Source organism: Legionella londiniensis (genome assembly GCF_001467825.1).
GTDB classification, from domain to species: Bacteria; Pseudomonadota; Gammaproteobacteria; order Legionellales; family Legionellaceae; genus Legionella_A; species Legionella_A londiniensis.
Genome location: NZ_LNYK01000002.1, coordinates 1 through 56631, shown reverse-complemented (window position 1 = coordinate 56631; position 56631 = coordinate 1). Strand labels below are relative to the sequence as shown.

Here is a 56631-nt window from a genome sequence, read left to right as displayed (position 1 = left end):
ATTGTTCCTTCGTTTTTCTTGCTGTATTGACTTGATTTCTGGATTCGAGCAATTGATTGAGCTGATCTAAGACGCGCTGCAGATTGGGCTTTTCAGGTTTAAGCGGTTTTTGTGCGAGAATTTGTAATTGATGCAATATTGCTTGTGTGCTGCCGGCATTGGTATCAAAAGTTTGTCGGATGCTTCTCTCGGCTTGTTTCAAAGATAGCAGGTAGACTGCTTCATTATGTTGCAATACGGCTAATTGGGCTTCCTTAAAGTCTGCACGAATCATGGTGCGTAATAAGGCGGCTTGTTTTGCGCTGAGCAAGGGGGTGATGGTTTCATCATGGCGGCGAATCACAACGAGTTTTCCAAGCTCATTAAGGGTTGCCTGAAGCCGGTTTCTCCAGCCGGCATTGGCTTCTTGTTGCGGTGCGGAAGTTTTACCGTTATCCAGTTTGGCTATGGATGCTTTAAGCGGTAAATCGGCAATATTGTCTTGCAGAGCATCCAGCTGACTTAAAATGCCCGCTACATCCACTTTCGGTGCAGCTTGCAATGAGGCAATCTCTTCGGCGATTGCCTGGCGAATGGCAAATAAATGTTCATCATGCATTTTTGCAAGTAACGCGTCTGCTTCGCTTAGCAAAGATTGCGTCGATTGCGGATCATAATTCCAGTGGGCATTAATTTGCGCTAATTCCAAAAAATAACGTGCCTTAAGCAACAGCCAATCACTTGTTTGATACTGACTTTGTTTTAGGGCTGATTCCAGATTTTTATCAATAGTTGCAAGCTTTTGCTGCAATTGTTGTTGGGTTTGCTGCAAATCTCCTACAGATTGCTTGATTTGCGACAGCGCCTCATGATGCTCTGCTTTCACCGCATCAGTTTCAGCATGGAGCAACTCTATCTGCCGAGCGCTACCCTGTTTCACCTGTTGCAGGGTATAAAAAATATAAATCAGAGAAAGCAGGGTGAGCAAGCTTAAAACCAGGGCGGCAAATGCCTTAAACTGGCTCGGTTTTTGGCGTCTTGGAGCGCTTGAGGTATCTGTCTCTATTGTTGCATTCTCTGACTCTTTGTTCGCAGGGGTATTGTTTTCTGCCATGAATAATCCTTAACCGATGTATTTTTAATCAGACCGGACGCTTGTTGCAAAGGCGATAAGATCATTTAAAATCCTGTCATGGCGGCTCATAATAATCTTGCCCATGCCGAAAGTCTGGGCGATCTTGGCAAGCCGCTCACTAATGACCAAACATGGTTTGGTGCACAACCAGGCCCTTGCTTCAAGGCCAAATAGCGAGAAAAGGTTTCTTAACGATTGTTCGCTTAAAACCAGTATAATATCGAACCTATCCTCATTCCATAAAGAATTAAGATATGATTGCGGAAATGAGGGCATGGAGCGGCGATACACATCAAGCACAATTAAGTGAGTTCCACGTTGATTCAAGCTGTCAGCAATGAGCGTCCTGCCATTTTCGCCTTTGACCAGCAGGACTGACTTTTGATTGGTTTCCCGCATAATCGGTAATTGTAAAAGATGTTCGCTGTCAGAAACCGCAGGGACGGCATCGACATGAATGCCCATTTTTCGTAAGCTTGCGGCACTGCTTTGCCCGATAGCAATAACAGAGATTGTTTCAGGCCAATGCATTCGCATGCGAGACAGGGTCGAAAAAAAAATATTCACCGCATTGCTGCTTGTAAATATGGCTTTATCAATCAGGCTCAAATCAGGCAACTGAACCGCCCAGCCAGCAAGCGGCTCAATGCTTATAGTCGGCAATGCAATACTTTGTCCCCCGGCAGCTACTATGGCATCCTGCAAGGAGCGATTTTGTCCGGCAGGCCTGGTGTTTAATATGCGGAGATCCTGCAATGGTTTTAAGTTACAAGTCTTCATATGGAATTTCAATGAGTTCTCTTGCGCCATCGGCAAGCAGGCTTTCGGCACAATCTTTTGCCAGCTTTTCTGCATCTTGAATATCGCCTCTTTGGCTGCTGCTTAGGACTTTGCTGCCATCGACGGCTAGAATTTTCGCACGCAACAATAATTTTGAATCGTCAGTGGGTTTGCAAAAGACGGCAAGCGGCGTGTGGCAATTGCCGCCCAGTGCACGGGCCACTATGCGTTCAGAGCGCACACACAAGGCCGAAAGCGGATTATTGAGCGGCGCAATAAGATGATGCAGTTCTTCATCATTTTCACGGCACTCTATGCCAAGCGCGCCTTGTCCGCATGCAGGGAGCATGGTTTCTTCGTCAAGCTGTTCGGTAATCAACTGCTGCATGCCCATGCGCTCGAGCCCGGAAACGGCGAGGATAATGGCATCATATTCCTGCTCTTCGAGCTTGCGCAGCCGGGTGTTGATGTTGCCGCGCAAGGTTTTAAAGCGCAAATCAGGGCGAACGGCCAAAAGTTGTGATTGGCGGCGCAGGCTGGATGTACCGATAACGCTGCCGGAGGGAAGCGCATCAAGGTTTGCAAAACGGATGCTGACAAAAGCATCAAAGGGGTTATGGCGCTTACAAATGGCTTTTAAGGTAAGCCCTTGCGGAAAAGCGGCCGGAACATCCTTCATGGAGTGGACGGCTAAATCAGCGCGCTTATCCAACAGGGCGTCTTCAAGTTCTTTTGTAAATAATCCCTTGCCGCCAATTTTAAAGAGCTTATCTTTCAGGAATTTATCTCCCGATGTTTTCATAGGCAGGAGTTCTATTTGCAGCGTTGGCCAATATTCCTTCAGCAGTTCGCCAACATGATTGGCTTGCCAGAGAGCAAGAGGGCTCTCGCGCGTAGCTATTCTTAATATGCGTTGAGTCATTATCGCCAATACTTGATAAAAAAAGATGATGATACCATTATACCAAAATCAGTTTACACTTTCGGCTTTAGTATTTTTTACGAACTGGATTATTTGTAGCGCCTTAAACTTGCGATTAGAGGGAATTCATGGACGCTGGCAAAAAGCTCTTGCTCTATCTCAATGACGCCATTGAACGAAATATGATTGCTTCTGCTCATCATCTAATGCTCTTTGGCGCAATTGCTTTCTTGGGCTTTCCCTTATCTTATATCATCTGGAAAATCTGGTACCCGCAATTTGATGGCCCATTCTACCTGCAGTTGATTGGCAGTTTGCTTGGCCTTGGCCTGATGCTTGCGCCTTATTGGCCGGCGGGCTTCCGATCTTATTTGCCCTGGTACTGGTTTTTAACCCTTTTATATGTATTGCCTTTTTTTTTCATGCATCAGTTTCTGGCAAATCATGCCAGCGATGTTTCTTCCATGGCGCTCTTAAGCAGCGTATTTTTTTTGGTTTTGATTGTCGATGTTTTTAATTTATGTATTTTACTTGTATTAGGATTTGGACTGGCATTGATTCATTATTATCTTGGCGCGGAAGCAGTTTATTTCAGCACCGAACATGCCGAAGTTGTTGTGGTGTTGTTATTTGTGATTATTGCAGGATCCACCGTAAACTATAAAACCTCAGTTCTGCAGCAGCAACGTATGAAAGGCATAGCAGCTGCGGCAGGAATGATAGCTCATGAACTTCGTACGCCTCTTCTCGGCATCAAAAGTGGCGCTTTGGGATTAAACAAAAAATTGCCCCGCCTGTTTGAAGGATATGAGTTGGCTGAAAAACAGGGATTGCTGCCCGCCTCAAAACGAAAAATTCCCATTTCGCAGTTACGCCAGGTTACTGACCGGATTATCAGCGAAATCGACTATGCGAATACCATTATTGAGATGTTACTGATGAAAGCCGGCCATGAACAAAAGCTTGAAAACTGCGAGTTTGAGCCTTGTTCCATGAATGAGTGCTTGCAAGAAGCCATGCTTCGCTATCCTTTTAAATCTGACTATGAGCGCGCGCTTGTCAGTCTTAAAGGAGATTTTCGTTTTTTGGGTTCTAAGCTGCTGATGCAACATGTTATTTTTAATCTGTTAAAAAATGCCTTATATGCGATTGAAACCGCGCAAAAAGGGGAAATCTCAATCTGGACGGAAGAAGATATACGCTTTAACTATTTACATTTCCTGGATACTGCCAAAGGCATTCCACCCCGACAACTGGCCCGCATGTTTGATCATTTTTATACGACAACCTTTATGGGCACGGGTATTGGCTTATCTTTTTGTAAGCTGGTGCTTCGGCGTTTTGGCGGGGATATTCTTTGTGAATCAAAGGAAGGAAAATTCACTCAATTTATCCTTTCTTTCCCTAAAATTGAATCAACATGATTGCCTGGGTTCAAGGTCAAGATGATACAAGGAACAGCTAGCGATATTGCACTGATGGAGTCATATTCATTGCTGCATGAGAATAACACAAATACTGCATGATATAGTCAATTTATGGTTTTATCCCGAAGCATTATATTGGCAAATTGAATTCTTCCTGTTAATTTTTGTGCCCCATTCAAGATATTGCTATACTAAATAATCTGATAAGGCATATACAGGATGATTGTAACCGCTCAGGAGGAGCCATGCATTCATTTTCAATTCCCACCTGTTATTTCCCAAGCACTGTTTTATTTGTGGACGATAACCGTGATTTTCTGCTGAACTTTGTACTGCAATTGGATGAAGGGCTTGCATATCGTATTTTTGATAACCCGCGTCATGCCCTCGATTATATCCACAATAAACATTGTGAGCTGGACTTGATAAGCCAGCACTGCATTCCAGAAGTTCAGCCCGCAAAGAACCGGCGCTATCAACAGCATGGCAACCGCCTGGATTTGTCTGCCATTCATGCCGAAGTATATAATCCTTACCGTTTTTCCGAGATATCCGTTGTGGTCGTCGATTATGCCATGCCTGGCATTGATGGCCTTGAATTTTGCCGAATGATCGAAAACACGAATGTCAAAAAAATTCTTCTCACCGGACAAGCTGATGAAAAACTGGCTATCCAGGCATTTAACGAAGGCGTGATTCATCGATATATTAAAAAAAGCGACGCGGATGCAGCGGATCTGATTACCAGCAGCATTTATGAATTACAGTGGCGATATTTCCAAGCAATGTCAGACATGATAGCACGCATGCTTTCCGTCCATTTTCCATGCTGTCTTCATGATAAAAAATTTGCCCATTTCTTTCGCGAATTGCGTCGCGAAAAACAGGTAAGCGAATATTATCTTGCTGATGAAGCGGGCAGTTTCTTCATGTTGAATGAGGATGCGCAACCCAGTTTGCTTATTGTTAGAAGCCAGGAAAATATGAAGCATTATTCTGCCATGGCAAAAGAGCAGGGAATTTCAGCGGCATTGGTTGAAAAGCTGGCCCAGGGCGAGCTGATCCCACGGTTATGGCCGCGGCCTGAAGTAAAAATAAGTGACAGCGAGCTTCAAAATACCTGCGTGCCTGCAAAATGTGTTTTTGGCAATCAGGTTTATTATTATGCCTATTTATCCAATGATGATTCTTATATAGAGCGGCCTCAGAAAATTCTTTCATATAACCGCTATTTGGAGGAATTGGATGCGGAAGAGCTGCTGATGGATTAAAGCGTCAATAATTTTTTTGTTTCATTGTTTTTATTGGATTGTTTTGAACTCTCATTATCAGGCATAAAAAAAGAATGTCTTATGACATGAGATTTCTGCGGTTCCATTTCGTCAAATGTAAAAGCAGAACGCAAAAGATTGAGGGCTGTGGTAAAATTTTTCTGATAAGGAATCACAAGATCGGCATGTTTTTTTGTGCGAACGATGGTTTCATCATTCGCTTTTTTAAGTCGCTCGCTGTAAACCTTCAAAAGATTTTCCAGCGGCTCTTTAATGTTTTGGCGGATATAATTGCTCACGCAGATGTCGGAATCGGTTTCGATAAATAATTTTAGATTAAACTCTTTCCGGATTGGCGGATCATCCAATAAAAAATGGCCGTAAAAAATGGTTCTACCCGGGCTGGTTTTGAGCTTTTTTTCCAGCGCATCTTTATCCAGTATAAATTCATTCTGTTTTTCATTAAATGATAAATAGCTCATTTCTGAAACAATGATTGGAGTGGGGGTGATTGCATCAGCTAGTGCTTTGGCAAATTGTTCCACAGGGGCGCCGAATGGGCCACAGACGGCAATAGTATTATATTTCTGCATAGACCAAACTCAAATGATCCAGAAAAAGCGCATTATAGGTTGAAAAATGGTTTCTGCAACTATTTTTTACAATTTGGAAAAGCATGGAATGACTGGAAAAGCATGTGGCATGGGGTTATGATTTTGACCATAATGAGTTTATAGGACAAATTTATGCGCAAATGGTTTCTCGTAGGAATATTCTGTTTACCGCCAGCACTGCACGCCGTGAATGATTTTGACCGTGAACAAATTCAAAAAAGGATTAAGCCGTTGGGTGAGGTTCGCATTAAGGAAGAAGATCAGGGGCCAGGCAAAGAAAAAACAGAACCTGAAGCAAAAGAAGTGGCAAAAAAAGAACCGGCTCAAGAAATTTATGAACAGTATTGCCAGGTTTGCCATCAGGCGGGTGTTGCAGGAGCGCCGAAATTCAGGGATGCTGCAGACTGGAAAAAGCGCCTTGAGGAAAAAAAACTGGACGGTTTGACTGCATCCGCTATCAAGGGGTTAAATGCCATGCCCCCAAAAGGGACATGCATGCAATGCAGTGACGAGGAAATTAAGGCAGCGGTTCAATATATGGTACCTGAGGTATGAGTAAGCGTTTTTATCGCAATATACAGGCGTTGCTTCTTTTATTGACTTTGATGGTCATTGGGGAAGCATTTTATTTCCAGTTTTATCGTGGCCTTGAGCCTTGTCCTTTATGCGTCATGCAGCGTATTTGTGCTTTCCTTTTGGGTATGCTTTGTTTGATGGGGCTTTGTTTATCTACTCTACGGCGTGCGCGTACAATTGCTTTTTTTCAGATTTTTTTTGCCCTTTCTGGCCTGTATTTTTCCTTGCGGCAAATCTGGTTGCAACAATTTGCTGAAGATCCACAAAGCTGCATGCCTGGGCTTGATATTTTAATGCGTTATTTTCCCTGGCAGGATGTGGCGCGTGCCTTATTTTTAGGGTCTGGAAGCTGTTCTGAAGTAACATGGCAATGGTTGGGCTTGAGCATGCCTATGTGGGCTGCTTTATATTTTTTGTTCATATTATTTGCCAGCGTGGTTGTTTTTTGGCGAATTGGCAAAACACTGGATCAAATCAAATAAAAATTTCGCATTTTGCGTTTAAGAACATTTAACTCAGAAAGCGCGGTTTACAGGTGAGTAAATGAGTATTTATTATAAGCATAAGCCGGACAATGATTTATGAATGTTTTCCGCTGCGAAGTATTATGCCGGCATAAGCACACCCGTGCCCGTGTGACAAAAGTTACAACACCTCATGGCGCCTTTGTCACTCCTGTATTCATGCCTGTAGGAACCCGTGCCGGGGTAAACAATATGATGCCTGGGGAATTGATAGATGCAGGCAGTCAAATCATTCTGGGCGGTAATACCTATCACATGCTTTGTGCGCCGGGAATGGAAATCATCAAAAAAGCTCGCGGCATGCATGAATTTATGGGCTGGCATGGGCCGATGTTGACTGATAGCGGCGGTTTTCAAGTGTTTAGCCTATCTAAAAATAAAGAAATATGTACCATTGATGAAGAAGGCGCCCATTTTCGTCTGCCCGATTCCGGTCACATGATCCACATGACCCCAGAAATGTCGATGGAGACTCAGAAAATCATTGGTGCTGACATCATCATGGCTTTTGATCAGTGCACCCCTGACAGCGCTGATCGCGAGATGGCAAGGCATATCATGACGAGAACCCATCGCTGGCTTAAGCAATCACTGGCCTACCATAGCCAGCATCCAACTTCCGTTTATGGTAAGCAGCAAGCGCTATTCGGTATTGTCCAGGGAGGCATTTACCAGGATATGCGTCGGGAAAGCGCTGATTTTGTGGCCTCTTTATCCCTTGATGGCATTGCCGTAGGCGGTGAGACCATTGGTTTTGACATGATGAAAACGGTTGAAGTGATTCGCTGGATTCATGAGTTTTTACCTGAGCATAAGCCGCGATACAGCATGGGGGTCGGCATGTCGCCCCAGGACTTGCTGGATGTGGTTGCTGAAGGCATTGATATGTTTGATTGTGTCGCGCCAACACGCAACGCTCGCCACGGCGCATTGTATTGCGGTAAAACCGTCAACGAAGGAAACTGGCTGAAATTTGTCAGTGAGCATGACAATGGCCGTATACAAATTAAAAAAGCCTGTTACGCCAATGATCTTGATCCCATTATGGCTGATTGCAGCTGTTATACTTGCCTTCACTATACCCGGGCTTACCTGCATCACTTATGTAAACAAAAAACCACTTTATTCACTGCATTGGCCAGCATTCATAACATTCATGTCCTTCATGATGTTTGTGCTAAAATGCGCAATTTGATAATGACTCACAGCAAATAAGAGAAAAATGATGATCTTAATTCAAACCACTAAGGGCGATATCCGTATTGAGCTTGATACAGTCAATACGCCCCATACTTCTGCTAATTTTTTAAACTATGTTCGTCAGGGCTTTTATGAGAGGACCTTGTTTCACCGCGTGATTGATGGCTTTATGATACAAGGCGGCGGCTTCACCTCAGGCATGAAGATAAAAGAAACCGGCGCGCCCATCAAAAATGAAGCGCAAGCAGCCAAGCCCAATAAGCGCGGCACAATTGCAATGGCCAGAACTATGGAGCCTCATTCAGCTACCGTGCAATTTTTTATTAATGTGGCTGACAATGAATTTTTGAATTTTACAGGTGTTGCCCCGCAAACCTATGGGTATTGTGTTTTTGGTGAGGTAATAGAGGGTATGGATGTGGTGGATGCCATATCCAAAGTCAAAACAGGCTCGCGCTTTGGTCATCGGGATGTGCCTCTGGAGGATATTGAGATCCTGAAAATCGTTGAGGATGAGAAAGCTTGCGTGTAAAGTAATGCCTTATTCTTATTTTATTGGTTGGGAACAAACTCCTGTAACCATGATAAGGCAGGACGTTGACTCCTTCAATGTTTCGGCCGTCAATGCCAATATTTTGCAAAAAAATGTCAAATGTAGGGATATTGTTGGCTATAATTTAAGCATTGTCGGGAGATTTTCGTCCTGGTGGGAGAGGGAGCTCTCATGAAATATATAGCCCATGCGTTTATTATAGGACTCATGTGCGTCAGCGCTGTGGTTTTTGCTGAGCGCATGGTGATTCATGGCAAGCCTGTAAAACTTGAGGTTCATGAAGGTTTTTATACCTTTCCCGAAGAGTATAAGAATAAAAAAAATTATCATTTTGTGATTTTGGCTGGGATTGAAAGGGTATGTTTTCTGACTGAAAAGCCCTCGCTCTCTGCGCTGGATATGATTTCCATTATCATTGAACATCATGGTTTACAGCTGCAGTGGTTCTGCTATCGTTATGATCCGTATTATTTTGAAATTGATTTTTAACTATGAAACTGATTGATGTTGATGAAGCAAGAATACTGCTGCAGCTCGGAAAAATCATAGCTTATCCCACAGAGGCCGTATATGGCTTGGGTTGTGATCCTTTTAATGAAGTAGCTGTGAATCAGCTTCTGGCGCTTAAAAAAAGGCCTCAGGAAAAGGGGTTGATTCTTTTGATTTCCAATTGGGAACAATTATCAGGGTTAATTGACGATATCCCATCTGATAAGCTTGCAGAAGTGAAGAAAAGCTGGCCTGGGCCGGTAACTTGGATTTTTCCTAAAAACAAAGCCTTGCCTGCTTGGCTTACGGGCAGTCATAACAGCATTGCCATACGCATGAGTGCACATCAAACGGCACAGGAACTCTGCAAAGATGGCCCGCTTATTTCCACCAGCGCCAATCTAAGCGGGGAGCCGCCGGCGCGAAGCCATGATGAACTGGTGGAACAATTCCCACAAGGGATTGCCGGTTTAGTTGCCGGTGATTTAGGAGGAGCGCTCAATCCCAGTGCAATATTTGATGTATTAACAGGCAGGAAGCTTCGTTAAAAAGTCAATTAACTCTTCATACCTGCCCATCTTAATTGACCACGCAGGATAGTGCCGAGTACCTTGGGTTCTTGTGAGGAGTACAGCAGAGGATTGGCGCTTAATATGGTCATATCAGCTAATTTTCCAACCATCAGTGAGCCTTTTTCTTTATCTAATCCATATAAATCTGCTGCATTAATGGTGAGCGCTTCTAAAGCATCTTGCGGGGAAATGCGCTCGGCAAGTGAGAAATATTGTGGGCAGTGTTGGTTAAGCGGGTAATTCCAGACTTGAATTTTCCTTGTTGTCATGAGATTTAAGGCATTAAGAGGCATTGGCGCGGTCATGGGAGGAGAATCGTGCGCTGCTGCCTTGCCAAGTTTGCTTTTTGCCGTTGCAAAGGGCGCCATATGATGAACTAGTGAAGGATCTAATGCTTCATGACATAATTGCTCACCCCAATAGTGGAGGTAAGGAGCAAAAAAGCTTATTTTTATTCCCGCCTTACCCATGCGATGCAGCTGATCATCACGGACAAAATCGGCATTAATGAAGATGGGGGGGATTTGTTGGCCGGGGAACAAGCGTTCTGCTTTTTGAATGATATTCAGGCCTAAATCAATTGCCGCATCGCCATTGGCTTCAACCATCACAGGAATATTGTGTCTGTAAGCCTCAAGGATGGCCTGTTCAAGCAGGTTGGGCGATAGCTTAAGATACTTGCCTGGCCAGTCCCCGCTCTCAGCAACATGATTATGCTTATAGCTGTGGGTTAAAAAGGCGGTGTAGTTATGGGGGAAGCCATCCACCTGGATCAATAAAGGCCCTGCGTATAATCTTGGATTATCCTGATAAAGCAGATCCAGGGTTTTTTTCGTTTTCAGATCTTCTGATACATAAATGATGTCAACCGGAAGTTTTGAGGTTTCGGTTAGCTTGTCATATGCCCTGAGCCAGGCATTATTTCCCTGAATTTCGGTAACTGTTGTATAACCTTGCCCTGCATAAAAATCAGCGGCAGTTTGAATGGATTTTTCGACAAGGGGCGTAGGGATCAACTCACTGAGCAAGCGATTGAATAAGCGGCCGCTCACGATGCCATTTTTGTTAATCTGGATGCCCTTCGTTTTGAGTTTGTCAATGCCAGCTTGGTTCAGCAAGGCTTTATCCGCTGAAGCATAGAATACAATCGTTGGAGCATCCTTTTTTTTATCATTTAAAATTTCGATGGTTAATGGGTCTCCGTGTATTTTTGTTTCATCATAGCCGCTGACAATAAGCCATTCCCCGGCGGAAGGCCGCAGTTTTTCGAGGAAAGTTAAGAAGGCATCCAGGGTTTTTATCGGTTTCCAGTTCTTCTGCTTAAATGGGTTGGTTGAAGAAATGTCAAATGCGTGATCATATAACCAGCCCGTCATAACCAAACGCGAGTAAGTATTGATAAAGCCCGGTATAACTGTAGCGCCTTTTAAATCAACAAGCTCAGTTTTATCTCCGCGGCACTGCTCGATAATGTCCTGTTCATTGCCTGCGCCCACGATATAGCCATTGGTCACTGCCACTGCCTGCGCCCTGGGTTGCCTTGGATCCAGGGTAATAAAATTTGCATCGGTAAAAATTTTTTCGGCATTTCCACATAGCCAGCGTTTTTCTGACGGTTGATCGGCCAGGCAATGCTTGCATAAAAAAAGATGCGTGCTCAAGGCAAATATCATTAAAAAGACGCGCATATCCAATGCCTTAATTTTAATGAATTGATGATTTATCCTAACTCATATGCCTGTCATGCGCAAAATCTCTTGTCAACGCCTGGAAAAAATTCCATCAAACCGGTCCAGTATAATTGTTTAAGTCAACAAAATTATGGTAGGGTTATTGCTTCGTGTGCCTGGATTAGGTAACGACATCCGCAATGACTGCAAAATAAATGTTTGCCCTGCCAGGATTTGATTTTTTTTTATACGATTATTAAGGTTTTCTTAAGTTAAGAACTTTATAATATACTTTTATCTGCAAAGGATGATTGATTGAGTACGGATATCCTTGATCGTTTTGCCCGGTGTAGATAGAGAGCCCCAAAGAAGGAATGCGATGACCCATAAAAAACACGCCTTGACTGTATTCAGTCTTACAATGATTACCGTAGGCTCTGTAGATAGTATTCGAAATTTGCCTGCTACAGCGTTGTTTGGCAGCCAGCTAATTTTCTTTTTCATTTTAGGCGCATTGTTTTTTTTGATTCCCACAGCCTTGGTTTCCGCTGAGTTGGCTTCCGGTTGGGCAAAACAAGGCGGTGTTTATCTCTGGGTTAAAGAGGCATTTGGGAAAAAAACGGGCTTTTTAGCCATATGGTTGCAATGGATTGAGAATGTCATTTGGTACCCTACCATTTTATCGTTTGTAGCCGGAACCGTGGGTTATCTTGTAAACCCTAATCTGGCCGGTAATCCTAATTTTTTATGGCTGGTCATCGTGGCTTCTTTTTGGGGCACGACGTTTATCAACTTGTATGGGATGCGATCTTCTGCGCTCTTTAGCAATATCTGCGCAATTTCTGGCCTTCTAATCCCAATGGCGCTGATTATCGGATTAGGCGCCAGTTGGGTGTTGGAAGGCAATCCTCTGCAAGTTCATTTTTCGGCCAAGGATATCATACCGCATTGGCAGGACAGCTCCATGTGGGTTTCGTTGACGGCCATTATGATGTCTTTTTGCGGCATTGAAATTGCAACCGTTCATGCCAATGATGTCCAAAATCCCCAAAAAGCCTTTCCGTATGCGCTGATTTATTCAGTGGCCATTATTTTAAGTACTTTAATTCTGGGCTCGCTCGCCATTGCTGTGGTTTTACCTCAGCATGATATTAACCTGGTAGCCGGGATCATGCAGGCATTTGATGCATTTTTTGCCCGCTACCATCTAACCCAGTTTATGCCGCTCATCGCTGTCATGCTGGTATTAGGCGGATTGGGCGGCGTGAGCAACTGGATTATCGCCCCGACAAAGGGGTTAATGGTAGCGGCCGAGGATGGCAATTTGCCGCCGATATTTCGTCGTGTTAATAAACAAAATGCGCCGGTGACAGTTTTGGTGGCACAAGCCGTGATTGTTACCATTTTGTCCAGTCTTTTTTTGTTCATGCCCAGTGTTAACGGATCTTACTGGCTGTTAACTGCGCTGGCAGCACAACTTTATATGCTCATGTATCTTTTGATGTTTGCTGCGGCCATCAAATTGCGCATCAGTATGCCTCATCATCCCCGGCCTTTTTGCATACCAGGCGGTATGCCGGGGCTGTTGCTGGTAACCGGGGTTGGTATTTTAGGCGTTGTTACGACGCTGATTGTCAGCTTTATTCCTCCTGATAATATCAATGTCGGCAGCATTGCGCGTTATGAAATGACGCTGGTCGCCGGATTGGTATTGATGTGCCTTCCGCCATTTATCAGTGCGCGTGTGCAGGAACGCCGAAAAAACAAAGAAGCGATGGCAGCCAGTTCCCTAGCTTGAAGGTAATGCGCAGGCACCAGAGCTATTTTGCAAGCAGATTTTTCTTTGTACCTCTGTTTTGAGACGTTCCTGGTCTGAAGACAGCTTATGGGAGTGAATACTGTTTAAAAAATTAAAGATTTCCTGCCAGATGGATAGCGCCTTGTCAGGTATCCAGGTTGCCATGCCAAGCTGTTCGACCTTTGCGGCAAGTTCTTGATAAAAGATATAAGCCAAATCAATTCTCTTTTCTTGCCAGCAGAAATACCCTTTGGCTTGCAGAAGCGATAAAGATTCCTCAGCGTTTTTCGGCGTTATTTTTTCCAGCTCTCTCAAAAGAGAAGCAAGATCTGTTTTTTGAGCATTTTTAATTGCCTGCTGTCTGAAGGCGGCAGCAGTTTTTGCGGCAGTGTTTTGCGCTCGAGCTTTAGCTTCAGTTAGCCACAATCTTGTTTGATTGCTTGCAAATGAAAGGCCATTTGAGAAATGAAGCTCTAATAACACAGGAAATTGCCGACAGAGCCAGCGGGTTTGAGTTAAGAGAAACTCTGCAAGCCCTGGCTCTTGCATCCAGCTTGCGGCTTGTGAGGCATGCCATTGGAGATCGAGAAAATAAGATCCGCCAGGTTCAAGAAACATGTGCTCACAATGTGTCAGAAGACGCTCGGGATGAGCTTGTTCATGCAATTTTTCAAGGCAAACAAGGGCTTCCTTACGCGGTGGATGAATATGGGTTTTTCCTCCCGTCTGTTTGGGAATCCTCATTTCTCCCCAACGCCAGGCGCGCGCAAGTTGACAACCGAGCAGCCATTGTTTTTCATTAAGCCAAAAATCAATCACTAAACGCTGCATCTCATGAGCCTGCTTTGCATCCTTAAGGGAGAATCTATCATTTTCAGGTAAATTTGTTTTCAATGAGCCTTCGTCGTTTTTTTCGGTTGTAACAGGCACAAGGTTGCGGTACCAAGCGTCAAGACAAGTAAACAACTGACAGTCATCACCAAGACAGGTGCGAATGGCGATGTTAAAATCATGGATTGTTTGTTCTATGATCTCTATTTCTTCGCGTTTTAAGGCAGTGCTTGCGGATAGAAAAGAATTAAACCGGGAATTGTTAAGCCAGGCTAACGCGGCATGGCGCGCTCTCGGATTTTGGGGATGCACAGTAGCGGCAAATTGCTCCAGCAAGCGTTTATAAAATCTGAGGCTCACAATCAGGCCTGCTACCTGATGCTCCTGAATCAAGGCTAAAGTTAAATAGCCCGCCAGGCGTAAATCCTTGCAAAAATTGCTCAAGAGCGCATGGCTTAGTTTTTTGATTAAAGGAAAATTGCAATGACTTAATTTTTCAATTTCGAGCTTGATTTGTTCAAAATCATCTTGATAGCAGGGATCGCTTCCGCAAGGGGCGTGAGTGAAGGGTTTAAGGCAAGGTTCAATCCATTGCCAGAGTTCAGCGAGTTTAGCATCCATTCTTAAGTTCCAAAAGTTCAGCGGGCAGGATCTTAATTTATCGTGTAGAGATTGAAAGGGTTGGTCACGACAATTTCCAGCAATTATGCGAAAAATTATTGATAAAGCAAGCTGTATCTTATCGAAAATTGCTCTTTACTTATTTTGCGGGCGGAAAATGGTGTCGCCAATAACGGGCAATATCAATTCGGCGGGTGATCCAAATATCCGGAAACTCCTTGAGATAGTCCAGAAACTGTTGCAGGGCATGGCATCTTGCTGGTCTTCCGCTGATCCTTGGATGCAGTCCGATGGTCATGACAGCAGGTTGCCTTTCTTGATATAGATAGTCAAAAGCTTTTTTTAAATAAAGAAAGAAATCTTCTGCTGTACTAAAACCAGGGTTGGTATAAAAACGAAAGTCATTGCAGTCTAAAGTATATGGGATGATGAGATGGTTGTTGCTGTAAAAGGGGAGGTCGTCAGCATAACTGTCCGAATCGTAAATAATGCCTCGATGTTGTTGCAATAAAGCGCGCGTGTGCTCACTGCATCTTCCCGTGTACCAACCGTATACCTCCTTACCAGTCAGATGCCTTATGGTTTCAATGCATTTTGTAATATGCTTTTTTTCTTCTTGCAAGGAGATTCTGGCATAGTCAATCCAGCGCCAGCCATGTCCTGCTACTTCATGATCATTTTGTCTAAGATAAAGACAAAATTCAGGGTTTAAAGTTAAAGCAAGGCCTGTGATAAAAAAAGTGAGCGGGATTTTTCGGCTGTCAAACAAATGTAAAAGGCGCCAAATACCTCTGCGGCTGCCGTATTCAAAAAGCGATTCCATGCTCAGGCTTCTCATCCCTCGGGGCCTGGCAGAAAGAGAGAATTCTCCGCCATAAGTCTCACAGGTCGCATCACCATTTAAGGGCGTTAATTCTGCGCCCTCTTCATAGTTGATGACAAAATTCACTGCGATTGACGCCTTATTAGGCCAAATTATCCCTGGCGGATGGCTTCCATAGCCTATCATATCCCGCATGCTATTATCCCAGCTCAAAGGAGGTGATGCCATAGATGTGCCTGGTTTCAAGGGTAGGTTCGCCCTTTAAATACATCCTGGCTGTTTCAAATACTTTCTGAAGGTCATACCGTTTGACTAAATGAATGGCATTAGGATTGTTTTCAGGTATATCGAGATAGAACGGTTGCCCCATGGCATGGTTTGCCAGTTGCAAAAACAATTTATCGGCAATGCCTGGATTGTCGGCAAACAAAGGGCCGATTTTAAACCCCCGAATGCAAGGCCTAATCACGCCATACCCGCTTAGCTTGTCTTCTTGAATATAGGCAAGAGACCTGGCTCCTGGCTGATTTATCCAGCAGCGTAAAAATGTTTCTCGAGGGGCTGGAAAATGTCGGCGGTCATATTGCATTAATTCAGAGAAATTGGCTTGCGCCAACGGGATGATATGAGGATGCTCATGAGAAGAGAAAAAACGGGTACATTCGTAGCGGGCATTATGATGAGCAAATTTATAACCCAATCTTGCATATTTATCCAGCATATTGGTGACGCCATCTATGCCTGCATTTCGTTTGCCGACATAATTTAAGCGATGCCGGGTCAATTGAAGGCCAAATCCCTGACCGCGGTAGGCCTTATCTACAATATAAAATCCGCAAAAGGCAAAATGTTCATCGTAGATGATTGCCGAGCCTACAGCAATAATTTTGCCATCGAGTTTCCCCGCAAAAAACCCGTGGGGATCGGTTTGATAAAAACACTCGGCATCGTTAAGCCCCGGGTTCCATCCTTCTTCAGCTGCCCAGGCAACGGCCAGATGAACTTCATTTTTAGTCATGCGCTCGACAGTATAATTATTTTTCATCATCATCCCTGTGTTTTTTGGCAATAATATTTCATATATATCATATTATGTTATTCTGAAGATTTAATTCCATTTTTTGCTGAATGTAAGAAATAAACCTGTCAAAGGCAAAAATGAGTAAGAAAACATCTTCTTTTTATCACTGTTGCTGGTTGAAGTTTAAATGCATGAGTTAGAAGAAACATTGGCGCAATTAGCCGCCCGTTTGCCAGAGCTTGAATGGAAAATAAGCCATTCGGGTATTGTTATTGATGAGGAGGCTGTTCCTCAGGGGCTTTTCCGGCTAACTCAGGAATTGAATGCCAGGGCTTGTATTCAGGAAATTAAAGTGGATTTGCAGCAGCTTAAAAAAAAGAGCCAGGGCAAGATTCTGGAATTCCTGGCCAAACGCATTCGACAAAAAATTGATTTTTTAGTGCATGTATATCACATCCAGGCTCTGGGCAAGAGAGGGCCTGAAGAAAAAACACAGGCAATGGATGCAATCACAACGAGGCAGCAGTGGTTAACGAATCTGAATCAGGAAATTACCGCTTTAAATGAGCAGCGTGAGGCGTTGTCGTTGCGGCTATCCGAACTCAAAAAAAGAGGAGATTCCCAGTCAATACTGAGTTTGCAGGCTGAAATAGGGCAACTGGAGCACCAATTAACGCTTGCCAGAGAAACATGGGTACGGGCAACAGCCCTCTAAGCGGTGAGCTTTGCTCAGGGAGAGTCAATGTTTAGGAAAATTCTCATTTGTAATCGTGGCGAAATTGCTTTAAGAATTATTCGTGCCTGTCAGGAAATGGAAATTGAAACTGTAGCCATTTACAGCGAAGCGGATCGTTATGCCTTGCATGTGAAGCGCGCGACACACGCTCATTGCCTGAGCAAGAAAGCAATGGATGCTTATTTAAATATCTCGCGCATTGTTGAATGTGCAACTGCAACGGGCTGTGATGCTATTCATCCAGGATATGGATTTCTCTCAGAGAATCCAGCGCTTGCAGCCTTTTGTGAGAGGACAGGAATTGTTTTTATTGGCCCTGAATCCTCTGTGATCGCCACGATGGGATCCAAGGTGGCTGCCCGGGAAGCCATGGCCAAAGCCGGGTTGCCCATCATACCTGGAAGCGATGGTAATTTGAATGATACGGATGAAGCAGTCCAGGTTGCCCAAGCCCTTGGCTATCCTGTGATGTTAAAGGCAACTTTTGGCGGCGGCGGTCGCGGTGTGCGCGTTTGCCATAGCGCTGACGAAATTCGCCAACAGTATGAACGGGTTCAGTCAGAAGCTCAGAAGGCATTTGGTGATACCCATGTTTATCTGGAAAAGTTCATCCATAACCCGCGCCATATTGAGGTGCAAATTCTTGCCGATGCTCATGGAAATGTCATCCATCTTTTTGAGCGTGACTGTTCAATCCAGCGGCGCCATCAAAAAATGGTGGAAGTTGCGCCCGCGCCAAACCTTGATGGTGAAATCAGGCAAAAGCTTTATCGCTATGCCATTCAAGCCGCAAAAAGCGTTTCATATACTAACGCAGGTACTGTAGAGTTTATTCTCGATGAAAAAAATAATATTTATTTTCTGGAGATGAACACCCGCTTGCAGGTTGAGCATCCCATTACCGAACAAATCACCGGGATGGATATTGTTCAGGAACAAATCCGCATAGCTGCGGGCCATCAGCTCAGCATGACTCAAAACGAAGTCCTTCAACGCGGTTATGCCATTGAATTTCGTATCAATGCTGAAGATCCGCAAAATGATTTTTTACCCAGTTTTGGGCGCATTACCCGCTACTATGCGCCAGGAGGCCCAGGCGTTAGAACCGATAGCGCAATTTATACAGGCTATACCATCCCCCCTGATTATGATTCATTATGCGCAAAATTGACTGTATGGGCTTTGGATTGGCCAGCAGTTTTGCAACGGGCGAAGAGGGCGCTCATGGAAATGCGTCTTTTTGGCGTCAAAACCACTATCCCTTTTTATATTGAAATGCTTAAGTCTGAAGAGCTGCAGCGAGGCACCTTACATACAGGATTGCTTGCTGCGCATCCTGAATGGTTAAATTATTCCAATAAATCACTTCCCCAGCATAAGGCAGCAATTATTGCCGCCACATTAGCCGCTCTTCATCACGAGTAAATCTCGAGGCGCTGGATGATTTTTAAAATTTCCTGCAAGCGTTAAACGGTATCGGCGAATCAAGACAATGAATGTTTAAGGCTAATTATCGCCGCTTGTGCTTTCCTCATCGGCCAATGCATAGTTATCGATGAGGCGCACATTGCCAATCTTCACCGCTGCAAATCGTCTCTTTTGATATTCTTTGACATAATCAATTTCGATATTTAATTGGCGAAGCGCTGAAATGATGTCTTCGGTCGACTTTCCCTGTTGAAAAATTTGGGCGAACTGGACAGCCAGTTTTTTTTCCCAAAAGTCCAGTCGGTTATTTCGTGAACTAAAGGCAAGTCCTGAGGGCTCACGTATGGTGGGACAGGATTTGATTTCAATATCCATAAAGAAATCGTTTGCCATATCGCGAATCAGGCAATATTGCTGATAATCCTTTTCACCAAAATAAGCTCGGCTTGGCTTGATTAGATTCAACAATTTCATCACAACCGTGAACACTCCGCAAAAATGCCCAGGCCGATGCTGTCCTTCCATTTGATTGCTGAACAAGGTTTCCTGAATTTGAAAACGATATCCCTCAGGATATAGGGCTTTTTCATCTGGGATTAGGCAAAAATCAACGCCGTTTTGGATCAGTAATTCGATATCTTCAGTTAAGGTTCTTGGATAATGATTAAAGTCGTCCGCATTGTTGAACTGGGTTGGGTTTACAAAAATACTCACTGCCGTTAAATCATTTTCCTGTCTGGAAGAGACAACCAATGAGGCATGGCCTGGATGAAGATTACCCATGGTGGGGACAAAGCCTAATGTTGCGGTATGAGGCAGTTCCTGGCGAATATGCCGCCACTCCCCAACATCTTGAATGATTTTCATTATTTATCCTCAATTAAAATACGTGCTCAGGACCTGGAAAACTTGCTTTTTGCACCTCTTTGGCGTACTCGTTAATCCCTTTTAGAAGCAAATCTTTGCCAGGGATGAATTGTTTGACAAAGCGCGGCTTAATTTGCGACTGCAGGCCAAGCAAATCATGCCAGACCAAAACCTGGCCATCTGTGCCCATACCTGCGCCTATGCCAATTGTTGGAATCGTGAGCGCATCTGTAATCTCTTTTGCCACTGTTTCAGGAACACATTCGATAACAAGCGCAAAGCAGCCGGCTTTCTCAAGGTTTTTAGCCTGGTGCAACAACGCGGCCGCTTGTTCCTGGTGCTTGCCCTGTACGCGATAACCGCCTAATTGGTGAATATGTTGGGGGGTAAGCCCAATATGTCCCATCACAGGAACACCGGATGAAACCAGGTGAGCAATCGTTTGGTATACATCAGAGTCCGCGCCTTCAATTTTGACTCCATGCGCTCCCGCCTGAATTAATTGTTTTACATGTTCAACGGTTGCGGCCTGAGAAGCACGATGGCTTAAAAAAGGAAGATCGCTGATGAGAAATTGAGTGCTGAGCCCGCGCGCAACAGCAGCAGTATGCATGACCATCATTTCCATCGTGGCCATGACTGTGCTGTCATGGCCATGCACGACCATTGCAACAGAATCGCCAACCAAAACACAGTCAATATCTGATTCAGCAACAATCAGGGCGGAAGGGTAATCATAGCAGGTTACCATGCTGATTTTGGCCTGCTGCTCCTTTTTACGTTTAAAATCATGAATTTTCATTTGAACCTCGCATAGGTCACCGCTTTGAAAAAAGTCGATGCATCGTCAGTCGGCTTGTATCATAAAGCACAGGCATTAAAATGCAATATGCGTTATAATTTTTCATATTGCTTTTATGTTACATGCCTATGATGTCAATCAGCGAAAAACTTAATATTTCTGGAGAACACCTATTGCGGCTTGAGGGCAGCAAAGGTCAATTGGAGGCAGCTTTAACGATTCCTGAAAAAGCTGACTTGCGTTACCTCGCGCTGCTTGGGCATCCCCATTCCCTGCAAGGCGGAACCATGGATAATAAGGTGGTGACTACGCTTGCAAGAACGTTTAAGGCGCAGGCCATCCCGAGCTTGCGATTTAACTTTCGTGGAGTGGGCGAATCTGCCGGCAAATATGATGCGGGCATTGGCGAAAGTGAAGACATGTTATGCCTTGCCTCCCAATTCCTGACTGTACTCCCCGGTGTGCGTTTTATTTTTGCCGGATTTTCTTTTGGCTCCTATGTGGCCTATCGCGCAGCGGCCCAATGCCCTCATGAGCTGCTGATTACCATAGCGCCGCCTGTTCATCATTATGACTACCATGAATTTAACATTCAGCCTGCCCCGTGGATCGTGGCGCAGGGGGATGAGGATGAGGTAGTGCCGCTTGACCTGGTTCTTGAGTTCACTCAAACCCTGAACGAGCCAGTGACTTTGCTTCGTTTTGCTGATACTGGGCATTTTTTTCATGGAAAGCTCATAGAACTTAAAGACCGCTTGTTGGAAGCCATGCGCGCTCAGGATGTTTTTCATGAGTTTGGATAAGCTCTACCTCGATGCGCTCCAGCGAGGCGAAATTCAGGATTCCTTGGCGCAAAGGCAGATGCTGCCTCATCTTCAACGTATTGTTGATGCTTTATCCGGGCAGCGAAAAACCTGGCTTCGCCGTGGGCAAAAACAGTCTTGCAAAGGTATCTATCTATACGGACCAGTGGGGGTGGGCAAAACCTATCTTGTAGATTTGCTCTATCAGGCGCTCCCGATTCCCTATAAAAAAAGAGTCCATTTTCATCAGTTTATGCAACAGATAGATAGCAGCTTGCGCCGTTTGCAGGGAAAAAAAGATCCCCTGCGCTATATCGCGGCAGATATGGCCAAGTCAACCCGCTTGCTTTGTCTTGATGAATTTATGGTGCATGATATTGCCGATGCCATGATACTTGCGACGTTACTGGATAATCTGTTTGCCCACGATATCGTTTTGCTGGCCACATCCAATACCAAACCTGATGAACTGTATCTCAACGGGTTGCAAAGAGTGCGTTTTTTACCTGCAATCGAGTTGATTAAAACCCATTGCGATGTATTGTGTTTAACGGATAGCCGCGATTATCGCAGGGGTCGGGAGCAGGATTTAGAAACTTATTTTTACCCCCTGAATGAAGCAACAGATGCGGCGATAGGCAAGCTGTTTCACAAAGTGGCGCAAGAGTACCAGGAGGGAGTCGCGCTCACAATACAAGGTCGAAGTATCCGCTCTGTCAGGCTCGGCAGGGAAGCGGTGTGGTTCCGCTTCGCTGAACTTTGTACAGTGCCCCGCAGCCAACTTGATTACCTGGAGATTGCCGAGCGATTCAAAACGGTATTCTTAAGTGACATACCTGTATTGGAGCCTGATGATATGGCAAAGGTAATTTTGTTTATGCATTTTATTGATGTCATGTATGACAAGGGTGTCAAGGTTATTTTTTCTGCAGCAGCCCCGGCTGAAGGGCTTTATCCTCAAGGGCGGCTGCATAAGCCTTTTCAACGCACGATAAGCCGCTTGCATGAAATGCAGTCCCAAGATTACCTGGCAGGCTGCGGCAAAAAAGCTCGTGAAAAAGAATAATGCGTACCCTTTCTCCATGTTGTCAGGACAATATCGTGTCATTTTGCGCAATAATGCCTTGCTAAAGCGCTTAAAATGCCTCATTTCCACGCAGGCAACGTATGATTTTGGCTTGGACATGCTGTTAATTGAGAATGATTCTCGATATCATTTATGGTACACTGGATTTTTTTATGGCTCACGCAGATATGGTAAAAATCACAGAATTCATGTGCGGAGACAGGCTCCGACTTGTTGATTTCGGTCAAACAGGAGACAGTTACCGCCGTCGGCTTTTATCATTGGGCATAACCAGAGGCGTTGAAATGCTTGTGCTTAAGGTTGCGCCATTAGGCTGCCCTGTATTGGTGGAAGTCAGGGGCACTATGATTGCCTTGCGCAAGGAAGAAGCCTGCCACTTGCATTGGGAGAGGTTATGAAGCATATCCTTCTGGTCGGCAACCCAAACTGCGGAAAAACCACTCTCTTTAATGCCCTCACCGGCGATAATCAACGCGTGGGCAACTGGCCCGGGGTTACGGTTGAAAAAAAGGAAGGATTTTTCTTTCATAATGATGAACAGATAAAAATCACTGACTTGCCCGGTATTTATAGTTTGGTCACAACAAGTGCAGGTTCGAGTCTGGATGAAAAAATTTCTGCAGAGGCGGTGGCCAGGCTGGATTTTGATCTTGTCGTCAATGTGGTGGATGCTTGTCATTTGGAGCGCCATTTATATTTGACCAGCCAATTGCTGGAGTTAGGCAAGCCCGTCGTCGTTGCGTTGAATATGACTGATCTTGCCCTGCAGGAAGGCATTGAGATCAATTCAAACCAATTAGCGCAATATTTGCATAGCCCGGTGGTGGAATTGCAGGCAAATCGGGAAATCGGTCTTAATGATTTGCGTCAGGCGATTGTGAAACGTCATGCCTGTCCAAAACCGCTTGCCTTACCGCTTCCTGCCTTGCTCAGCGCGGCTTTGGCATCTCTTGAGGCCGCTCTTGTTTCCGGGCACGAGCCTGCTCAGGCGCATTATATCGCCTGCAGGATTCTTGAAGGGGATACCTTGCTCTTTGGCGGGAAAAATAAAGCAATCAGCATAGACCATGGCGATGTCTTGATGGCCGATGCCCGCTATCAGGCGGTGCACACCATCGTATCAGGGGTTCAGAGGAAACATTCGGACATCAAAGAGCGGCTGACCGCAAAAATTGATCGTATCCTCCTCCACCGCTTTTGGGCTTTGCCGATTTTTTTTGCCATCATGTATGGCATGTTTCTCTTTGCAATTAATATCGGCGGCGCATTTCAGGATTTTTTTGATCTTGCAACGGATGCGGTGTTTGTGCAGGGGGCTGCGTATGGTTTGCATCGGCTATCCTGCCCGGACTGGCTGATCGCATTTTTGGCTTACGGCGTAGGGAAGGGGATCAATACGACTTGCACTTTTATCCCGGTACTTGCTGCCATGTATTTTTTCCTCTCTTTCCTGGAAATATCGGGATATATGGCGCGTGCTGCTTTTGTCATGGATAAGATCATGCGTTTTTTGGGGCTCCCTGGCAAATCTTTTGTGCCAATGATTGTAGGATTCGGCTGCAATGTTCCTGCTATCATGGCAGCAAGAATCCTGGACTCAGAGCGCGACAGGCTTTTGACGGTGCTGATGAGCCCATTTATGTCCTGTAGCGCGAGGCTTGCAATTTATGCTGTTTTTGTAGCCGCCTTTTTCCCGACCGGCGGACAAAACATTGTCTTTTCATTATACCTCATCGGTGTTCTCATGGCCGTAGCGACAGGCTGGTTATTGCAGAAAACACTTTTTCGCGGAGAGGCAGCGCCGCTGATTATCGAGCTGCCTGCCTATCACAGGCCCACCTTACGAAGGCTGCTTAAGGAAACCATGTTGCGCCTGCGCTTTTTTGTTATTCGTGCCGGCAAAGTGATTATCCCGGTTTGTATACTGCTTGGGGGATTAAATACATTAACTGTGCATGGTGGGTTAAACGGCGCTAATGCGAGCGATGAGTCTGTCTTGTCCTGGATTGGCCAGGCCTTAACTCCGCTATTTTCACCCATGGGCATTCATCCAGATAACTGGCCTGCAACGGTTGGATTGCTGACTGGCATATTTGCCAAAGAAGTGGTTGTCGGCTCATTAAATACACTCTATGCCCAGGCGGGCAACTTTGCGGAAACGTCTGTTGCTGCATTTTCTTTATGGGGCTCCCTGAGCGACGCATTTTTTTCTATTCCACAAAATCTCTTCAAGATTGGCAGCGCATTCTGGAACCCTTTTCTTGCCAGCATGCCTGATGATACTGTCTCTCATTCAGTATATGGCACCATGTATCAGCGTTTTGACGGCAAGGCGGGAGCCTATGCCTATTTGCTCTTTATTTTGCTGTATATTCCCTGTGTTTCGACCATGGCAGCAATCCGTCAGGAAGCAAGCCGCAAGCTGATGTGGTTTTCTATTGCCTGGTCAGTGCTCATGGCCTATTCTGTATCCGTAATTTTTTACCAGTCAGCCACTTTGATTCGCAATCCCTATACAGCGCTGCTATGGATAGCTGCAATGCTTTTTGTTATCGCCATGGCGATATTGTGTATTTGGACAGTCACAAAACCTGCACGAGGTTCACAATATGTTGCTGCAAATACTTGATTTTATCCGGCGTGAACACGTAGCGAGCACTCAACAAATCGCCCGCGAATTCTCCATCGAGGAACAAGCTTTACTGCCCATGCTTGAGATATGGGAAAACAGGGGGCTGATTCGCTGCTCGGGAACAAGCGCCGGCTGCAAGGCAAATTGCTTTGGTTGTCGTTTGGAAACCCTGATTTTTTATGAGTTTATTGGGAAGTATCCGCTGGATCTCCCTCTTAATAAGAAATAGTTTCAAGAAAACGGCACTTACTTCGTGTCACAACCGGGAATATAAGCTAAGATTATATTATCAAGATGGATTATACTGATTGGCAAATGACAGATTCAGAGCGTACTGATTATCAAATCAATGAAGAACAAAGGCTCCTTCTGGAAGAGGAGTTTGATCCGGTCACCCTGATAGAACGGGTTTATCATTTATGGCGGAACTGGGCCGATTTTCAGTTATTTGTCGTGAGCCCAACCATCGACACCGTTTATCCTCCCCTACTGATTCCTCCTGGGCGCGTTGAAGAAAGTGACGAGATGGAGTTTGTTTATCCCATATATGATCATGGGTATAAACTCACAACTTCAAAAGCGCAGGATATGTATAAAGCCGGTATGTCTATGTGCAAGCTCTATTATACCATTGAAAAAATGATTTTTTTGCTGGTGGAGCGTCTGAAATCAGGCGGCATAGACACTGAAACTGAAGTCCAGGTTGCATTTGGCGGCCATGAATTATCTCAGCGCAAGGCTTTTGAATCAATCATTAATCTCAGCTATAACGTGGTGGTCACCAATTTTGATCCCGGCGTATGGGGAGAGCGCTATTTGCAGACTGTAAAACGCCTTGCCGATAAAGGATTTGGCTATCCGCCCGAAGCGCCCCGCGATCGCTACCGACATGCGCCGAGCACGACCTCGGGCGTAAAAACTACAAAATAACCACATCGCATTTTGTATATTTATTAAGCAATTCAAGCGGATTTTTCAGGGTGCCCAAACCTAAAACTAAAACAGGCACAGCAAGCAGGATACGCTTTAAAATTTGTTTTTGAGAGATAGGAGCCGCATGGGGGATAAGCTTAAGGCCCCATGCGCGCATGCCGATGGTTTGTCCGCCATGCCTGTAAGAGAGCGCATAATAAAGATACGCCGCCCCCGAGAGTAAGATTTGAAACCAGCGTGTGCCTGGCAGAATGGTTGCGCCATGCCTTAAAATCAGGCAAAACCCGGTGATGACAAAAAACAAGGCGCAAAGAATCAGCGCATCATAGAGCACAGCCCCGTAATAATAGAACAGGATAAAGCGGCTTTTTCTATTGTCCATTCGTGCTTATTTATATGAACAGTGCAGAAGATTTTAGGCTGCAATCCAGTCTGCTGCAATTTTATCTCAGCAATAAAAATTGTATTCGAATAGCATATAGAGGTTCTTTTCTGTTTAAACTTTGCGTGGAAAAAACAGAGTGGTATACTTGCACTGTTTTTTTCACGAATGCTTGATTAAACACCTCTTGAAATTGAAGGCAATGAATAAATCGTCGGGACTCATTTGCTTTAATTCCAGGAGGTTTTGCTGTTTTTAAATATTTTGGAGCATCCCGGCAATGAGTACCTTGTTTAAACAATTCATTGCCGGCATGAATTGAACCGATTAATAACTTTAATGAAGGATAAACATTCTGTGAATCGTCAAAGACCGGTAAATCTTGATTTAACAAGCTTAAAATACCCTCCCATGGCAATCGCGTCGATTTTGCACCGGGTATCAGGGGTCATCTTATTTATCTTGTTTCCTGCTTTGCTTTATTTTTTAAGTTGGTCTTTGCATTCTGAAGCGGCATTTCAAGAAGTAAAAGCTTGGCTTGCAAATCCTTTTTGCAAATTGCTATTTTGGGCTTTTTCTGCGGCCGCAGCTTATCATCTTTTGGCTGGCACCCGACATTTGATAATGGATATTGGATTTGGTGAAGAGCTTAAAGCAGGTCGGATGAGCGCTGTTTTTGTCATTGTCCTCGCTCTTGTCTTGGCAATCTTTCTAGGAATTTGGATATGGTAACAAATGTCACAAGCTTGACCGGAAACGGATTGAGGGACTGGTTGATTCAGCGGGTTACTGCAATTTATTTTGCCGTTTATATACTGTTTTTATTTGGCTTTTTGTTTTCTCATCCGCAACTTGAATATAACCAGTGGCGCTCGCTATTTGATGCAAGCTGGTTTCGCATCGCCAGTGTCATTGCATTGCTTTCCTTCGTATTGCATTCATGGGTGGGGATTTGGACAGTCACCACAGATTATATTAAATGCACCGCAATTCGCATTTCTGTGCAGTTTTTAGTCCTTTTGTTTCTGCTCAGTCAATTCATATGGGGCATAATGATTTTTTGGGGACAATGATAATGGCTTTTGTACGCAACAAATTTGATGCAGTAATTATTGGCGCAGGCGGTGCGGGAATGCGCGCTGCCCTGCAATTGGCAAATTCAGGTATGAAAGTTGCCCTTTTGTCTAAAGTCTTTCCTACCCGGTCTCATACTGTCTCGGCCCAGGGCGGCATCACTTCCGCTTTAGGCAATGCCGACGATGATGATTGGCGCTGGCATATGTACGATACGGTGAAAGGAGCTGATTACATCGGCGATCAGGACTGTATTGAATACATGTGTAAAGCAGGCCCTGAAGTTGTATATGAGCTTGAGCACATGGGGCTGCCTTTCTCGCGCATGGATAACGGTAAAATTTATCAGCGCCCGTTTGGGGGGCAGTCCAAGAATTTTGGCGGGGAACAGGCAACCCGCACGTGTGCAGCGGCTGACCGCACGGGACACGCATTGCTGCATACCTTGTATCAGCAAAATTTAAAGGCTAAAACTCATGTATTCAGCGAGTGGTTTGCTCTGGATCTGGTCAAAGACGCAAAAGGCCATATAGCTGGCGTCACTGCTTTATGCATTGAAACTGGAGAGCTGGTATTTTTTCAAAGCCGCATTTGCATTTTTGCCACAGGTGGCGCAGGCCGGATTTATCAATCTACCACCAACGCTTATATTAATACTGGCGACGGATTCGGCATGGCATTGCGCGCGGGCATTCCCTTGCAGGATATGGAAATGTGGCAATTTCATCCCACAGGCATTGCCGGGGCTGGAACTTTAGTGACGGAAGGTTGCCGAGGCGAAGGCGGTTACCTGATTAATAAGGATGGCGAGCGCTTTATGGAGCGTTATGCGCCGCATGCAAAGGATCTGGCGTCGCGCGATGTGGTTTCGCGCGCTATTGCTCTTGAGTTGCGCGAAGGCAGGGGGTTTGATCCGAATGGCGTGGATTATGTCAAACTCAAGCTCGATCACTTGGGAGCCGACCTAATCAAATCAAGGCTTCCCGGCATACGCGAGTTATCATTGCAGTTTGCAGGCGTAGATCCCATTCATGAGCCTATCCCGGTTGTACCTACCTGCCATTACAGCATGGGTGGGATTCCTACCAACATCCATGGACAGGTGCTCACCAAAGAAAAAAACCAGGAACGCGTGGTAGAAGGCTTATATGCTGTTGGGGAATGCGCTTGTGTTTCCGTACATGGCGCCAACCGGCTTGGCGGCAACTCCTTACTGGATTTGGTTGTATTTGGTCGTGCTGCGGGATTGCATGTTGAGCAATTGTGGCAATCCAATCAAATGCCTGAAATGTCTTACGTAACGGAAGATGACATTGCGGCTTCCCTTGTTCGTTATCATCGTTGGGAAAATTCAACCGATGGTGAAAGTCCTGCGGAAATCAAGGCAGAAATGCAGCGGGTTATGCAGGAAGATTTTGGCGTATTCCGCAAGGGTGAGTTTATGGAAAAAGGACTCGAACGATTGCAGGAGCTGCGCGAGCGGTTATCGCACGCTAAGCTTCTTGATAAAAGCGCTGTATTTAATACGGAACGAATTTCTGCTCTGGAACTCGATAATTTGATGGCTACAGCCTATGCTACAGCAAAATCTGCGCTGGAACGTAAAGAAAGCCGCGGGGCTCACAGTCGTGAAGATTATCCTAAACGAGATGATGCAAACTGGATTAAACATACCCTGTATTTCGCTGAAGGCGATCGTATGGATTACCGCCCAGTCAACACATCGCCCAAATTTGTTGAGGCATTTGAGCCCAAAGAACGCGTTTATTAATGAGGATACAAAATGGCTGAAACACGAAGTCTGACGCTGTCGGTTTACCGGTATAATCCTGAGGTCGATGACAAGCCTTACATGAAAGATTATGAAATAAGTATTCCGAGCAAAAGCGATCCCATGCTGTTGACCTTGCTTGAGCGGTTAAAATCTGAACAAGATGCAACCCTTGCTTTCCGCCGATCCTGCCGTGAGGGCGTTTGCGGTTCAGATGGCATGAATATAAATGGCACCAATGCCCTGGCATGCATTACCCATGTTTCAAAGCTTAATACAGATAAAATTGTTATCCGTCCGTTGCCTGGTTTTCCCGTCGTGCGGGATCTGGTTGTCGACATGACGCAGTTTTATCAACAATATGAGCGCATTGAACCCTATCTGCAGCATGATGGTACGGTGCCTGCCCGTGAGTTTCTGCAATCCCCGGAAGAGAGGGCGAAGCTTGACGGCCTTTATGAATGCATTTTATGTGCTTGCTGTACAAGTTCATGTCCTTCATATTGGTGGAATCCGGAAAAATTCGTAGGGCCGGCAGGGCTTTTGCAGGCCCGGCGTTTTTTAGCGGACAGCCGTGATACGGCAACCATGCATCGGCTGGGTAAATTACAAGATCCTTTCAGCGTGTTCCGGTGCCGTACTATCATGAATTGTACCAACGTTTGTCCTAAAGGGTTAAACCCGACCAAAGCGATAGCTGAAATTCGCTTGCAAATGCTAAAGCAGGAAACCTAATTTTTTCTGATTTGTCCTGTATGCGCGCGTAAGAAACAGCTTGGGCAGCTACGAAATTTGCCGCAAGCAATGATGAATTTACCTGATTCAGGTATGATTTTTTTGTGGAGAAACCGAATGACCAGCAGTAATCTGCAAAAAGAGTGGGCTAATTCCTATCTCTCAGGTGGCAGTATGGCTTATGTTGATGCCCTGTATGAAGATTATCTCGAAGATCCCGAGTCCGTGTCAGAGGATTGGCGTGAGGTTTTTGCATCGTTGCCGCCTGTGAATGGAAAAAAGGAAGTTTCGCATCGTGAAATACGGGATTATTTTCTAAGTGCGGCCGATAAAAAGGTCAGGCCGACAGTTTCTGTGGAGATCAAACAGGCTGAAGTCACCGATCTCATCAATGCCTACCGTACGTATGGCCATTTAGCGGCAGATCTTGACCCCTTGCAAATGGTTGAGCGCAATCCTGTGGCCGCGCTTGAGCTTTCCTCACACAAATTAACCGATGCCGATTTGGATAAAACCTTTTTTGCAGGCAACTCCTTTCCTAAAAAGGAAATGACTTTATCTGAAATCTGCCAGGCCTTAAAGCAAACATACTGTGGCAGCATTGGCGTTGAATACATGCATATTGCTAACAATGAAGAAACCAAATGGTTGCAGCATGTATTTGAATCAGTCCAGGGAAAACCTCAGTTTCAAGACGAAAAAAAACTGGAAATTCTTAAACAGTTGATAGCGGCGGATGGCTTGGAACGCTATCTGGGCAACCGCTACGTTGGACAGAAACGATTTTCACTGGAGGGAGGCGATTCACTGGTTCCAATGGTGAAAGAAATCATAAACCAGGCAGGCGCAAAAAAAGTCAAGGAAATTGTTATTGGTATGGCTCATCGCGGCCGCTTGAACGTATTGGTTAATGTGCTTGGAAAAGCACCTGATCAACTGTTTCAGGAATTTGAAGGAAACGTCAATTCAGAGAGAACTGGCGATGTAAAATACCACCTGGGGTACTCATCGGATTTATGCACCGATTCAGGCAATATTGTTCATGTGGCTTTGGCATTTAATCCCTCCCATCTTGAAATTATTGATCCTGTGGTACAAGGGTCAGCGCGCTCCCGCCTGCGCCGTCATAATGATTTGGAGCGCAAGGATGCAGTTGTTCCAGTCATTATCCATGGCGATGCTGCATTTGCCGGACAAGGTGTTGTGATGGAAACCTTTAATTTTTCTCAGGCGCGCGGCTATTGCACAGGCGGCACAGTTCATATCGTGGTCAATAACCAAATAGGCTTTACCACCAGCAATCCACTGGACGCGCGTTCAACCCTGTATTGCACGGACGTCGCCAAAATGGTGCAGGCGCCCATTATTCATGTCAATGGCGATGATCCCGAAGCCGTTCTTTTCGCAACCCGTATTGCTTTTGATTTTCGCATGAAATTTAAACGGGACGTAGTCCTTGATCTGGTTTGTTATCGCCGCCATGGCCATAATGAAGCGGATGAACCTTCTGTTACTCAGCCCCTAATGTATAAAAAAATTAAATCCATGCGTCCCTTGCGCGAAACCTATGCCGAAGCGCTTATTTCTGCCGGGTTAACGACTGAGGAACAGGTAGATAAGTGGGTTGAAGCTTACCGTGACAAGCTGGACAAGGGAGAAGCCGTTGTTGAAACTGTCAAGGGAGATTATGAGGGCAAAGTGGCTGTTGACTGGACTCCCTATATCAATGCCAAATGGACTGATAAGGCTGATACGACAGCAGATGAAAAAACCCTTAGGGAGTTGTCGAGGCAATTGCACACGTTGCCAGGTGATTTTACCCCTCATCCTGTTGTTGAAAAACTGCTCAAAGAACGGGAAAAAATGGCGCAAGGTGAAATTCCGATAAATTGGGGATATGCGGAAACCATGGCATATGCCACGCTATTGCATGAAGGATATGCTGTACGCTTATCCGGCCAGGATTCAAGCCGCGGTACATTTGCCCATCGCCATGCCGTCCTGCATGATGCGGAAACCGGTAAAACGATTACTCCTCTGGAAAAAGTGGTTGCCAATCCCCATCGTCCCTTTGTCGTGATTGATTCTGTTCTCTCCGAAGAGGCAGTGCTTGCATTTGAGTACGGTTTTGCCGCCTCCGAACCTAATTCACTGGTCATATGGGAGGCGCAATTTGGCGATTTTGCCAATGGGGCTCAAGTGGTTATTGATCAATTCATCAGCTCCGGCGAACAAAAATGGGGCAGGTTATGCGGGCTTGTGATGTTTTTACCCCATGGTTATGAGGGTCAGGGCCCTGAGCATTCTTCAGCCCGCCTTGAGCGGTTTATGCAGCTTTGCGCCCAGCAAAATATTCAAGTCTGCGTCCCTACCACACCTGCGCAGATATTTCATCTTCTACGCCGGCAAATATTGAGAAAATTCCGTAAGCCGTTGATCGTCATGACTCCTAAAAGTTTACTTCGCCATAAGCTGGCAGTATCACCGCTGGAGTCTTTGACTTCAGGCGGCTTTTATAATGTCATACCCGAGATTGATGATCTTGATCCCGACAAGGTCACAAAAGTGGTGTTGTGCTGCGGAAAAGTTTACTATGATTTACTGCAAAAGCGCCGTGATGAAGCACTAAACCATATTGCCATAGTCCGCATCGAGCAGCTTTATCCTTTTCCCAAGAAGGCATTAACCCAGGAACTGGCAAAATTTCCTCGAGCTAAAACCATCATCTGGTGCCAGGAAGAACCGCAAAACCAGGGTGTTTGGTTTGCATCGCAACATAACATTAAAGATTGCTTACATGAGGATCAATCGCTTTACTATGCTGGCAGAGGGTTTGCTGCGGCGCCTGCGGTTGGCAGTCCAAAGCTCCATAAACAGCAGCAAGAGGACTTGGTTGAAGAAGCGTTATATGATTAGCGTTTCTGTCTAAAGATAAATAACAAATTATAAAAGGTAAAACTATGTCAATTGAAGTGAAAGTACCTGCTTTACCTGAGTCAGTTTCCGATGCAACCATTGCAACCTGGCACAAAAAACCTGGGGATAAAGTCTCACGAGATGAAAATATTGTTGATTTAGAAACCGATAAGGTAGTTTTAGAAGTGCCTGCGCCGGCTGACGGAGTTTTAAAAGAAACCTTTTTCAAAGAGGGCGACACGGTGAATGCCGGCGAAGTCCTTGCTTCTATTGAAAAAGGCGCAGGAGAAGATAAAGCTGCCAAAAAAGAGGAAGTCAAAGAAAAAGAGGAAAAGAAAGCAAGGGATAAAGTTGAAGAAGATGAGCAAGAAAAAGCGGCAAGTCCCGCGGTACGAAGAATGCTTGCTGAGCATGACATCCAGCCTAGCCAAATTAAAGGAAGCGGCAAAGAGGGTCGTATCACCAAGGAAGATGTCATCGCATACATTGAATCTAGGCGGGAACAACCTGCCCAAAGAGCGGCACAAGAATCCGCTCCAGGCGATCGGGAAGAGCGCCGTGTTCCCATGTCAAGATTGCGCGCCAAAATAGCCGAGCGCCTCGTTGAAGCGCAGCATAATGCCGCAATGCTGACTACATTTAATGAAGTCAACCTGAAAGCAGTCATGGATATGCGCTCTCAGTACAAGGATGTTTTTGAAAAAAAACATGGCGTTAAACTTGGATTCATGTCTTTTTTCACGAAAGCCGTTGTGGAATCACTGAAGCGGTTTCCGGCTGTCAATGCATCCATTGACGGGCAAGACATTGTCTATCATGGCTATTATGATATCGGCATTGCCGTCTCTACCGACCGCGGTTTGGTTGTACCCGTCATTCGCAACGCAGATCAAATGAGCATGGCTGAAATCGAACAGCAAATCGCCGATTACGCTTCTCGTGCACGGCTTGGCAAGTTATCCATGGATGAAATGCAAGGCGGTACATTTACCATTACCAATGGCGGCGTGTTCGGTTCATTACTGGCAACCCCAATCATCAATCCGCCGCAAACAGGTATCCTCGGCATGCATAAGATCGAAGAACGGCCAATCGTTGAAAAGGGACAGATTGTAATACGCCCCATGATGTATGTGGCATTGTCGTATGATCATCGGCTTATTGACGGCAAGGAGTCCGTGCAGTTTTTAGTCAGCGTGAAGGAGTTACTGGAAGATCCTTCGCGGTTGTTGCTCAATGTTTAAATTATTCGTTCACAGTATAGACACGCCTAAAAACGTGTCTTGCTTTTTTTAAGGGTATGTATAATGAATTTACATGAATACCAAGCTAAGCAGTTATTTTCCAGCTATGGTCTGCCGGTACCACGGGGTGAAGTTGCCTATAGCGTTGAAGATGTGTTAAAAGCCATTACCCAGTTATCAACGTCGCGCTGGGTAGTCAAAGCGCAAGTCCATGCCGGCGGCCGCGGCAAGGCAGGCGGCGTCAAAGTGGTCAGCAGTAAGGAAGAGCTCGAGTCATATACCAAATCTCTGTTAGGCTCCCGTCTTGTGACCTATCAGACTGATGAAGACGGGCAGCCTGTCCATTCGGTTTTGGTCGAAGAAACATGTGATATTGACAGAGAACTGTATCTCGGAGCTGTAATTGATCGCGCCTCACAAAGGGTGGTTATCATGGCTTCAACAGAAGGGGGAGTTGAAATTGAAAAAGTAGCAGAAGAAACCCCTCAGAAAATTTTCAAGATTACCATAGATCCCCTGGTGGGAGTAATGCCTTATCAATGCCGTGAAATCGGATTTAAGCTCGGGCTTAAAGAAGATCAGATAAAACAATTTACCAATTTGATGAGCGGCCTTGGCAAAATGTTTATTGAGTGTGATTTGAGCCTTCTTGAAATCAACCCTCTTGTGGTGAATAAAGCTGGTGATTTGATTTGTCTCGATGCCAAAATCAACATTGATGACAATGCGTTGTACCGTCAACCCAAACTGAGGGCCATGCGCGATACCTCCCAGGAAAACGAACGGGTAAACCGCGCTCATGATTGGGGGTTAAACTACATTCCTCTAGACGGCGAGATCGGCTGTATGGTTAACGGCGCAGGACTGGCTATGGCGACCATGGATGTGATTAAACTTTACGGCGGTGAACCTGCAAACTTTTTGGACGTGGGCGGCGGCGCTACCAAGGAGCGTGTCAGTGAAGCGTTTAAAATTATTCTGTCTGATGAAAAGGTCAAAGGCATATTGGTGAATATATTTGGCGGCATTGTCCGCTGCGATCTGATTGCAGAAGGCATTTTGGCCGCAGTGCAGGAAGTTCAGGTGAAAGTGCCTGTTGTTGTTCGGTTGGAAGGCAATAACGCCTCGTTAGGAGCAGACATATTGAATCAAAGCGATCTAAATGTCATTGCCGCAAGCAGTTTGCCGGATGCAGCGAAAAAAATCGTCGATGCAATCGCTTAAAAATTATTCCTGGGGTCAATCATGAGTATATTAATAGATAAAAAGACAAAAGTAATATGCCAGGGTTTTACTGGCAAACAGGGAACCTTTCATTCCGAGCAGGCAATCAAATACGGAACCAAAATGGTGGGCGGTGTAACCCCGGGCAAAGGTGGTCAAACACACCTTGATTTACCGGTTTTCAATACGGTTAGAGAGGCAGTCGAAGAAACGGGCGCTGAGGCAAGTGTTATTTATGTGCCTGCGCCTTTTTGCAAAGACTCAATACTTGAGGCGGCAGATGCGGGCATTGAATTGATTGTTTGCATTACGGAAGGAATCCCGGTGCTTGATATGCTGCAGGTGAAGGTATATCTCGAAAATAACAGCAACAGCCGATTGATCGGCCCAAATTGCCCGGGCATTATTACACCCGGTGCTTGCAAAATAGGGATCATGCCAGGCGATATCCACCTGCCGGGTAAGGTAGGTATTGTTTCCCGTTCCGGCACGCTGACTTATGAAGCCGTTAAACAAACTACTGATAAGGGTTTTGGCCAAAGCACTTGCGTTGGGATAGGTGGAGACCCAATTCCTGGAACCAACTTTATTGATGTGCTTGCATTGTTTGAAAAAGACGAACAAACCGAAGCTATTATTCTTGTGGGCGAAATTGGCGGTACTGCCGAGGAAGAAGCTGCTGAATTTATTCAATCTAATGTTAAAAAGCCAGTGGTTGCCTATATTGCTGGGGTGACCGCACCTCCCGGAAAGCGAATGGGGCATGCCGGCGCAATCATTTCAGGCGGCAAGGGCACAGCTGAAGATAAATTCAAAGCGCTCGAGGCAGCCGGAGTCAAAACCGTCAATTCGCCGGCAGAACTTGGTAATGCTGTTGCTGAAGTTACAGGCTGGTAAATCGCTTTATGGGCAAATGGAAGTCAATAGCAGATATCAGGCGGGAATATGGCACCTTGAGTTTGAATGAAGCGGAGGTGCCGGAATCGCCATTTGTATTATTTGAGAAATGGTTTGAAGAGGTGCTTGTATCTGAAAAAAGCGATCCTACCGCAATGGTGCTTGCTACTGTTGATGAAAGGGGATACCCGGATACCCGGGTTTTACTTTTAAAAGGACTTGAAGAAGGTCATTTTGTTTTTTTCACCAATTACCAGAGTACCAAGGCCATCCAGCTTAATCATACCCCTTATGCCGCCATGAATTTTTATTGGCCGCAAATGGCGCGCCAGGTTCGCATCCGCGGGCGGGTTAAACGTGCCAGCAAGGAATTATCTGATGCTTATTTTGCATCCAGGCCCTACACCAGTCAACTAAGTGCTATCACATCTCCGCAAAGCCGAGAAATTAAAGGGCGAGAAGAACTTGAAGAGCGGTTAAATGCGCTGATAGCTCAATATCAGCAACAAAATGTCATGCGCCCAGAATATTGGGGCGGCTATATTCTGATTCCTGATGAGATAGAATTTTGGCAGGGCCGCGATAATCGACTCCATGACAGAATTCATTATTATCTTAAGAACAATCAATGGCATCATAGGCGCTTGGCGCCTTGAAATCGACTGCCCATTAACATCTTTAGGTTATATGGGCGAGGCCTTTTAGGGTAATGCCTGTCTGATGGTTTGTAATGTAGAGTGTTCCTCCAGGGTTTTGTACTTTGATTTCAGCTTGATGCTTTTGAAAACAAAAAACCGCAGCGCAACATGCGCCAGTGCCACAAGATTGCGTTAAACGTTGTACGCCGCGTTCGTAAGTTACAGCAGCTAATGTGCAGCTGTCTTGTTGATAAAAAACGGTTAAATTTATGCCTTTTGGAAAAAGGGCATCATTTTGATTAAGCATTTGGCCTAATTGCCCGACTTCTTCAACACTTAATCGCTCATTCAAAATCAAGTGCGGCTCCATCACATCTGCATAATATAAAAGATGGTCTTGGAATCGCCATGCATAAAACCCGCCTGTTTGTTGAAAAATATCGCTTTGGGCGATGAATTTTTTTTGCGGTATAAAATTAACATGAGGTAAATCGACCCCATAAACAGAATGGCCATAATGCCTGAGCCTATAATTCCTGCCTTGAGCCTTGATGTAGAACTGTAGCTTTGGATATTGCGCGTGCAAATAGGCGGCGCAAGCTCTGGCGCCGTTCCCGCAAAATTCGCCCAAACTTTGATCTACCCCTAAAACAAGCATTTCAATGCTCAAATTGTTATCCATTATGACCGCATTTTTTAAAATGAGCGCGTCATCACATTGCTGGTCAACCAGATGTTGGTGTATCGTTAAAAAATGCGCTTCATCCACTGAGGCAAGGTTTAAACAATCGGCGATGATAAAGGTATTCTTACAGGCTTCGGCTGTATAAAGCTTAATGGACATGAGCGCTCTCCGTGTTTTTTTCCGTTTTCATGAGAACAACATCGCTCTCATTGCTTAATTCATTGTTTATCTTGAATAAACCTGATTGCTGCATCGCTTTGGTGTAAGAACCCTTGGTGGCAATTGCATAATAGAACGGAGGATAAACGGTATAACTCACTTTTGAAGGTTTAAAATCAGTCAATTCAGGGCTGGTTTTTTTTAGATACTCCTCTGCGACAAAGGTGTGGGTTTGGCCTGTTTCTTGATTATGAACGATAGCTTTTTCCCCACGCTTGAACGCATTGATAATAAATTCCACCAACTGACAAAAATCGCTGGACGAAGACTTTAAATGTTTTTCCTGGGACGGATGAAATAGTTTTTGCGCAAGTAAATCCGCCTTTAATTTTCCTTCTAAAAAGACAAATTGTAAGCCGATAGTTTTTAGCTGTTGGATATACGGCGGAGGGTTTCGCTCGCTGAATAAGGCTAAAAACTCCTCCTCAAGTGACTTAATTGCTTCAAGATTGTCGTAACCGCATTCCTTGGTTTTAATGTCCAAAACCAGCAACATTTGCGAAGACAGGGTTAGGTGATTTTTGGGTATGCTGTTAATTTCTTTAAGAATTTGTTTTGATTTTCTCTTATCGCTAAATTGATGTTTTTTTTCAACCGATGCTTCCCAGTTCAAGGAATAAATATCAACGACGGTTCCACTCGGTTGTACAGGATTATCCGGGATAAATTTGAGTTTAACGGAGCAAAGCTCATCAATTGCTTGCTCTTTTTCCGCATTGAATAGCAATTTTACTTTATATGCATTTTTTTTATCAGATTGATTGTGTTTATTCTGGTAAGCACTGACCATAAATGAAAGTTGATGTTTCATGCCATATCTCTCTGTTTCATTATTAATCGACGAGTATTGATTATGAGCCATGGCTTTGTTATAAATAAAATGAATCTTTTTGAATTAATGATGAAAATAAATGAGTTTACTAAGTCCGAGATTAATTGCTTTTCTAGCTGTGGCGCAGTGCAAGACAGTCCATCGTGCTGCCGATAAAATCCATATTACTCAAACGGCGGTCACCCAGCGCATTCGAGCCCTGGAACATTCCCTAAAAACGACGCTGTTTATCCGGACAAGGAAAGGGATGAATTTGACCCCTGAAGGAGAGGTTTTATTAAGATATTGTCAAAATATTCAAAATATAGAAGGAGAGATATTAGCGAAATTGCAGGGATATCATGAAGACATGGAAATTGGATTAACGATTATATCGCCAACAAGCCTGATGCGATCCCGCATCATCCCAAAGATGATTCCCATTATGCAAAAATATCCCAATCTTCTCATGAATTTTAAACTTTTAGACGAGGAAAAGCGTCATTTGCAACTCAAATCGGGCCAGTGCGATTTTGCGATCCTCAATAAAGAGCAGCTTACCCAGGAAATGAGTTACAAGCAGCTCAAGCCTGAGGAATACGTATTGGTATGCAGCGCTCTATGGCAGGATAGAACACTTGAAGATATTCTGCAAAAAGAACGTATTGTTGACTTTAATCCTGAAGACAGAATGACTTATGAGTATCTCCGTTTCTATAACCTGGATCATCCGAATAGAAGCCGATATTACGCAAACAATACCAGTAATATGACGCAGCTCATTTGTGCGGGAATTGGTTACAGCGTGTTATCAAAAGAATTTGCTCTTCCCTATTTGTTAAGCCAGCAACTTCATGTGTTAAATGAAGGCAAGCCATTAAATATTAACCATTATCTTGCCTGGTTTGAACGTCCAGAACCCCCGAAGTATTTTGCAGAGGTTATTGATTTTATTGAGTAAATTATATGATTAACCGATTTGTTTCTGTTTAAAAGCAGGTTTTGAATCAATTTGTTTCAGCATAAATAGGTTAAAAACTCTTTTCTTCATTTTTTATTGTCAAGAAATCGTAAAAAAATGACCTCAGCCAATTTCTTGACATTAACCAGGCATAGAATGAACTTAAGGAAAAATTAGTGATCTGACGACAACTAATAGTATTTAAACTGTAAACAAGGGGTATCATCATGAACGATATCGATAAAATTTTACCTCATATTAAACTGCGCTTTAATATCGAACATCCCACATTTGAGGAATGCTATGCTCATGGCTACGAATGCGCAAAAGCTGAAATTGGCGAGGAAGCAAATCCATTTCCTGTGAATACGCCTGAAAGTGAGCAATGGCTTGAAGGATGGTGGGCTGGTTTTTATGGAGAAATGCCATTGTATGAACTGCCGGAACTATTGGGCGCCGCCCGGATTGAACCGCAGGTCGCAGCAAACGATCAGGATTTTTCGAGCCAAAAAACCAGTTTTTTTAAAAGAGTTTTGGAAATAACCGGTGTGATCGCTGTTTCAACGGTATTGGGATACCAGGTCATTGATTTGGTAGCCTAAGCTTGTCCCGCGCCGGTATAATTATCGGCGCGGCATGCGCTAATTCTTATTGAAAATCTTAAGGACAATGCTTCTCATTCTGGCTAATTCCTGGGGATTAAATTCCTTATAGAGTGGGCTGCCTATATTTAAACTGACGGTAATATTCTCGCCAATTCCCTTAAGAAGGTTGACGCCAGTTAACTTAAGCAACTGGATTTGATCTTTAATTTCCACCGCCCAGGCATTTAAATAATCCATGGCGGTAAATACTGGAAGAAAGATTTTGTCTTCCTCCGTTAAATACAAGACATGCGGATCGTTAGCAGGGGAGTGTTTTTCTACCGGAATGATAAAATTTGATTTTATAAACTCGAGGTAGGCCTTATTGGCTTCTTTACTGTTTCCCTTTGCCTGAAAGGCTTCGTGTATAGCTTTTTCTAATTCATTCATTGGTAAACCATTCTTAAGTCATATTTTATTTTAATCTATTTTGCCAAAAATTGAGTTGATGCCAGTTTATCAGCGCGCCCCATGATTTTATCAAATTTCGCCCCTCAGGATAAGTAAAGAGGATGAGTAAAGAGTTGCACTTATCAGCGACAACAGTATAATGTGGGGGATGTATATTTTGTTTATTTGTTGAGCAAATAGCTTGCCGAATAAATGCAGCCTTAATAAATATGTTTTAAATTAGAAGAAGTGACTATATGAATACAGCTGCGCTCTCTCAGTCTGAACGATTCGATTGCAAAAACCAGCTTGCCTATGCTTGGTTAATTTGGGGTCTTGCCGCCGGTTTTTATTTCTCGGACTACATGGCCCGTGTAGCGCCAAGCGTCATGCATCGATATCTTCAAATCGATTTTGGCATTAATGAAGCAGGCTTTGGAATTCTAACCGCTTCTTTTTATATTCCGTATATCTTGATGCAAATTCCAGTAGGCCTCGCTGCTGACCGAATCAGCATTCGTTGGCTTTTAACCATTATGTCGCTCGTCACCGCATTTGGGTGTTGTGTATTTGGTTTGGCTGATGGACTAATGATGGCGTCTGTTGGCAGAATGTTTATTGGGTTTAGCGCCGCATTTGCTTTTGTTTGCGCTTTAAGACTGGCTACTTCCTGGTTTCCGCCGGTAATGCTTGGCCTGCTTGCAGGATTGACCCAGGCTTTAGGCATGCTTGGAGCCGCAGCAGGGGAGGCGCCGGTATCCTTACTGGTCAGCTGGGTTGGCTGGCGGCACAGCATGCTGATCATAGCCTTTTTGTTCATTGTACTGGCAGCTTTACTTTATCAGTTTATTCAGGACAGGCCCGGCAGGAAATATAAATCGGGCAAAGCCGCTTCACACGAGGTCAGCCTCAGCATCCTTGAAAGCCTACGCATTATATTAACTAACCGGCAAACCTGGATAAATGCCCTGTATGCCGGATTCCTGTTTGGGCCAACAGCAGTGATCGGTGAGGCGATTGGACCTGCGTATCTGCAATATGGGCGCGGTTTAACCGACCACTCTGCAGCCTTTGCTACAGGACTTATCTTTATTGGTTGGGGGCTTGGAGGCCCATTGACAGGATGGATCTCGGATAAAATCGGGCGGCGTAAGCCAGTCATGATCTTGTCTGCTCTATGCGGGATCATTTTAACCTCAATCTTTGTATTTTATCCGGAAATGAATCAATATTCCGCATACCTTCTATTTTTTGTTTTTGGATTAACCAACACCGGTGTTGCTATTGCTTATGCTGTATCGACTGAGCTACATGACAGAAATGTAGTTGGCACATCCATTGCCTTTACGAATATGACCTCTATATTTGTTGGCGCACTGATGCAGCCGCTGGTTGGTCGATTGGTTGATATGGTAGCTGGTGCGCGGGCTTATGATGTTGAAATGTTAAAGTTAGCTGATTTTCAATTTGGTTTACAAATTTTACCGCTCTGTTCATTGGTAGCGTTGATCCTGGCGTTAGCAGTGAAAGAAACTTATTGTCGCCCGGTTAAACATTGATTTAAGCGCTTGCCTTTGGATTATTTAATCCGGAATAGGCAGCCAACCGGCCTAAAACAGCGTTAATGCAAGGCGAAAACCCGCCCCATGCATGAGCATTTACGCTGTTTTAGCCTCGATATTCCGCTGTTTCGATTAATTAAACAAAGAAACTCTCTTTTTTTTATTGTTTTCTTCTTCCTCGCCTTAAAGCCTGGCATATCGGCTCATTTTTTATTCAAATATATCCTTGTCGACAGGCATCAATTAACATGCTTTAATAGTCGTTGTTTCTTTTCATTTTTTTGCAGCTCGGCGTTTTCTCTGGCAAAAATCTTGATGGCTATCCTTGCCGGAGGAGCATGACATAAACGGAGATAATAATGAAAAAAATTATAGGATTAGTGATTATCCTGGCTGTCCTCATCGTGGGCAGTTATTATGTAACAGGATTAATCACAGAACGAACCCTGAAGAAAGATATCAATATCATTAACCAGAGTAATGGTTTATTCGTTGATATTCAACAATATGATCGCGGCTGGTTCACGTCTACTGCTCAGCTTAAATGGCAAATGCATATACCAGAGCGTGTGGTCAAGACAGATAATGGCCAGACTAAAACGGTGCCTGCGCAAGATTACACCCTGGACATGCCGCTTAAAATTTATCATGGCCCGGTTATGATTGCGGATACAGTTCGGTTCGGCCTGGGCTATGCCTATACTAAATTGACTCTTCCTGAAACTTACTATGAGCAATTCGGCCAGTATTTCACAGCTGAATCTACCAAACCCGAACTCAAGATCAGCGTGCTGGTCAATTATTTTAACAAAAGTCATTTTCGGGTGAATGTATTGCCTTTTAAACTCATCACAAAAGAAGATAACGCACAATTTGAATGGCTGGGAATGATTAGTGATGTGGCTATTTCAAGTAATCTGAAGAATGTTGATGGTGAGTTTACCATTGAAGGACTCATTTTTCATAAGGACGATACAACAGCCCGCCTGGGTCAGGTCAGCAGCGATTATGAAATGAGCCAAACTAAATCAGGGCTGTATATTGGCGAAGCCAGCTTGAATTTCCCTTCTTTTGAGATCGCCGAGAAAGAAAATATTATTTTTGATCTCAAAAAGCTTTATCTCCATACGAGTAGTGATATTGAGGACGGTTTATTTAGCTCTTACTTCAAGGCTTCCTTGGATAAAATCGTTGCAAATGGAAAAACATATGGGCCTGGGCGTTTGGAGATGTCCATAAAAAATCTTGACGCAGAGGTGATGGCAAAAATCAATGAGCAAGTTAACAAGCTGCAGGACGGTTCTGATCAGGAGCGTCAGCAAGCTTTATTGGCTTTAGCCCCCGATCTGCCTAAATTGTTTGCTAAGGGCGCTGAATTTTCAATTTCTGAATTAAGCTTTACCATGCCTGAGGGCGTGCTCAAGGGAAATTTATTGTTTTCATTGCCTAAAGGGGAATCAGACAATCCTTTCCAACTCATTCAGAAAGTAGAAGGTGATGGAAAACTGAGAATTCCCGCCGAAGTACTTAGGCAAGTTCTTGTAAAATCAGCAAAAGAAAAGTTGATGCAACAGCCTGACCTGCCTGGTACAGAATCTGCTGGAGATGCCAAAAAGGAACAAATAGCTGAAGGCGATGTTGTCGCAGAGGAATCAGCTGACAAGCAAGTTACAGTTGCTGAAATTGAACAAAAAGCCAAGCAGCAGACTGATCAAAAATTGGAAAATCTTGTGCAATCAGGTGTTTTGCAGAAGAAAGAGGATGCTTATATCATTGAAATGAAGCTTGCCAATGGCCAGTTACTGATAAACGGTAAGCCATTTAATATGGACATGTTTAAATTTTAATGCTGAAGGTGGGGCAACCCACCTTGATTTTTCAAGATTTTTATACTCACTATCCTTGTCGAGTTTTGCTCAATTCGTTAAAATACTGTTTTTAAAAGAAGGAGTAAATAATAATGACAACAATCAGCAATGAAGCTGGAGAAGCTACTGGGTCATTGGCCGAAAGTGTAACCCAGTGCGTGCAGAAATATTTTTCAGAGCTAAAAGACACTGATCCTGTTGATCTTTACCAATTTGTTCTTGAAGAAGTAGAAACCCCTCTTTTCCGCGCTGTGATGGAACACTGCAAATATAATCAATCACGCGCTGCCCTCATGCTTGGAATCAGCCGCGGTACCCTTAGAACCAAATTACGCCGCTACTTTGACGATAAATATGTCGGCACACGCGAATAAACCGAATCAATTCAGTTATTGATGATCAGTTTGCTGAATGCCATGCGTTTAGCGATTCTTATGATCATCAATTCAAACGTTGAGCCAAGGCTTAACAAGGGTTGAGCTTATCCCGGCCAAGGAGGGAAGCCAGGGTCATTTTTCCTCAAAATCCCCAAGGTATTGGAGATCAGCATAATGCATTATACGCCGTAATGCGGGTTTGCATTTAACAAATGTTGCCAAGCCTAATCATTTGAGGATATTTTGCTGTAGGCGACGCAGCAGATCCGCTGCAACAGGGATTGAAAGGAGTTAATCAGCAAACATAGAGCTGATTGATTCTTCTTCATTAACGCGCTTAATAGCCTGAGCTATCATATTAGCGAGGCTTACGACCCTTATTTTATTGCATTTTCTGGCTTTTTCAGATAAAGGTATCGTATCGGTCACAACGACCTCATCCAGGTATGAGTTGGTGATATTTTCTACTGCAGGCCCTGAAAGAACCGGATGAGTGATATAAGCGCTTACGCTCTCTGCACCAATTTTCTTGAGCTCGTGAGCAGCGGAACATAAAGTTCCTGCTGTGTCTACTATGTCGTCTACAATCAGGCAGTGCCTGCCTTTTGGCTCGCCAATAATATGCATGACTTCTGATTTATTAGGACCGCTTCGGCGCTTATCAATGATGGTTAGCTCCGCATCGTTCAATCTTTTTGCCATCGCTCGGGCGCGAACGACTCCACCTACATCAGGTGAAACCACCATTAGATTGTTCAAGTTTTTTTGTTTTATGTCTTCCAGTAATATTGGGGTAGAGTAAACATTGTCTACAGGCATACAAAAAAAGCCTTGTATTTGATCGGCATGCAAGTCAACAGTAAGTACACGGCTAATTCCAACTGATGTCATCATATCTGCTACAACTTTTGCAGTGATAGGGACTCTTGCGGAACGAACTCTTCTATCCTGTCTTGCATATCCAAAATAGGGAACAACCGCTGTAATTCTTCCTGCAGAAGAGCGCCTTAGCGCATCAGCCATAACCAGCAATTCCATGAGGTTATCATTCGCTGGGGCACAAGTAGATTGAATAATAAAAACATCGCGTCCACGCACATTTTCGAGAATTTCAACCATCGTTTCGCCATCGCTAAATGTGCCGACATTGGCTTTTCCAATTGGTAGCTTTAAGTAAGATGAAATTTTAGATGCCAGTTCTGGATTTGCATTTCCAGTAAAAATCATCATCGTCGACATGCGTGAACCCTTTGATTTAACAGGATATCGGTAAACTGCCAAGCGTTATGCAATATAGACTGTTTCAATCCACCATCGTTAGGGTCATATCAATTTTCCAGCTTGGATTCTTGAACTTATTCCTACCTATGACGGCAAATAAAGTATACATTACATCAGAAATTTATTATGTGTTACCAGCTTATTCTGCAGTGTAATATATCCAGATAGAGTCTATTTAAACACATGGCAGAAGACAGCCAGAAAGATATTGTTATTATTTTAGCGATCCGGCGAACGCATCCTTCCCGGGGATCTTCTGCCGTCTGTTTACTTGAATTAACAAGAAATTGGCTGGGGTGCTAGGATTCGAACCTAGGTATGCAGGGATCAAAACCCTGTGCCTTACCGCTTGGCGACACCCCAAAAATCGATGTATCATCCTTAAAAAAACGCTGCTGCTCTCGCTGCGAACAGGTGGGTATTTTGCAGCGATTTAAGCAGCTTGTCAATGTGAGCTATAAAAAAAATTGCTACACGGACCATTGTTTAATAACAAACTTGATGGTTACACCATTGCCATGTAATTCCATCTTGCTTGGCAGATCAATATTATTAACAGAAGTATAGCGCGTGTAATTTATTGTATAGCCAGATTGTTTAAGATACGTTAAATGATTGTATTGATCATATTTGGCGGATTGAATTGCGCCGGGTGCAGGGATGCCTCTGACCCAATAATACAAATTGTTTACAGGCAGGCGGATTCCTGTCTCTTGTTGCAATAATTCATCGGCATTTTTGGAGGTGACGGTTTTGGGGCCATCTTTATAAGTCACGACTCCGTTATGTTTCTCAATAATTACGGTACCCCCGCCTAATGGCCCAAAAAGCCGGATTTGGTAGTTATTCATGCCTTGTTGGCGCCAATTGACGGAGGCAGTCCAGGATTTTTTTTGATTTTTAGCGGCCATGGCGCCGGTGACAACCCAGGAAGATACGGTGGCTGTTTGCTTCTCCCTTTTCTCTACTGGCATGGTGATGTTTTCAGGTGCTTGAGAGGCGGGTTGCGGCGGTGCGCAGGCAGTGAGAAAACAAAGGCCGACAAGACAAGTTTTTTTAATTGCATTCATTTGCATGGTTATAGCTCCCTCATATAACTTTTGTTGAATTAGTGAATGTTTGTCCTCATTGAACTGTCCAGTTGTAAGTGATAAGCAAAATTAAAGCTTAGTCACAGCATGTTCGCTTCAACAATCCATTGAGGAAAATAAAGAACAGAATCATGAGTATAACTCATTTTCAATTTGCGCTGGCAATGGTTTTTCGTAAAACAATACGCTAGACTGGGGCAATATGCAATCATGAAAATTCCGCAACCTATGAAACATAAAGCAATTTATCCAGGGACATTTGATCCTGTCACCAATGGGCATATTGATATCATCTCCAGGGCGTCAAAACTTTTTCCAGAACTTATTGTGGCAGTTGCCAGTAATAATGCCAAGCGTCCGTTTTTTTCGCTATCTACCCGTATTGAGCTGGTTCAAAAATCGGTGCGGGAACTTTCCAACGTGACCGTTATCGGGTTTGATACCCTATTGATTCATTTTGCCGAGCAACAGAACGCCGGCGTTATTTTACGCGGCTTACGTGCTGTTTCTGATTTTGAATATGAATTCCAGTTAGCTGGCATGAATCGCAAACTCTCAAAGCATATTGAAACCATGTTTTTAACCCCATCAGAAAATTATATGTTCCTATCTTCCACTCTGGTGCGTGAAATTGCGGGGCTTGGCGGGGATGTTTCTGAATTTGTTCCAGAATATGTCGTTCACGCCCTGAAGGAAATAAAAGAGTCTCCCTGATGAATCTTGGCTTTTTAAGTCAGGTTTTTCTTCTATTGGCGAATCTGATGGCTTTTATTTCAGCCTATGCAGGTTCGCCGCCAGGTTATGCCGTAGCATCCGCCCATCCCCTGGCAACTAATGCAGGCCTTGCCATATTGGCTGAGGGCGGCAATGCTTTTGATGCAGCAGTTACAGTCAGTGCTGTTTTGGCCGTGGTGGCTCCTTACCATTCAGGACTTGGTGGCGGTGGTTTTTGGCTGCTATTTGACGCAACATCTGGAAAGCACATTTTCATCGATGGTCGCGAAGTTGCTCCTCTTAGGGCTACGAAAAACATGTTTTTGGGCAGTGACGGCAAACCGGTTCCCGGATTGTCATTGCATGGGGGATTATCTGCCGCTATCCCTGGAGAACCTGCGGCACTGGTTTGGATTGCTAAACATTATGGACGGCTGCCTTTAGCCAAAACGCTTGCTCCGGCAATCAAATTGGCTGAACAGGGTTTTCCGGTTGACCATCAATTCATCCATTTTACCATGATGGGGGACAGGATAAATAAAATGCGCCAATACCCGGCAACCGCTGCAGTTTATTTAAAAAATGGCAGGCCTTATCAGCTCGGTGAATATTTAAAGCAGCCTGATCTTGCCCATACTTTGAAAGTATTGGCTGAAAAGGGGCATGATGGCTTTTACCGCGGATCAATCGCAAAGCAGCTGGTAGAGGGGGTTAACAAAGCAGGGGGAATATGGACGTTAAATGATCTGGACCGTTATCAGATCCGTATGCGAGAACCGCTCGTGGGTCGTTACCGCAATATGCGCATTATTACTGCCCCCTTGCCTTCAGCAGGCGGCATATCCCTGCTTTTAATGCTCAATATTCTTGCTGATTTGCCCCTGCAGAATAGATCTAAGCCGCAATGGGTTCATTATCTGGTTGAGGCCATGCGCCTGGCCTATTGGCAAAGGGCAGAGTATTTGGGAGACCCGGATTTTGTGGAAGTTCCGATAACCAAGCTGCTCTCAAAGGAAAATGTCGACTATTTAAGGGGCTTGATAAAACCTGGGCGAGCCACCCCAAGCCATCTTCTGCCCGTAAAAAAGACTGAAGATAATGAACAACAGAATACAACTCATTTTTCGATTATTGATACTGAAGGAAATCGTGTTGCCGCAACACTGACTGTGAACTATATTTTTGGTTCCAGTGTGGTCGCTGAAGGAACTGGGGTATTATTAAATGATGAAATGGATGATTTTTCCAGCAAGCCAGGCGTGATGAATGTCTTTGGGTTAACTGGCAGTGAAAAAAACGCCATTGCGCCAGGAAAAAGGCCGCTCTCCAGCATGACCCCGACTTTTCTTGAATTGCCAGGAAGAACAGCCATCCTCGGTACGCCGGGCGGCAGCCGGATCCCAAGCATGCTCTTGCTTGGCGCCCTGAAATTTTATGACTCATATGGCGCAATCACCATAGTCTCTGCAATGCGGTTTCATCATCAGTATTTACCCGACTCGCTTGTGTTTGAACCGGATACCTTTTCCGAACCTTTACAAAAGAAACTGCAGGAGATGGGTTATCGTTTGTTTGCCTTGTCCCAGTATTATGGGGATATGCAGGCCATTACCTGGGATCAAAGGCAGAATTTGCTAACAGCAGCCTCAGATCCGAGAAATATAGGGCTCGCTGCAGTAATCAGTCAAAAAAATAAAGCAGCTTATGGGTACGAGTATTGATGCAAGCCTTAGTTGATGAACTGATTGACATGGATTCTGCCAGGGTATCTGATTATCGCCCTGAGCCTTTAAGCAACTCTTCCATTGCTTGATGCACTTTGTCTATCAGAGCTTCTTTATCTTCCAGGCTGTATTCTGATGCATCAATCGGTTGGCCAATACGAATTTCTGCTTTTTGGCTTATGTTAAATTGATAGGTTTTTGCCGGCAAAATATCATAGGCGCCAAGAATGCCGATCGGAATAATCGTGGCTTTGGCTTGAATGGCAGTGATAAACGCACCTTTTTTAAAGGACGCCAGTTTTCCGGTTTTGGAACGCGTGCCTTCCGGCGCAATCCACATCACAATGCCGCTATCCAAGAGTTTTTGCACATATTTTAGATCTTCGATGGCTTGCCGTCTGTTATGGCGGTCAATAAATGGAAATTCAGCCACTTTCATGGCCTTGCCCATAACCGGGATTTTTGACAATTCCTTTTTGGCAAGCATGCGAATGGAGTGGTTGGGAAATGCTTTTATACTGAGCGGGATATCATACAAGCTTGTGTGATTGCACATGATAATGGTTGGTTCACGTTTTTTTGGTTCAACATGATGCGGATTAATGATTTGATAATCTACTTTGACCTGTTCAAGTATGTTGTCAACCCAACGATGCATTTCCTTATCGACCCACTCTCGATTAATTTTGCCAAAAAAAGAGCGGATGATGGCGCGGCTGCAGGTAACAACGGTATAAAAAACAGATAAAATGATGATTCGTGTAGTCTGAAATACGCTCGCTTTCATAAAATTGCCTGTTTCCAACGAAGAATTGCGGATCATACTGTATGGCCTTTTGTTTGCCCACAGTAATAAGATGAATTTTTTTTGGTTTTTCCAATGGGCCTTTCTATCACGCGTCGCTAATATGGCCTGCTTGATTTTGACATTGAGGACAAAAAGCCGATTTTCGACCGGCAATAATAGTCGACTCAATTGTTGCTTCACAACGAACACAGGCTAAACCCTGGCGACCGTAGATTTGTAATGACAGTGAAAAGTAACCTGGCTTGCCGTCTGAGGCATAAAAGTCACGCAAGGTTGTGCCGCCCTGTTCTATAGCCTGTTGCAAAACTGATTTAATCTGCTGGGCAAGACGAATATATTGTTTGTGCGGGATGGCTCCGGCAGGCATTGTTGGATGGATGTTCGCTAAAAACAAACTTTCAGAAGCGTAAATATTGCCCACTCCGACTACGACACGGTTGTCCATGATAAATGATTTAACAGGTTGCTGTTTATTCCGCGATTTTAAAAATAAATAATCGCCAGTAAATTCATCTGATAAGGGTTCAAGTCCAAGATGGGATAACAGGGGATGCTCTCCTGCAGGATTAGGAGCGTAAAGCCACAAGCCAAAACGGCGGGGATCATGATACCTCAGGATATAGCCACTGGTTAAAATTAAGTCTATATGATCGTGCTTTTTGATTGGACTTTCCCTGTCCACGATGCGCAAATGGCCTGACATGCCAAGATGAATCAATAGCGCACCAGGCGGTAATTCCAAAATCAGGTACTTGCCTCTGCGTGCGATGCCAACAATCTGCTGACCTCTGCACCGCGTTCTTATCCCGTCATCGACCGGGAGGCGAAGTTTACTTTGCCGAACAATGATGTCTGCAATGGTTTGTTTCAGTAAAAATGAGCTGATACCACGCTTTGTGGTTTCTACTTCTGGCAATTCCGGCATGGCAAATTCTGGCAGCTAGTCTTGATCTTTTTTTTCATGCTCAATGACGCGTCCTTTTTTCTGATTTTCAGAAGGGCCTGGAAAAAAATAATTTTTTATGAAATAAACGAGCCAGATAACGCCGCCAATGAGAACTCCCCATACCAGGACGTAAGAAAACATGATTAAAAGGCCTATTGCCAGGGCAATCCCAATGCCTAAAACAATAAAAGGAATCAATTGTTCCAATAGTTGCTGGAATTTATTATTCATATCTGCACTCTAAAAAGAATAAAAAACAATATAAAATTATCATGCACAATTAAGGATGTTGCAATGACTGGGCCCAATTATGGGCAAAATATGGTATTATAAGTATAATGTGGTCGATATTTGTTTTAAAATATCAATATCGGCATTTGTTCAATGCTATTGATGATTTGGCATTTTTGTTTGTTAGTTAGGAGTTCCTATGATTTTTGGTGTTCTAAACCTCTCATTTTGGGGTTATGTGTTGGCAACGGTTATCCTGACACAAATCACCATCGCTTCTGTGACGATTTATTTGCACCGTTACCAAACCCACCGCGCTTTGACGTTGCATCCGTTAGTAAGCCATGTGTTTCGTTTCTGGTTATGGTTGACCACGGGCATGGTCACTGGAGAATGGGTAGCCATCCATCGTAAGCATCATGCGACCACCGATGTGGAAGGAGACCCTCATAGCCCTAAGGTGTTGGGTTTAAAAAAAGTATTTTGGGAAGGCGCTGAATTGTACAGGCAGGCTGCCAAAGACAAGGAAATGATTAAGAAATATTCTCAAGGTACGCCTGACGACTGGATTGAGCGCAATATCTATTCCCGCCATTCAGGCAAAGGGATTGTACTCATGTTATTGATCAATCTGATTTTATTTGGCATCCCAGGGGTCACCATATGGGCCATACAAATGATGTGGATTCCGGTTTGGGCTGCAGGAGTTGTGAATGGCATTGGTCACCACTGGGGTTACCGGAACTTTGAATGCCATGATACGTCCACCAATATTTTCCCCTGGGGATTTTGGATTGGCGGTGAAGAATTGCACAACAACCACCATACATTTGCCTCATCAGCCAAATTTTCTGTGAAATGGTGGGAATTTGATTTAGGCTGGTTTTATATCTGCTGCCTTTCCTTCCTGGGTTTGGCAAAAGTAAAAAAAATACCGCCGAAGCTTGCCAGGGCGGAAGGCAAATTGCATGTAGATTTAGATACGGTGAAAGCAGTGATTGCAAACCGCTTTCAGGTTATGGCGTATTATTACAAACAGGTTGTGCGGCCGATCCTTCGGCATGAAAAGCGCAATGGCGTTGAAAGCAAGTGCGATAAACGTTTGTTCCAGCGGGCCGGGCGCCTGTTGCGCAGGCAGGAATCCTTGTTGTCGCCAAAGGCACAGACTCGACTGCAGGCTTTGCTAAAACGGTATGATAATTTGCGAACTGTTTATCATTACCGCCAGTCCTTGCAAAATATCTGGTTAAAAACCGCTGCGTCACAAAAGGAATTGATTGAATCGCTGCAACATTGGTGTAAACAGGCAGAAGAATCCGGGCTTGAAGTTCTGCATCGCTTTGCCCAGCAAATTAAGGCTTTTGTACCGAAGACTGCAGCAGAATAATGAGACAGGCGCCAGAGCCCCCAAGCCAGGGCTTTAGCGCTTTAAGTATCTTTTTTAGCCAAATTTGACAAAACCTCTTTTTTATCCTGTAGTATATTGCCAACAAAAAATAAACACGGAGGTTGTTATGCAACGCAAGGTAGCGGTAGTCACAGGCGGGACAGGCGGTATTGGTTCTGCGATTAGCCAACGTTTGGCGGAAGAATATCAGGTTGTTGCCTGCTATTTCAAAAATGGCAACCATGAATCAGCCAGGCAGTGGCAGGAAACACAAAAACGGGCTGGTTTTGACATTGATATTGTCTATGCTGATATTGCCAAATATGCTGACTGCGAGAAGCTGGTATCCCTCGTGCTGGAGCGTTATAACCGGATTGATGTTTTGGTCAATAATGCAGGAATTACCATTGACACCACGTTAAAAAAAATGTCGCCCGGGCAATGGCAGGATGTCATTGATGCAAATTTAAACAGTGTCTTCAATATGACTCGCAATGTGCTGCCTGCCATGCTTGAGCGTGAATTTGGGCGTATCATCAGTATCTCGTCGATTAATGGCCGGAAGGGGCAATTTGGCCAATGCAACTATGCCGCAACCAAAGCTGCTTTATTTGGGTTTACCAAAAGTTTGGCGCAGGAAGTTGCAAGCAAGGGCATTACCGTGAATACCATCTCTCCGGGTTATATTGCAACGCCTATGCTGTCATCACTCAGAGAGGAAATTCTAAACAGTATTATTGCCAGTATTCCTGTCGGGCGATTGGGTAAACCGGAAGAGATTGCTCATGCCGTGGCCTTTTTAGCCTCTCCTGATGCAGCTTTTATTACTGGCGCCAATTTGGATGTGAATGGCGGCCAATACATGTAATGAAGATAAATACCGGGTCGGCGCTTTTTTGCCAAAGCCCGGAATATCTTACAAAGCTCCCGGCCAAATACAATTTTTAAACAATGAGGATAATGCATCATGTCTAATCAAGTTGTACTCATCACCGGGGGCATTGGAGATATAGGCACTGCGATTGCAAAAGAACTCAATAAAGATTATGCCCATGTAGTTGCCTTGGATGTCGCCAGCGAAAAGGAAGGCCAGCAATGGGTAAAAAAGCTTGAAATCGAAGGGTATAAGCATTGTGCCTACCGCAAAATGGATGTTACCGATTTTAAAGAATGCAAAAGGGTGATAACCAATATCCTGGCAGATTTCGGGCGAATTGATGCGTTAATCAATAATGCAGGCATTACCATGGACGCGGTATTTCATAAAATGACAGAAGAGCAGTGGGATAAGGTATTGCGGGTGAATCTGGACGGTATGTTCAACGTAACAAGACAGGTTGTCGAGCATATGCGGGCAGAAGAACGGGGAAGGATTGTCAATATATCTTCAGTCAATGCGCTCAAGGGACAATATTCCCAGGCAAATTATGCAGCATCCAAGTCAGGAATATACGGCTTTACCAAAAGCCTTGCCCAGGAGCTCATGGCAAAAAATGTGACGGTTAACAGCATATCGCCTGGTTATGTGGATACTCATCTTATGGAGGGGATCAGGCCTGATATTTTAGAAAGCATCATTGCCCAGATACCGGCAAAGCGCCTTGCCAAACCAGAAGAGGTTGCCTGGGCAGTTGCCTTTTTGCTTCATGAGCGAAGCCAGTATATTACAGGAGCCAACTTATGTATTAATGGCGGTTTGTACATGTATTAAAATGCATTTTTCTTTTAACACTTGACTAATTTCCCATTGCCACAAACAATATCCGCAAATTAAAAAAAGAGAATAACCATGCATATTACCCATATTCGCGGACGGGAGATCCTTGATTCTCGTGGTAATCCAACTGTTGAGGCAGAAGTTTTGCTAGATAATGGCATTATCGGGCGGGCAAGTGTCCCATCAGGCGCTTCCACTGGAACCCGCGAAGCCTGTGAGTTGCGTGATGGGGATTCTAAACGGTATGAGGGCAAGGGGGTATTGAAAGCAGTTGCCCATATCAATCAGGATATCCATCAGGCTTTATTGCATTCTCCGGTAGAAGATCAGGCAAAAATCGACAATATCTTATGTGAGCTCGACGGTACGAAGAATAAATCCAGGCTCGGCGCTAATGCGATTCTTGCGGTGTCTCTCGCTTGTGCGAGGGCAAGGGCAAAAGTGCTGAATATGCCTTTGTATCTATCCTTGCGGCAAAATAAGACCATGCAGATGCCGGTTCCCATGATGAATGTTTTGAATGGTGGCGCGCATGCTGATAATAATGTCGATATTCAAGAATTTATGATAATGCCTGTTGGCGCCCGGGACTTCCCGCATGCCATACAAATGGGCGCTGAAATCTTTCATCAATTAAAAGCTGTGATTAAGAGAAATGGATTAAGCACGGCAGTTGGGGATGAGGGCGGATTTGCGCCAAACCTTGAGTCAAATCAGCAGGCATTGGATATGCTCATGGAAGCAGTTATTGCTGCTGGCTATGAAGCAGGCAAGGATGTAGTGTTTGCGCTTGATGTGGCTGCATCCGAACTGTTCGGCAATGGGAAATACCATTTGGCTTCCGAGAACAGAACTTTGTCCAGTAATGAGCTGATTCAATATTATAAAAATCTTGTTGGACAATATCCCATCGCCAGCATTGAAGACGGTTTGGATGAAAGTGATTGGGATGGCTGGCAGGCATTAACTCAAGAATTGGGCCATACGATACAGTTGGTCGGCGACGATCTTTTTGTGACCAATCCTGAAATTTTAGAAAAAGGTATTCAAACCGGTACTGCTAATGCTGTTTTAATCAAGCTCAATCAAATTGGAACGCTGACTGAAACCCAGCAAACCATAAAGCTTGCTCATGACAACGGCTATCGCTCTGTGGTATCCCACCGTTCGGGAGAAACTGAAGATGTGTTCATCGCTGATTTGGCAGTAGGGAGCGGAAGCGGGCAGATTAAAACTGGCTCTCTCTGCCGGACAGACCGGGTTGCCAAATATAACCGCTTATTGCGCATTCATGAAGAATGCTCGCTGTCCTACCCCGGTACAAATGTTTTTCAAGGGAGTTGAAAAGCTTTTAAGCCACACGATTGGCACGGCAAAACCAATGGGATTATTACCTGAAAAGTTATTAACACGTATTGATGTTGTTACCAAGGTTCAAGAAAAAACATCAATTTCAAAGTACGCTGTAATACCTGTAAAGAACCTTGGGTGCTTTCCATTTCAGCCCAGCATAATAACCTTAAAGTCGCTCCGGATTTGAACCTGAAATTATTTGCTCGGCAAGATTGGCGACACAAGAACGCTCTTTAGCTGGGCATGGATTTAATCTTAAAAAGATCCTGAACGGCATCAAAAGTGATCTTGTGACATTTTTATTTTGCTACGACAATCTTTTGTTCATTTATTGCACAATATTTCAGGGTCGGGTATAATATATATAATATACATCATTAAGAGATTAACATGCCTGAGAATATCGGCAATGGAATTGTTGCGCTAGATGCCAAACAAAGGAACAAGAGGGTGCCTGATGTGGCAACATTGGACAGTGAGCATTCCCACAAATCGGAAACCTATGGATCTTTGATTAAAGAAAAGAAACTTCTCAAACAACAATATTCTGATTTAGAAAACACGACTGGTAAAGAGACATTAATTACCATAGGGATCTCAGCATTGACATTGACTGCACTTGGACTAGCCATTGCAACCGTTGCGATGGGTTTCCCGCCTTTAACGATTGCGATCGGTTTAGGGGCCGTTGTTCTAGGTGCGGCTGCAACGGCTGTTTACGTGACAAAAGCAATCTCTAACTACCGCCAATTATCAAGTATTGAAAAAAGAATTAGTGAATTAGACTTGCAGGCAGATAAAGTAGAGTTACGGTTGAAAGTTGTGTACGGAGATAATTGAAAAAAAGGTTGGGTGGTGTAGCCTCATTAACTGAAGAAGGTTAATGG

Annotated in this window: 57 protein-coding genes and 1 tRNA gene (1 of these 58 only partly in view); 38 read left to right on the top strand and 20 right to left on the bottom strand. The window is 44.4% G+C overall.

Annotation, left to right across the window (positions count from 1 at the left end):
* The 3 genes in view from Llon_RS01540 to hemC are tightly spaced (at most 24 nt apart) and all read right to left on the bottom strand, a layout consistent with a single transcriptional unit that may run on beyond the window.
* On the bottom strand, window positions 1-1093 hold the 5' portion of the coding sequence (locus Llon_RS01540) for a uroporphyrinogen-III C-methyltransferase (protein WP_058528312.1). It extends 8 nt beyond the left edge of the window; the window shows 1093 of its 1101 coding nt (coding positions 1-1093); it begins with the start codon at window positions 1091-1093; the stop codon falls past the left edge of the window.
* A 24-nt stretch (window positions 1094-1117) separates the two neighbouring features.
* Window positions 1118-1894, bottom strand: coding sequence for a uroporphyrinogen-III synthase (locus tag Llon_RS01535; protein WP_058528311.1), 777 nt, complete (start codon window positions 1892-1894; stop codon window positions 1118-1120).
* Window positions 1881-2816, bottom strand: coding sequence for a hydroxymethylbilane synthase (hemC, locus tag Llon_RS01530; protein WP_058528310.1), 936 nt, complete (start codon window positions 2814-2816; stop codon window positions 1881-1883). The genes Llon_RS01535 and hemC overlap by 14 nt, the downstream gene beginning before the upstream one ends.
* 128 nt (window positions 2817-2944) lie before the next feature.
* Here hemC and Llon_RS01525 point away from each other — a divergent pair, with 128 nt between their 5' ends.
* Window positions 2945-4240 (top strand): sensor histidine kinase, encoded by a 1296-nt coding sequence (locus Llon_RS01525; RefSeq protein ID WP_058528309.1) that lies wholly within the window; start codon window positions 2945-2947, stop codon window positions 4238-4240.
* Window positions 4241-4488: 248 nt separating this feature from the next.
* Complete coding sequence (locus Llon_RS01520) at window positions 4489-5514, top strand: response regulator (protein ID WP_058528308.1); 1026 nt, start codon at window positions 4489-4491, stop codon at window positions 5512-5514.
* Here the strand turns inward: Llon_RS01520 and Llon_RS01515 are convergent.
* Window positions 5511-6107, bottom strand: a complete 597-nt coding sequence (locus Llon_RS01515; protein WP_058528307.1) for a nucleoside/nucleotide kinase family protein — start codon at window positions 6105-6107, stop codon at window positions 5511-5513. The genes Llon_RS01520 and Llon_RS01515 overlap by 4 nt on opposite strands.
* Before the next feature lie 153 nt (window positions 6108-6260).
* Between Llon_RS01515 and Llon_RS01510 the strand changes: the two genes are divergently transcribed.
* The 6 genes from Llon_RS01510 (at window position 6261) to tsaC (ending at window position 10018) form a co-directional block, all read left to right on the top strand.
* Window positions 6261-6683, top strand: coding sequence for a c-type cytochrome (locus Llon_RS01510; protein ID WP_058528306.1), 423 nt, complete (start codon window positions 6261-6263; stop codon window positions 6681-6683).
* Window positions 6680-7186 (top strand): disulfide bond formation protein B, encoded by a 507-nt coding sequence (locus Llon_RS01505; RefSeq protein ID WP_058528305.1) that lies wholly within the window; start codon window positions 6680-6682, stop codon window positions 7184-7186. The genes Llon_RS01510 and Llon_RS01505 overlap by 4 nt, the downstream gene beginning before the upstream one ends.
* 99 nt (window positions 7187-7285) lie before the next feature.
* Entirely contained in the window at window positions 7286-8443 is a 1158-nt protein-coding gene (gene tgt, locus Llon_RS01500; protein ID WP_058528304.1) for a tRNA guanosine(34) transglycosylase Tgt, read from the top strand.
* Between the two features lie 10 nt (window positions 8444-8453).
* Window positions 8454-8960 carry a peptidylprolyl isomerase gene (locus Llon_RS01495; protein WP_058528330.1) on the top strand — a complete coding sequence of 169 codons (507 nt, stop codon included), beginning with the start codon at window positions 8454-8456 and terminating at the stop codon, window positions 8958-8960.
* A 192-nt stretch (window positions 8961-9152) separates the two neighbouring features.
* On the top strand, window positions 9153-9470 hold the full coding sequence (locus Llon_RS01485) for a hypothetical protein (protein WP_058528302.1): 318 nt from the start codon (window positions 9153-9155) through the stop codon (window positions 9468-9470).
* Between the two features lie 2 nt (window positions 9471-9472).
* Entirely contained in the window at window positions 9473-10018 is a 546-nt protein-coding gene (gene tsaC, locus Llon_RS01480; protein ID WP_058528301.1) for an L-threonylcarbamoyladenylate synthase type 1 TsaC, read from the top strand.
* Between the two features lie 8 nt (window positions 10019-10026).
* Here tsaC and Llon_RS01475 read toward each other — a convergent pair whose 3' ends face one another.
* Complete coding sequence (locus Llon_RS01475; protein WP_058528300.1) at window positions 10027-11730, bottom strand: amidohydrolase; 1704 nt, start codon at window positions 11728-11730, stop codon at window positions 10027-10029.
* A gap of 361 nt (window positions 11731-12091) precedes the next feature.
* On the opposite strand from Llon_RS01475, the gene Llon_RS01470 reads away from it, so the two are divergent.
* Entirely contained in the window at window positions 12092-13510 is a 1419-nt protein-coding gene (locus Llon_RS01470) for an amino acid permease (protein ID WP_058528299.1), read from the top strand.
* On the opposite strand, the gene Llon_RS01465 is transcribed toward Llon_RS01470, so the two are convergent.
* The 3 genes from Llon_RS01465 to Llon_RS01455 form a co-directional block, all read right to left on the bottom strand.
* Window positions 13502-14962 (bottom strand): TssA family type VI secretion system protein, encoded by a 1461-nt coding sequence (locus Llon_RS01465; RefSeq protein ID WP_058528298.1) that lies wholly within the window; start codon window positions 14960-14962, stop codon window positions 13502-13504. The two genes, Llon_RS01470 and Llon_RS01465, sit on opposite strands and share 9 nt — an antisense overlap.
* 139 nt (window positions 14963-15101) lie before the next feature.
* The gene (locus Llon_RS01460) at window positions 15102-15980 is read right to left on the bottom strand and encodes a polysaccharide deacetylase family protein (protein ID WP_058528329.1); all 879 of its coding nucleotides are present in this window, start codon (window positions 15978-15980) and stop codon (window positions 15102-15104) included.
* Window positions 15981-15984: 4 nt separating this feature from the next.
* Window positions 15985-16830, bottom strand: coding sequence for a GNAT family N-acetyltransferase (locus Llon_RS01455; protein ID WP_058528297.1), 846 nt, complete (start codon window positions 16828-16830; stop codon window positions 15985-15987).
* A 163-nt stretch (window positions 16831-16993) separates the two neighbouring features.
* Here Llon_RS01455 and Llon_RS01450 point away from each other — a divergent pair, with 163 nt between their 5' ends.
* The gene (locus Llon_RS01450; protein WP_058528296.1) at window positions 16994-17521 is read left to right on the top strand and encodes a primosomal replication protein; all 528 of its coding nucleotides are present in this window, start codon (window positions 16994-16996) and stop codon (window positions 17519-17521) included.
* A gap of 27 nt (window positions 17522-17548) precedes the next feature.
* Complete coding sequence (locus Llon_RS01445) at window positions 17549-18967, top strand: acetyl-CoA carboxylase biotin carboxylase subunit (RefSeq protein ID WP_058528295.1); 1419 nt, start codon at window positions 17549-17551, stop codon at window positions 18965-18967.
* An 81-nt stretch (window positions 18968-19048) separates the two neighbouring features.
* Here Llon_RS01445 and panC read toward each other — a convergent pair whose 3' ends face one another.
* Window positions 19049-19837, bottom strand: coding sequence for a pantoate--beta-alanine ligase (gene panC, locus Llon_RS01440; RefSeq protein WP_058528294.1), 789 nt, complete (start codon window positions 19835-19837; stop codon window positions 19049-19051).
* Window positions 19838-19850: 13 nt separating this feature from the next.
* Window positions 19851-20639, bottom strand: a complete 789-nt coding sequence (gene panB, locus Llon_RS01435; RefSeq protein WP_058528293.1) for a 3-methyl-2-oxobutanoate hydroxymethyltransferase — start codon at window positions 20637-20639, stop codon at window positions 19851-19853.
* A gap of 131 nt (window positions 20640-20770) precedes the next feature.
* On the opposite strand from panB, the gene Llon_RS01430 reads away from it, so the two are divergent.
* The 6 genes from Llon_RS01430 to Llon_RS01405 all read left to right on the top strand — a co-directional run bounded on the left by Llon_RS01430 (window position 20771) and on the right by Llon_RS01405 (window position 26091).
* Window positions 20771-21442: an alpha/beta hydrolase gene (locus tag Llon_RS01430; protein WP_058528292.1), complete on the top strand. Its 672-nt coding sequence runs from the start codon at window positions 20771-20773 to the stop codon at window positions 21440-21442.
* Window positions 21429-22508: a cell division protein ZapE gene (gene zapE / locus Llon_RS01425; protein ID WP_058528291.1), complete on the top strand. Its 1080-nt coding sequence runs from the start codon at window positions 21429-21431 to the stop codon at window positions 22506-22508. Before Llon_RS01430 ends, zapE begins: the two co-directional genes overlap by 14 nt.
* A 188-nt stretch (window positions 22509-22696) precedes the next feature.
* Complete coding sequence (locus tag Llon_RS01420; protein WP_058528328.1) at window positions 22697-22927, top strand: FeoA family protein; 231 nt, start codon at window positions 22697-22699, stop codon at window positions 22925-22927.
* Entirely contained in the window at window positions 22924-25158 is a 2235-nt protein-coding gene (feoB, locus tag Llon_RS01415; protein ID WP_058528290.1) for a Fe(2+) transporter permease subunit FeoB, read from the top strand. The genes Llon_RS01420 and feoB overlap by 4 nt, the downstream gene beginning before the upstream one ends.
* On the top strand, window positions 25139-25390 hold the full coding sequence (locus tag Llon_RS01410) for a FeoC-like transcriptional regulator (protein ID WP_065238255.1): 252 nt from the start codon (window positions 25139-25141) through the stop codon (window positions 25388-25390). The genes feoB and Llon_RS01410 overlap by 20 nt, the downstream gene beginning before the upstream one ends.
* Window positions 25391-25476: 86 nt before the next feature.
* On the top strand, window positions 25477-26091 hold the full coding sequence (locus Llon_RS01405) for a hypothetical protein (RefSeq protein ID WP_058528327.1): 615 nt from the start codon (window positions 25477-25479) through the stop codon (window positions 26089-26091).
* On the opposite strand, the gene Llon_RS01400 is transcribed toward Llon_RS01405, so the two are convergent.
* Window positions 26081-26476 (bottom strand): RDD family protein, encoded by a 396-nt coding sequence (locus tag Llon_RS01400; RefSeq protein WP_058528289.1) that lies wholly within the window; start codon window positions 26474-26476, stop codon window positions 26081-26083. The two genes, Llon_RS01405 and Llon_RS01400, sit on opposite strands and share 11 nt — an antisense overlap.
* A gap of 357 nt (window positions 26477-26833) precedes the next feature.
* Here Llon_RS01400 and sdhC point away from each other — a divergent pair, with 357 nt between their 5' ends.
* The 9 genes from sdhC to pdxH all read left to right on the top strand — a co-directional run bounded on the left by sdhC (window position 26834) and on the right by pdxH (window position 36993).
* Window positions 26834-27208 (top strand): succinate dehydrogenase, cytochrome b556 subunit, encoded by a 375-nt coding sequence (gene sdhC, locus Llon_RS01395; RefSeq protein ID WP_058528326.1) that lies wholly within the window; start codon window positions 26834-26836, stop codon window positions 27206-27208.
* The gene (sdhD, locus tag Llon_RS01390; RefSeq protein ID WP_058528288.1) at window positions 27202-27549 is read left to right on the top strand and encodes a succinate dehydrogenase, hydrophobic membrane anchor protein; all 348 of its coding nucleotides are present in this window, start codon (window positions 27202-27204) and stop codon (window positions 27547-27549) included. The genes sdhC and sdhD overlap by 7 nt, the downstream gene beginning before the upstream one ends.
* Before the next feature lie 2 nt (window positions 27550-27551).
* Window positions 27552-29321 (top strand): succinate dehydrogenase flavoprotein subunit, encoded by a 1770-nt coding sequence (sdhA, locus tag Llon_RS01385; RefSeq protein ID WP_058528287.1) that lies wholly within the window; start codon window positions 27552-27554, stop codon window positions 29319-29321.
* Between the two features lie 12 nt (window positions 29322-29333).
* On the top strand, window positions 29334-30056 hold the full coding sequence (locus Llon_RS01380; RefSeq protein WP_058528286.1) for a succinate dehydrogenase iron-sulfur subunit: 723 nt from the start codon (window positions 29334-29336) through the stop codon (window positions 30054-30056).
* 117 nt (window positions 30057-30173) lie between these two features.
* Window positions 30174-32972 carry a 2-oxoglutarate dehydrogenase E1 component gene (locus Llon_RS01375; RefSeq protein ID WP_058528285.1) on the top strand — a complete coding sequence of 933 codons (2799 nt, stop codon included), beginning with the start codon at window positions 30174-30176 and terminating at the stop codon, window positions 32970-32972.
* A gap of 44 nt (window positions 32973-33016) precedes the next feature.
* Window positions 33017-34216, top strand: a complete 1200-nt coding sequence (gene odhB / locus Llon_RS01370) for a 2-oxoglutarate dehydrogenase complex dihydrolipoyllysine-residue succinyltransferase (RefSeq protein WP_058528284.1) — start codon at window positions 33017-33019, stop codon at window positions 34214-34216.
* 63 nt (window positions 34217-34279) lie between these two features.
* Window positions 34280-35440: an ADP-forming succinate--CoA ligase subunit beta gene (sucC, locus tag Llon_RS01365; RefSeq protein WP_058528283.1), complete on the top strand. Its 1161-nt coding sequence runs from the start codon at window positions 34280-34282 to the stop codon at window positions 35438-35440.
* 21 nt (window positions 35441-35461) lie between these two features.
* Window positions 35462-36337: a succinate--CoA ligase subunit alpha gene (gene sucD, locus Llon_RS01360; protein ID WP_058528282.1), complete on the top strand. Its 876-nt coding sequence runs from the start codon at window positions 35462-35464 to the stop codon at window positions 36335-36337.
* 8 nt (window positions 36338-36345) lie between these two features.
* Entirely contained in the window at window positions 36346-36993 is a 648-nt protein-coding gene (gene pdxH, locus Llon_RS01355; protein WP_058528281.1) for a pyridoxamine 5'-phosphate oxidase, read from the top strand.
* Between the two features lie 22 nt (window positions 36994-37015).
* Here the strand turns inward: pdxH and Llon_RS01350 are convergent, their stop codons facing one another.
* Both Llon_RS01350 and Llon_RS01345 read right to left on the bottom strand, forming a co-directional pair.
* Window positions 37016-37819: a diaminopimelate epimerase gene (locus tag Llon_RS01350; RefSeq protein ID WP_058528280.1), complete on the bottom strand. Its 804-nt coding sequence runs from the start codon at window positions 37817-37819 to the stop codon at window positions 37016-37018.
* Entirely contained in the window at window positions 37809-38690 is an 882-nt protein-coding gene (locus tag Llon_RS01345) for a hypothetical protein (protein WP_058528279.1), read from the bottom strand. Before Llon_RS01345 ends, Llon_RS01350 begins: the two co-directional genes overlap by 11 nt.
* 100 nt (window positions 38691-38790) lie before the next feature.
* Here Llon_RS01345 and Llon_RS01340 point away from each other — a divergent pair, with 100 nt between their 5' ends.
* Both Llon_RS01340 and Llon_RS01335 read left to right on the top strand, forming a co-directional pair.
* Window positions 38791-39651, top strand: a complete 861-nt coding sequence (locus Llon_RS01340; RefSeq protein ID WP_065238254.1) for a LysR family transcriptional regulator — start codon at window positions 38791-38793, stop codon at window positions 39649-39651.
* A gap of 227 nt (window positions 39652-39878) precedes the next feature.
* Window positions 39879-40253 (top strand): hypothetical protein, encoded by a 375-nt coding sequence (locus Llon_RS01335; protein ID WP_058528277.1) that lies wholly within the window; start codon window positions 39879-39881, stop codon window positions 40251-40253.
* Between the two features lie 39 nt (window positions 40254-40292).
* Here Llon_RS01335 and Llon_RS01330 read toward each other — a convergent pair whose 3' ends face one another.
* A complete protein-coding gene (locus tag Llon_RS01330) occupies window positions 40293-40685 on the bottom strand; it encodes an SseB family protein (protein ID WP_058528276.1) in 393 nt (130 codons plus the stop codon).
* A 257-nt stretch (window positions 40686-40942) separates the two neighbouring features.
* Here Llon_RS01330 and Llon_RS01325 point away from each other — a divergent pair, with 257 nt between their 5' ends.
* From Llon_RS01325 to Llon_RS01310, 3 genes are all read left to right on the top strand, one after another.
* Window positions 40943-42244 carry an MFS transporter gene (locus Llon_RS01325; RefSeq protein WP_058528275.1) on the top strand — a complete coding sequence of 434 codons (1302 nt, stop codon included), beginning with the start codon at window positions 40943-40945 and terminating at the stop codon, window positions 42242-42244.
* Window positions 42245-42606: 362 nt separating this feature from the next.
* Entirely contained in the window at window positions 42607-44094 is a 1488-nt protein-coding gene (locus Llon_RS01315) for a YdgA family protein (protein ID WP_058528273.1), read from the top strand.
* A 113-nt stretch (window positions 44095-44207) separates the two neighbouring features.
* A complete protein-coding gene (locus Llon_RS01310) occupies window positions 44208-44489 on the top strand; it encodes a helix-turn-helix domain-containing protein (RefSeq protein WP_058528272.1) in 282 nt (93 codons plus the stop codon).
* 294 nt (window positions 44490-44783) lie between these two features.
* On the opposite strand, the gene Llon_RS01305 is transcribed toward Llon_RS01310, so the two are convergent.
* The 3 genes from Llon_RS01305 to lolB form a co-directional block, all read right to left on the bottom strand.
* Window positions 44784-45731: a ribose-phosphate pyrophosphokinase gene (locus tag Llon_RS01305; RefSeq protein ID WP_058528271.1), complete on the bottom strand. Its 948-nt coding sequence runs from the start codon at window positions 45729-45731 to the stop codon at window positions 44784-44786.
* Window positions 45732-46061: 330 nt separating this feature from the next.
* Window positions 46062-46136 (bottom strand) — tRNA-Gln (locus Llon_RS01300).
* 107 nt (window positions 46137-46243) lie between these two features.
* On the bottom strand, window positions 46244-46843 hold the full coding sequence (gene lolB / locus Llon_RS01295) for a lipoprotein insertase outer membrane protein LolB (RefSeq protein ID WP_058528325.1): 600 nt from the start codon (window positions 46841-46843) through the stop codon (window positions 46244-46246).
* A 228-nt stretch (window positions 46844-47071) separates the two neighbouring features.
* Between lolB and coaD the strand changes: the two genes are divergently transcribed.
* Together coaD and ggt are read left to right on the top strand one after the other, a co-directional pair.
* Window positions 47072-47578 (top strand): pantetheine-phosphate adenylyltransferase, encoded by a 507-nt coding sequence (gene coaD, locus Llon_RS01290; RefSeq protein WP_412754129.1) that lies wholly within the window; start codon window positions 47072-47074, stop codon window positions 47576-47578.
* Window positions 47578-49299, top strand: coding sequence for a gamma-glutamyltransferase (gene ggt, locus Llon_RS01285; RefSeq protein ID WP_058528270.1), 1722 nt, complete (start codon window positions 47578-47580; stop codon window positions 49297-49299). Before coaD ends, ggt begins: the two co-directional genes overlap by 1 nt.
* Before the next feature lie 52 nt (window positions 49300-49351).
* Here the strand turns inward: ggt and Llon_RS01280 are convergent, their stop codons facing one another.
* The 3 genes from Llon_RS01280 to Llon_RS01270 form a co-directional block, all read right to left on the bottom strand.
* Window positions 49352-50089 (bottom strand): lysophospholipid acyltransferase family protein, encoded by a 738-nt coding sequence (locus tag Llon_RS01280; RefSeq protein ID WP_058528323.1) that lies wholly within the window; start codon window positions 50087-50089, stop codon window positions 49352-49354.
* Between the two features lie 106 nt (window positions 50090-50195).
* A complete protein-coding gene (gene mutM / locus Llon_RS01275) occupies window positions 50196-51035 on the bottom strand; it encodes a bifunctional DNA-formamidopyrimidine glycosylase/DNA-(apurinic or apyrimidinic site) lyase (RefSeq protein WP_058528269.1) in 840 nt (279 codons plus the stop codon).
* A gap of 15 nt (window positions 51036-51050) precedes the next feature.
* A complete protein-coding gene (locus Llon_RS01270; RefSeq protein ID WP_058528268.1) occupies window positions 51051-51287 on the bottom strand; it encodes a hypothetical protein in 237 nt (78 codons plus the stop codon).
* Between the two features lie 199 nt (window positions 51288-51486).
* On the opposite strand from Llon_RS01270, the gene Llon_RS01265 reads away from it, so the two are divergent.
* The 5 genes from Llon_RS01265 (at window position 51487) to Llon_RS01240 (ending at window position 56584) form a co-directional block, all read left to right on the top strand.
* Window positions 51487-52674, top strand: a complete 1188-nt coding sequence (locus tag Llon_RS01265; protein ID WP_058528267.1) for a DesA family fatty acid desaturase — start codon at window positions 51487-51489, stop codon at window positions 52672-52674.
* 127 nt (window positions 52675-52801) lie between these two features.
* A complete protein-coding gene (gene phbB, locus Llon_RS01260) occupies window positions 52802-53542 on the top strand; it encodes an acetoacetyl-CoA reductase (RefSeq protein ID WP_058528266.1) in 741 nt (246 codons plus the stop codon).
* Window positions 53543-53638: 96 nt separating this feature from the next.
* Window positions 53639-54385, top strand: a complete 747-nt coding sequence (gene phbB / locus Llon_RS01255; protein ID WP_115336893.1) for an acetoacetyl-CoA reductase — start codon at window positions 53639-53641, stop codon at window positions 54383-54385.
* A gap of 78 nt (window positions 54386-54463) precedes the next feature.
* Window positions 54464-55735 carry a phosphopyruvate hydratase gene (gene eno / locus Llon_RS01250; protein ID WP_058528264.1) on the top strand — a complete coding sequence of 424 codons (1272 nt, stop codon included), beginning with the start codon at window positions 54464-54466 and terminating at the stop codon, window positions 55733-55735.
* Window positions 55736-56134: 399 nt separating this feature from the next.
* Window positions 56135-56584, top strand: coding sequence for an apolipoprotein L family protein (locus Llon_RS01240; RefSeq protein ID WP_058528262.1), 450 nt, complete (start codon window positions 56135-56137; stop codon window positions 56582-56584).
* Window positions 56585-56631: the final 47 nt, after the last annotated feature.

Excerpts from the sequence above, each read along its gene's own strand:
- Llon_RS01535 (WP_058528311.1), bottom strand. The coding sequence starts at position 1,894 with ATGAAGACTTGTAACTTAAAACCATTGCAGGATCTCCGCATATTAAAC.
- feoB (WP_058528290.1), top strand. The coding sequence starts at position 22,924 with ATGAAGCATATCCTTCTGGTCGGCAACCCAAACTGCGGAAAAACCACT.
- Llon_RS01265 (WP_058528267.1), top strand. The coding sequence starts at position 51,487 with ATGATTTTTGGTGTTCTAAACCTCTCATTTTGGGGTTATGTGTTGGCA.
- phbB (WP_058528266.1), top strand. The coding sequence starts at position 52,802 with ATGCAACGCAAGGTAGCGGTAGTCACAGGCGGGACAGGCGGTATTGGT.
- tgt (WP_058528304.1), top strand. The coding sequence starts at position 7,286 with ATGAATGTTTTCCGCTGCGAAGTATTATGCCGGCATAAGCACACCCGT.
- Llon_RS01505 (WP_058528305.1), top strand. The coding sequence starts at position 6,680 with ATGAGTAAGCGTTTTTATCGCAATATACAGGCGTTGCTTCTTTTATTG.
- Llon_RS01305 (WP_058528271.1), bottom strand. The coding sequence starts at position 45,731 with ATGTCGACGATGATGATTTTTACTGGAAATGCAAATCCAGAACTGGCA.
- ggt (WP_058528270.1), top strand. The coding sequence starts at position 47,578 with ATGAATCTTGGCTTTTTAAGTCAGGTTTTTCTTCTATTGGCGAATCTG.
- Llon_RS01465 (WP_058528298.1), bottom strand. The coding sequence starts at position 14,962 with ATGGATGCTAAACTCGCTGAACTCTGGCAATGGATTGAACCTTGCCTT.
- Llon_RS01335 (WP_058528277.1), top strand. The coding sequence starts at position 39,879 with ATGAACGATATCGATAAAATTTTACCTCATATTAAACTGCGCTTTAAT.
- Llon_RS01485 (WP_058528302.1), top strand. The coding sequence starts at position 9,153 with ATGAAATATATAGCCCATGCGTTTATTATAGGACTCATGTGCGTCAGC.
- pdxH (WP_058528281.1), top strand. The coding sequence starts at position 36,346 with ATGGGCAAATGGAAGTCAATAGCAGATATCAGGCGGGAATATGGCACC.
- Llon_RS01520 (WP_058528308.1), top strand. The coding sequence starts at position 4,489 with ATGCATTCATTTTCAATTCCCACCTGTTATTTCCCAAGCACTGTTTTA.
- Llon_RS01470 (WP_058528299.1), top strand. The coding sequence starts at position 12,092 with ATGACCCATAAAAAACACGCCTTGACTGTATTCAGTCTTACAATGATT.
- eno (WP_058528264.1), top strand. The coding sequence starts at position 54,464 with ATGCATATTACCCATATTCGCGGACGGGAGATCCTTGATTCTCGTGGT.
- Llon_RS01420 (WP_058528328.1), top strand. The coding sequence starts at position 22,697 with ATGGTAAAAATCACAGAATTCATGTGCGGAGACAGGCTCCGACTTGTT.
- Llon_RS01330 (WP_058528276.1), bottom strand. The coding sequence starts at position 40,685 with ATGAATGAATTAGAAAAAGCTATACACGAAGCCTTTCAGGCAAAGGGA.
- Llon_RS01310 (WP_058528272.1), top strand. The coding sequence starts at position 44,208 with ATGACAACAATCAGCAATGAAGCTGGAGAAGCTACTGGGTCATTGGCC.
- sucD (WP_058528282.1), top strand. The coding sequence starts at position 35,462 with ATGAGTATATTAATAGATAAAAAGACAAAAGTAATATGCCAGGGTTTT.
- lolB (WP_058528325.1), bottom strand. The coding sequence starts at position 46,843 with ATGAATGCAATTAAAAAAACTTGTCTTGTCGGCCTTTGTTTTCTCACT.
- Llon_RS01375 (WP_058528285.1), top strand. The coding sequence starts at position 30,174 with ATGACCAGCAGTAATCTGCAAAAAGAGTGGGCTAATTCCTATCTCTCA.
- Llon_RS01410 (WP_065238255.1), top strand. The coding sequence starts at position 25,139 with ATGTTGCTGCAAATACTTGATTTTATCCGGCGTGAACACGTAGCGAGC.
- Llon_RS01400 (WP_058528289.1), bottom strand. The coding sequence starts at position 26,476 with ATGGACAATAGAAAAAGCCGCTTTATCCTGTTCTATTATTACGGGGCT.
- Llon_RS01495 (WP_058528330.1), top strand. The coding sequence starts at position 8,454 with ATGATCTTAATTCAAACCACTAAGGGCGATATCCGTATTGAGCTTGAT.
- Llon_RS01240 (WP_058528262.1), top strand. The coding sequence starts at position 56,135 with ATGCCTGAGAATATCGGCAATGGAATTGTTGCGCTAGATGCCAAACAA.
- Llon_RS01510 (WP_058528306.1), top strand. The coding sequence starts at position 6,261 with ATGCGCAAATGGTTTCTCGTAGGAATATTCTGTTTACCGCCAGCACTG.
- Llon_RS01445 (WP_058528295.1), top strand. The coding sequence starts at position 17,549 with ATGTTTAGGAAAATTCTCATTTGTAATCGTGGCGAAATTGCTTTAAGA.
- hemC (WP_058528310.1), bottom strand. The coding sequence starts at position 2,816 with ATGACTCAACGCATATTAAGAATAGCTACGCGCGAGAGCCCTCTTGCT.
- odhB (WP_058528284.1), top strand. The coding sequence starts at position 33,017 with ATGTCAATTGAAGTGAAAGTACCTGCTTTACCTGAGTCAGTTTCCGAT.
- Llon_RS01270 (WP_058528268.1), bottom strand. The coding sequence starts at position 51,287 with ATGAATAATAAATTCCAGCAACTATTGGAACAATTGATTCCTTTTATT.
- Llon_RS01430 (WP_058528292.1), top strand. The coding sequence starts at position 20,771 with ATGTCAATCAGCGAAAAACTTAATATTTCTGGAGAACACCTATTGCGG.
- Llon_RS01380 (WP_058528286.1), top strand. The coding sequence starts at position 29,334 with ATGGCTGAAACACGAAGTCTGACGCTGTCGGTTTACCGGTATAATCCT.
- panC (WP_058528294.1), bottom strand. The coding sequence starts at position 19,837 with ATGAAAATCATTCAAGATGTTGGGGAGTGGCGGCATATTCGCCAGGAA.
- sdhA (WP_058528287.1), top strand. The coding sequence starts at position 27,552 with ATGGCTTTTGTACGCAACAAATTTGATGCAGTAATTATTGGCGCAGGC.
- Llon_RS01405 (WP_058528327.1), top strand. The coding sequence starts at position 25,477 with ATGACAGATTCAGAGCGTACTGATTATCAAATCAATGAAGAACAAAGG.
- zapE (WP_058528291.1), top strand. The coding sequence starts at position 21,429 with ATGAGTTTGGATAAGCTCTACCTCGATGCGCTCCAGCGAGGCGAAATT.
- Llon_RS01325 (WP_058528275.1), top strand. The coding sequence starts at position 40,943 with ATGAATACAGCTGCGCTCTCTCAGTCTGAACGATTCGATTGCAAAAAC.
- Llon_RS01460 (WP_058528329.1), bottom strand. The coding sequence starts at position 15,980 with ATGCGGGATATGATAGGCTATGGAAGCCATCCGCCAGGGATAATTTGG.
- Llon_RS01525 (WP_058528309.1), top strand. The coding sequence starts at position 2,945 with ATGGACGCTGGCAAAAAGCTCTTGCTCTATCTCAATGACGCCATTGAA.
- Llon_RS01475 (WP_058528300.1), bottom strand. The coding sequence starts at position 11,730 with ATGCGCGTCTTTTTAATGATATTTGCCTTGAGCACGCATCTTTTTTTA.
- Llon_RS01315 (WP_058528273.1), top strand. The coding sequence starts at position 42,607 with ATGAAAAAAATTATAGGATTAGTGATTATCCTGGCTGTCCTCATCGTG.
- Llon_RS01340 (WP_065238254.1), top strand. The coding sequence starts at position 38,791 with ATGAGTTTACTAAGTCCGAGATTAATTGCTTTTCTAGCTGTGGCGCAG.
- panB (WP_058528293.1), bottom strand. The coding sequence starts at position 20,639 with ATGAAAATTCATGATTTTAAACGTAAAAAGGAGCAGCAGGCCAAAATC.
- Llon_RS01515 (WP_058528307.1), bottom strand. The coding sequence starts at position 6,107 with ATGCAGAAATATAATACTATTGCCGTCTGTGGCCCATTCGGCGCCCCT.
- Llon_RS01455 (WP_058528297.1), bottom strand. The coding sequence starts at position 16,830 with ATGAAAAATAATTATACTGTCGAGCGCATGACTAAAAATGAAGTTCAT.
- mutM (WP_058528269.1), bottom strand. The coding sequence starts at position 51,035 with ATGCCGGAATTGCCAGAAGTAGAAACCACAAAGCGTGGTATCAGCTCA.
- Llon_RS01350 (WP_058528280.1), bottom strand. The coding sequence starts at position 37,819 with ATGTCCATTAAGCTTTATACAGCCGAAGCCTGTAAGAATACCTTTATC.
- sdhD (WP_058528288.1), top strand. The coding sequence starts at position 27,202 with ATGGTAACAAATGTCACAAGCTTGACCGGAAACGGATTGAGGGACTGG.
- Llon_RS01450 (WP_058528296.1), top strand. The coding sequence starts at position 16,994 with ATGCATGAGTTAGAAGAAACATTGGCGCAATTAGCCGCCCGTTTGCCA.
- Llon_RS01280 (WP_058528323.1), bottom strand. The coding sequence starts at position 50,089 with ATGAAAGCGAGCGTATTTCAGACTACACGAATCATCATTTTATCTGTT.
- Llon_RS01345 (WP_058528279.1), bottom strand. The coding sequence starts at position 38,690 with ATGAAACATCAACTTTCATTTATGGTCAGTGCTTACCAGAATAAACAC.
- tsaC (WP_058528301.1), top strand. The coding sequence starts at position 9,473 with ATGAAACTGATTGATGTTGATGAAGCAAGAATACTGCTGCAGCTCGGA.
- sucC (WP_058528283.1), top strand. The coding sequence starts at position 34,280 with ATGAATTTACATGAATACCAAGCTAAGCAGTTATTTTCCAGCTATGGT.